This window comes from Neobacillus vireti (genome assembly GCF_036962465.1).
Classification (GTDB): Bacteria; Bacillota; Bacilli; order Bacillales; family Cytobacillaceae; genus Neobacillus; species Neobacillus vireti_B.
The window spans coordinates 163,884-221,554 of sequence record NZ_JBALNF010000031.1 but is presented as its reverse complement, the minus strand read 5'-3'; the positions used below and the strand labels follow the sequence as shown (position 1 = coordinate 221,554).

Below are 57,671 nucleotides of genomic sequence, written 5' to 3'. Positions count from 1 at the left end.
AAATGAGACCCGCTTATCACTTCGACGAATTCTACTTCCGTGTGTAGTAGTAATGGTGACAGGCACCACAAAAAGACATTGTCCACGTTGGGCGGACACTGAATGCATGTTTGTTCCACACGGCAGAAAGTTGTAACCTTCTGTCAATACGATGAATAATCATGTCCCCGGCTAAATACCTGTTATCTGCAAACGACTCCTCACCTCAAACACTCTCTTTGTAAAGGTTTGTAACCATTTTATTAGCTTGGATACGGGTTTATGCACAAAATAGACAAACGGGACAAGGCTGGTTAGGAAATTTTTTGAAAATAGGACGGATTCCATTTTTTCGACATTTGCAAGAAAGCCACGTCCCCCAAGGGTTCTCCTTCAGATTTCCATCTAAAGCACCGATTGGCTTGCAAAGAATTTGTCGAATGAATTTTTTTGAAAATGTTATTTTCCTGCAATTTGTTTTTCGTTTTTTAGGAAGGCGCGAACAGGGAAATGATGAAATCACTAGCCTTCATACGGAAAATGGACTCACTCGCCTGTTCAAAATATTATATAATGTTCCTATTATAAATTATGCCCACCTAATAATTACCGGAACAGAAAGGATTAACCCCTATGACCCCATTTACGGAAAATGTCATTCAAATTATTCGCAGCATCCCTGCAGGCAAAGTCATGACCTACGGCCAAATTGCTGCACTCGCTGGCAGCCCCCGTGCCGCTCGTCAGGTGGTTCGTGTCCTTCATTCGATGAGCAGGAAATATAAGCTGCCTTGGCACCGTGTCATCAATAGCAAGGGTAAGATTGCCCTCTCAGACGATGAATCTTATCATGAACAGCTGTTTTCCCTTGAAAGTGAAGGTGTTGAAATTGGTCTGAATGGCATCATTGATTTGAGGAGATATCAATACCAGCCTGAGGAATAGTTAAATAAAAAGGCACAAGCGATCTTAAAAATCACTTGTGCTCCACCTTAAGTTTATTTCCACTTCATAAATACATTTTTAACCTTATTTACCGGCACCAGCGATCCGCCCCGGCCTTGGACACCCTCCACCATCATGGCGACCATCAAGCTCGGATGATCCGGATTATAAGCAATAAACCAGCCATTTTCCGTTCCAGTTACCCCTTGCTTTTGCTTTATCTCAGCCGTCCCCGTTTTGCCTGCCAACGGATACCCTGAGATCTGAGCTGTACGGGCCGTTCCGCCTGGGTCACTCACAACCTTCCGTAAATCCGCCGAAATCAACTTGGCATTCTCAGCCGAGACCGCCGCTTCCTTCCAAACCTGCCCCTTCTGCTCATCCGTCAGCAAAATCGGTTTGATCACATTTCCGTTGCCATTTGCAAACGGAGTGTAGGAAGCCAATAAATGAACAATGCTCATTTGCACTTGACCCTGACCATACCCTGAGTCAGCGAGCGCAATATCATTGCCAAGCGTCCCGGTTACCGATTTCTCAAGCGGGAACGGATAGGCAAGCGCTTCTTCAAAGCCAAATTTCTTCAGTCCTTCAACAAACTTGTCTTTTCCTATCTTCAATGCTGCCTGCGCAAAATAAATATTATCAGAATAAACGAGCGCTTTTTCTAAGTTCACCGGCTCTGTCCCGGCATGAACCCTTGTCACGAAATACTTGCCCCATGATGAATCCTTTTGCCATTTCGCTCCTAAAATCGGCACCGCTTCACCCGGCACAATCGCACCAGACTCCAATCCGACCGCAGCCGTTAATGGTTTCATTACCGAGCCAGGCGCATAGGCTTGCTTAAAACGGGTTGTCAACGGCTGTTTAGGATTCTGCCGCAGTGCCTGCCATTCTTCCGCAGCCATACCAAGCATAACCTGATTCGGGTCAAATGATGGGCTGCTAACGAGCGCTAGCGTTTCTCCCGTCGTCGGGTTCATCGCTGCGGCTGTTCCGGCCTCCTCACCCATTTCCGTAAACACTGTCTTTTGTAACTCCGCATCAATCGTCAGTTTGACATCCTCGCCATCAACCACCGGCTTCTCGGCAAGGACCACATCAGCACTTCCGGCCGTCTTCTTCTTAATGACAATTTTCACGCCGCTAGTGCCCCGTAAGCGCTCATCCAGCACCTGTTCAAGTCCGCGCTTGCCAATCACATCACTGCTCGTGTAGCCATTTTTTTTCAATTTTTCTAGCTCATCGGCAGTTATCGCCCCGACATAGCCCACAAGCGGTGCCGCGGCCTTTCCATAAGGATAAACCCGAGCCTCCACTTTCCTCGTCTTTACTGGCTCAAGGGCAATCAACTGAGCAATTCGCTTTTGGTCATCGATTGACACCTTTGCGAGCGGCACAAACTGCCCTGGCTGCACCCAGCTGGCGCTAAGCAAGTTATTAATCTGCTCCCGTGTCATCTTAAGAAGAGGTCCCAATTGCGAAAGAACCGCATCATCCAGCTTCCCAGCGACAACGCCGACCTCATATACCTGGCCATTTACCGCCAGACCCGTGCCGTTGCGGTCGAGAATCTCTCCGCGCTTCGGTGCCGACGTACTCACGCTGATTTTGTCGCCTTTCTTTAATCCTTTAAAAATGAACTCAGTATTCCAGTCTACATACCAGTTCTTGTTATTGTCTCTTTCTTCCTCTTGTAATCTAGCTTGCTGGGTAAAATTTATCGGACCAGCGATACTATTCATGCTGGCGGTAAAAGAGTAGTGGACGGGTTCTTTATCTCCCTGATCCTTTTTCGGCTTTTTGAAGTCGATCTTGAGGTCCTTTATCTGCAGATCATCGTAAAGTTTTTCGTAGCGGGTTGTAAATTGTTCTTTGCTGATATTCTTTTTCGCATCACTAGAAAGGTAATTATACATTTTTGAAAATTTTTGCTGGTTCCATAAAGCTATGTAATCGGAGAATCGTTGTTCTGGAGTGGGTTCCTTGCTGCAGCCGGCAATCACGGTGATCACAAGCACGAGCAGAATCCCAATTATTTTTTTCAACCAAATCCCTCCTTTTATTTCCATTCTAACATATTAAGGCGTGGAAATGGTTAAGTCAGGATTGGCATCCTCCGTCACAAAAAGTGTCCCTTGTTAGAAATTATTAATCGTTTTTTAATAGTTTGTTCATAACTAGACGCTATACTATATTTATTCACACTTATTCAACCCCCTTTGATAATCCGGCCTTCATGGCGGATTTTTTTTTGCCCAAAAGGAGCACGGGGACGGTTCTCTTGCTTCCGAAGCAAGAGAACCGTCCCCGTGCTCCCATAAAAAAAAGAGGAAAAGTATTTATTCCCCTTCCCCTTTGTTCGTTTATTATGAGTTGCTTTTATCTTTAGAGTTGGTTGAGTCATCTGTAGCCGGATCTTCTATTTTTTGTTGGTCTTGTTTTACGTCCGGAGTTTTTGATGATTCTTTGCTATCATTCGTAAGGGTGTCTTCTTGCAGTGTGCTCAACGACTTTTCGAAGTAGTTTGTTGGGTTTACTGCTACACCGTCTTTACGAATTTCAAAATGTACATGGGTTCCAGCTTTTTCGTTGAACAAGCTTTGTCCAGCCTTGGCAATAACTTGATCTTGTTTAACTTGGTCGCCAACCTTCACTTGAATATCTTTCACGGATGAATATTGTGTGACAATACCTTTGTCGTGTTCGATTTCAATGACATTTCCAAGGGTTGCATCTTCTTCGACACGAGTAACGGTTCCGCTTAGTGATGCAGTTACATCAAAGCTTTCGCCTTTTTTCTCAGTAATGTCGATTCCTGTGTTTGGCACATACGTATTATTGTAGAATACTAAGGCCGATTCTTGGTCAGCAGCTTTACCTGTGAAATCATAGAATTTTGTTTTGACAACAGCATCATCAGCATTAGCTACTGGCATTTTGAAGTTTTCGATTGACTTGTTTACTTCAACTGCTGGAGCATTGTTCTTTTTACCGGAAAGGTCAGTGGCCTTATAATCAAACTTATTTGTGTTGCTGCTTGATGATTGATACCATAGGACTCCGGTTAAAATGATTGCTGCACTTGCGATATAAATGGCTGGAAATACCCAACGCTTTTTGAAAAAGCGTTTTACACTGGAACTTTGAGAAGATCGTTTGTTTTCTTCCTCTCTCATTTTCATCACCTCAGCAATCATTCTGAACAGATAAGTAGAATTATATACACGGCGATAAAAAAATTTTTAAAACTTATTTTTCGACAGTAGCGATAATTTTATGCATTCTTTTTTTAAAAAATTTCCAAGTTGGACTTGTTATTGGTTTTGATGCAGTTTTTACCCTTTCCTCTCGAATTGCTTTGGTGCCACCGAATTGGTCAAAATAAATACTAGAATAAGAAAAAAAGGTCATCATATTATAGATGGATTTTACTTTTCCTTACTTTAAATGAAGATGTTTCCTGCCAACAATGTGTTTTAGGGGAGAAGGGATGAACCTATGCCAAAGCTCCAAATCAGTTTATACCAATTGTTTATCCTGATTGTTTTATTTGAATTAGGTACTGCCGTTTTGTTTGGTCCCGGATCATCGGCCAAACAGGATGCCTGGATTGCAAATTTATTGGGACTAGCAGTGGGAGTATTACTTTTATTGATTTATTACCGCCTCTTTACCTACTATCCTGAACTTCTCTTGACGAGTTATGTCCAAAAAATCCTGGGGAAATGGTTAGGCGGTTTGATTGCCTTTTTCTATATTTCTTATTTCTTATATCAGAGCTCGAGAATTTTAAGAGACATCGGGGAACTTTTAGTGACTACCATTTATACGAACACCCCCTTAATCGTTCTGAATGCGTTTATGATTATTACGATTATGTACGGGATTTATAAGGGGTTTGAGGTTATCGCAAGAGTGGGAGAGCTTTGTTTTATTGGGGTTTATTTATTAGCGATTTTGGGTTTTTTTACGATTTTATTTACGGATATCTTACATATAGAAAACCTAAAACCAATCCTTGAAAATGGCTGGAGTCCCGTTTTAAAAACTGTTTTAAGGACAACGATCAATTTTCCTTTCGGAGAAATGGTCGTCCTTACGATGCTGCTGCCTTTTTTAAAACATCAGAAGAAAGTGTTAACGGTTTGTTTGAGTGGAATAATTTTAAGCGGTATTAACATCACGATTACATCCGTCATCAATGTTGCGGTATTAGGGGTGGAATTTTTTATTCGCTCCCCTTTCCCACTCTATAATACGATTAGAAAAATTGAACTCACGACTTTTATCCAACGTCTGGATATTTTTTTTATTCTTTATTTGATTGTCGCTGGATTTTTTAAATTATGTCTTTATTATTATGTTGCGGTCATTGGTGCAGCCGACCTTTTTAAAATTAAAGACCATTCCATACTTATTTTTCCTCTTGGGGCCGTCATTATAATGGGTTCGATTACGATCGCTTCCAATTATTCAGAACATATAGAAGAAGGCACCGTGATGATCCCCTATCTTTTTCATATGCCTTTTCAGCTGGTTATTCCAGTCATTCTGTTAATCATTGCTTTTATAAAAGGTTTAAAAAGTGGTAAATGCCCCAGACAAAATAAATAAGCCAGGCGGGGCGCCTGGCTTATTTATTTCTGCGCAGTTAAAGTAGATAACATACTCTCTGCGGAGGCAATCTCTACCCCTTTATAGTAATGCTTCACAATCTCCTTGTAATTCGACCCATCCTCAGCCATACCGTTTGCACCGTATTGACTCATACCGACGCCATGGCCAAAGCCTTTCGTCGTAATGACAATATTATTGCCCTTCCGCTGCCAAGAAAAGTCGGACGACTTCAGATCTAATTTTTCACGGATATCCCGGCCCGTTAACATTTTGCCATTAAAGTCTACTTTCGCAACCCGCTTTCCAGTGGTCCGGGCGACAATTTTCCCGATTGTCGAACTTGAGCCAATCTTCACACCGAGTTTCGCTTCAAACGCTCTCACCGTGAGCACCTTTTGATTGGAAAACTTCGGTGACTCTTTATCCCAGGGACTTGATACACTTCGTAAATAAGGGATACTGCCAGCCCAGTAGTCCTCTGAGTCTTCGGTATAGCCATTTCCGGTGGAAAAGAACAAGGCATCGATCGGTTTTCCGGCATAGGTCAAAATCTGGCCGCCCGTTGAGCGTACGGCTTCGATGACCTTTTTCTTTTTCCACGTATAATCCTGGCCCCATTCGCGCCTCATTTCTGCATCATTCATATAGACTTGGTGGATTTGCGTATCCGTCACCTGTGCACCCTTTGGTACACCCATCGTATCCTTATTTACCAATCTGTTTACGATATATGTTCGTGCCGCTAGTGCCTGAGCCTTGAGTGCTTCTTCCTTAAATTCTGCCGGCATTTCCGCCGCCACAACCCCAATCAGATAATCTTCAAATGGAACTTTTTCAATTACCTTTTTTGCTGAGCGAAAAACAGCTACTTTTACTGCCGTATCAGCGTCTACGCTTGAGGTTGTCGGTGTTCCCTTTGCGGAGGCCTTGGTTAACTCTTCCTCGAGCTTTCCGCTCGAGTTTCGATCCCCTGAGAAGGGTAACACGACGACAGAGGGAATAATGATGGTTAAGGCAATGAGGAGTGATGCTAGTACGATGAGTGGTTTGATTTTGTTCATGATAGTGCCTCCAGTTTGTAAAATTCTCGAGCCAGCACAAACCTACCGGATTGCGTCTCAATTACATACATATGGAAGCGGACAAGCATTTATTACAGATTTTTTAGCTGTTGTTGATGATGATGATGATGGAAATGGTGACAGGCACCCATTCTACCGTAAACAACATGATTAACCGCCCCACCTGAGGATCGGTGACAGGCACCATTTCTATCGTAAACACCATGATTACACACCCCACCTGAGAAATGGTGCCTGTCACCAAGACTGTCACTATAACACAAAAAGAATCCCTTAGTACCACAGCCGTCAGATATCAGACGACTGTCTACTAAGGGATTCTTTCACTTAAATTTCATTCTATTTTATTAAGCTTTACGCATTCATATCAGAAACATATTTCTTTTCTTCAACAAACGTTTCGTCTGCTTCAGTAATACGTTCGATATCTGCACCTAATCCTGCCAACTTGCCGTGGAAGTTCACATAACCGCGGTCTAAGTGTTTCAACTCAGTCACGCGTGTCATTCCTTCCGACACCAAACCAGTCAGAATCAACGCTGCTGCAGCACGAAGATCCGTTGCGGACACTTCAGCCCCCTGCAAATTAGAAGGACCATTTAAAATAACAGAACGGCCTTCAATCTTGATATCTGCATTCATGCGGCGGAATTCTTCTACGTGCATAAACCGGTTCTCAAATACTGTTTCCGTAATCATAGAAGTACCTTCAGCACGAAGCAATAACGCCATCATTTGTGATTGCATATCAGTTGGGAAACCTGGGTGCGGCATCGTTTTAATATCCACTGCCTTCAGACGATCAGGACCGATGACACGTACGCCATCTTCTTCCTCATGAATCTCAACGCCCATTTCTTCCATTTTCGCAATCAAAGAAGATAAGTGTTCAGGAACTGCACCTCTTACCAATACATCTCCACCCGTAATTGCAGCTGCTACCATAAACGTACCTGCTTCAATCCGGTCAGGAATAATCGCATGATCAGCGCCAAATAATACATCAACGCCCTCAATACGCAAAGTACCAGTACCGGCACCCTTAACGCGAGCGCCCATTTTGTTCAAGAAATTAGCTAAATCGACAATCTCAGGTTCTTTTGCCACATTTTCAATAATGGTTGTACCCTGTGCTAGAGTCGCTGCCATCATGATATTTTCTGTTGCCCCTACACTTGGGAAATCCAAATAAATCTTTGCACCTTTTAAGCGGCCGTCTACCTCCGCTTCAATAAAACCATTTCCTACCTTTACCTTCGCACCCATTGCTTCAAAGCCTTTTAAGTGCTGGTCAATAGGACGGGATCCAATCGCACAGCCGCCAGGTAACGCAACCCGGGCCCTGCCATTTCGAGCTAATAACGATCCCATAACGAGGACAGACGCACGCATTTTTCGTACGTATTCAAACGGCGCCTCTTCTTTTAACACTCTAGATGCATCAACAACAACTGTATTATTGTCAAAAGCCACTTCAGCGTTTAAGTTGCGAATCACTTCATTTATTGTGTATACATCGGAGAGTGTGGGTACATCACGTATCACACTTTTTCCATCACTTGCTAATAATGTTGCAGCGAGCACAGGCAGCACGGCATTTTTTGCACCTTCTACTTTAACCGTACCTGATAACCTTTGTCCGCCGCGGACGATGATCTTTTCCAAGAGTATTCCCCTCCGCGTCCATTTTCTCTATATTAATATTCAATCGTAATGATAGGGGTTCCAACTACTATGGTAGTCTTCGCGCCCAATCCTTCGGAGCGTAAGCCAATTTGTAAATTCATGTTATTCAATTTATGATCTATGGAGCCTGTAAACATTGGCGATGATGCCGAAACCGACATGAAATTCTCCTCTTTTAACGCTTCGATCTCTTTTGCATTAAAATCTGACATCACCCTGCCAGCTTTCTTTGCCAAAGCCGTATCAATCTTATCACTGAAAACGCCTTTCATACAAGAAAAAACTGTAGGTTTATCCCGAAATATGTCAGATAGCCTATTTCGGAATTCTTTGGTAGTGAAAAAGCCCTCAGTTTCCTTGTTCCACTCACTTCCTCGAACACTATATACTATATACGCATCTACAGGTTGTTTTGTGTGGGTTGCCATCAATTGAAGCATTTCTTGGTGGTGTTTTGATGTTGGAGATATTGCTGTCACTTGCCACTTTTGACTAGTGTTGGTTACAGACCATTTCCAATCCGGAAACTTCTGCTGAAGCTTTTTCGCATAATTCTGCACTTCTTCCACACTCTTCATGCTTGTCACATGCTCACGTGCATAAAAAGACCAATTATCGAGCAAAATATCTTCGGCTTGCAAAATAGAGCCTATTTTCGCTAATTCCTCGACTCCTTTTGGCAAATTCACCGAGTCGCGGCTGGCCTGCTTTTCTGCCGTTAAAAAGCTGCTCATGGCTTCAGTTGTTTTGTTTCCCATCATAACAAGGATCAAACTGACAATTAAAATCATATATATAAAATTCTTAACATGTCTCTTCATTTCTCCACTCCCCCTTACCACCATTGTTGCCAGGCAGTTTGAGAGCAATACGTGGGAAATGTCGTCACTTTATGACAAAAATGAGCTCATTCAATCATTTCATACATTCCAAATTTGGGACATCCTTAGCTTTCCACATAAACTCGATTGTACTCAAAATAATGTGTTTTGGGAACACGAAAGAAGACCTAAAATTTTACCATTTTCATTTGTCAAGATGAAGCATGGAAGCATGGGGACGGTTCTTGTGCTTCCTAAAGGAAGCAGGAGAACCGTCCCCATGCTTCCTTTTCCCCTTCGATTATGGCAGCAATAATGGCAGTTGCTTAGACCATTGTAGATAGTCAAGGAAAAAGTTACTAACAGATGAACCAATCATGATGGCTAATAATATGTATAGTAATCGTGCCTGCACCACATGGTTTTGTTTTAACAATTTATCTAACCGGATTGCCTGAAGTGCATACCAGGCGATCACAATAAAGATGAGATGTGACAGGATACTCACTAACGCTATTTGCCCAAAGTCCTCCATCCATTTTTCCTCCCTTTCCAGGTCCAAACAATATTCTATCATATTGACGTATGAAAATCAGAAAAGATTCACATTTTGGATATTTTTGGATTATTCAAAATAAGGAAAGGGTTTACATATAAATTGCCTGCCTAAACAAAATTCCTCCTGAGAGATACATGTTTAAGCAGGCAAATGGAAATTATATCTCATTCCACACCCGGTCGAGACTTAATGGAACAAACACTCTGTCCCCTTGAATCTCCTTATGGATAATGGGATTTTCAAAATATTCCTCTAAGCTGCGTTTTTTACTTCTTCTATGTCTTACAATTCGATGGACACCTAATAGGGTATCTAAACTTTGCTTCGAAAATTTCATCCTTTTCACCTCTTATTTTTTTAATCGATAGGAAACGGCTGCTTCCTATCGAAAATTTATATATGGTTATTAGGCTGATTTGGCCGCTACCACGATGACCTTGCCATGGTCCAATTCTTCTTCATATCGTTCTGCATCATTACTTGATATACCCAGTGACTCTAATTTAGAGCGAAGTTCGTCTCCGCGAGTACGAAATACATTGGCAATAGAATCGAGTACACCCTGTTCTTGAACACTGATATCGTTAATATCTAACGATTCGGTTAGGTCCTCGGAGCGGTTTCTGTCATGGGCTAACAAGTAGATTTCATCCTTTGAATAGCCCTGCATCATCAAATGCTCAATTTCCTGTTTTGCTTGTACACCATTTTCAACGATTCTAACTGTTTCCATTTCGCTTCCTCCTTTTTTCAACTTCTGTTACGTATATAACCGCTCCTAATCAATTAAAACCTATTTTTCTAAAAATCTATTACGTTTGGAAACAATTTCAATATGGGTATATAGGTAACACTTAAGAATCCTGGAGGTGTATATATGAAGAAATTAATTTGTAGAAATTGTGGAAATGCGGAGTTTGAGGTGTTAAATGTAGGTGAAACGCTGTGCAAATGTGGACGGAGATTAACGAAGCTAAGTGACTATCAATTGGAATCCTCATCAAAATGGAAAGAAAATCAACGACGCCGTGCTGAAATTATTTCTAAAATCAGCTTATTGAAGCGGGAAGTTGACAAATGCCTGGATGAGCGGGATGAAGAAGGATTTAAAAAGCGTTCGTTTGAATTAAAGCTTTGCTATCATTTTTTAGACAATGCCTTGAAGGACCCGCAGCTCCGCCTCAAGGAGCGGATCCAGCAAAATCAAAATAAGTTTAGTTTTTAAGTGTTTAAATGCTTCTATATCGGGTATTTAATAAGCATAGCTTAACTAATTGAAAAATAGAAAGGGGACATTCTCATGGGATTTATTTGGTCATTAATTATTGGAGGTATCATTGGTTGGTTAGCAGGACTCATTCTAGGACGTGACATCCCAGGTGGTATTATCGGAAATATTATTGCAGGATTTATCGGTGCATGGCTTGGTTCATTAATCTTAGGTGGTTGGGGACCAGAGATCGGTGGATTCTATATCGTCCCAGCACTAATTGGAGCGATTATCCTAGTGTTTGTTTTAAGTCTCATCCTAAAAGGTAGAAGAAAAACTGCATAAACAAAGATTTAGTCGAGACTGCCTTAGCGGCAGTCTTTTTATGTGGAGGAGAAATCCCCTGCTCACTTTGGCGAAGGCATAAATTTCACTCCATAAAAAAAGAGGTACCCGCCGCAGCCGATGCTGGAGCGAATACCATCACTATAAGACCCCTGAAAACAACCTGGCAAATGATTCTTTCCATTTTACCGCCAGGCCTCTTTTATAAAACTCGACCGGGCGGATACGCCGGCAATCCTTTATGTCCTCTTCATAATGAACAACGAGATCATCAATCGAGTCCGTTCCCGTTAAAAACAAATTCACCTCAAAATTCAAATGAAAGCTGCGCATATCCACATTGGCTGTCCCAATCGAAGCAAGATCCCCATCAACAATTATCACCTTTTTATGTAAAAAGCCCTTTTGATACGAATAAATCTCTATCCCGGCCCTTAGTAACTCCGGAAAATACGATTGCGTCGCATATTGAGTCAGGAAACCATCATTGGTGTCAGGCACCATTAAGCGCACCTGGATGTTGTTTTGGGCGGCGATTCTGAGTGCGGTTTGGATGGCCTGGTTGGGAATGAAGTACGGGGTGGCGATCCAAATTGATTTTGTGGCGCAAGTGATCATTGCATAATAGTGGTCACTCATATCTCGCGTTTCAGGACCTGTTGCAACGACATGGACCAATCCATCACCCTTTACCGGCACGGGCCTTAGGTAGCGGTCATTTTCAAAAAGGATTTCCCCACTGGCGTACTTCCAATCTAGCAAAAATACTGCATGCAGGGTTTGAACTGCTTCCCCTTCGAGAACGACATGGCTGTCACACCAGAAGCCAAAGTTATCGTCTTCGCCCAAGTATTCAACACCAACGTTTAATCCGCCGGCAAACCCAACCTTTCCATCAATGACAATGATTTTACGATGATTTCGAAAGTTAAACTTTTGATTGTACCAGCCTCCTTTTAAAGGTAAAAAAGGCCGGACATTGATACCAGCCTCCAACATTTTCTTCATGTCCCGCTTCGAGAGAGAGAAACTGCCGACCGCATCGAACAGCAGCCGCACCTCGACGCCTTCCTTCACCTTCGCTTTTAAAATATCAATTAGTTCTTGGCCTAGTCGGTCATAGCGAAAGATGTAATATTCAAGGTGAATAAAGTCCTGCGCTTCTCTTAACTGCCGTTTGATTTCGTGAAAGGTATCATCGCCGTTTCGTAAAATTTTGGTTTTGGTATTCTGGTTTTGATCGGTTAAGGTTACTTTTTCCAAATAGCTGGCAAACGAACGCTGGTGGTCATTCAAGTTGGATAAGTCGAGCTTTTTTTGTTTTTTATCAAGCGCCTCGAATAGCTCACGATCGCTGATCCGTTTGCTTTTAAATAACTCCCCTTTAACCAGTAATTGTCCAGAGTAAACGTAAAATATATAGCCGAGAATCGGCAGCAGGACTAATATGTAGGTCCATAGGAGTGTGGTTTGGGCAGGGCGGTTCTCGAGCCATAAGGCCAGGACCGTGTTGATAATGATGACAGCATAAAGGGCTATAAACAGCCCCTTCCACCATGCCGGTACTTCCATAAAAAAGACCAAATAACCACCAGCGATCATTAGTGCAGCAAAAAGCCATTCAAAGCGTTTTCTTTTCATGACGGTATTCACCCTTTTTTACTATGAAATACCCTTTCTGTTTGTAACTAAAACAAAAGAAGCCTTACCCCATAATCAGCGGGCAGGCTTTTTTTGTTTTTTAGTGGTTTGGCGGGTAGGAAATGGAGATATCGGGGTTTTTCCGCTTTATATCGGCGGTTTCTCTCCCGTTATCAGCGATTTCCACCCATATATCTAGCGAAAACATGAAAGATATCAGCGATCCTTAAATCTTTCGGTAAATCTTTTCCTGTGGACTAAACTCTTCATATTTCAAACTCTTCGGAACAAACAAAAGCGACTCCTTACTGCCAAAGCCAACAAAGCCCCCGTCAGCCAAACTACTATGAATCAAGTGATGAACCTGCTGCTGCAGCTCATTATCAAAATATATCATGACATTCCGGCATAAAATCACATGAAATTCATTAAACGACCCGTCCGTTACCAGGTTATGCTGGGCGAAAAATAAATTCTCCTCAAACATCGGATTGAAATAGGCAAATTGATGATCAGTCGTATAATACTCAGAAAAGGCCATCTTCCCACCTGCCTTCAGGTAGTTTTTTGTATATTGCTGCATTTTCTTTAAGGGGAAAGCCCCCTTTTGGGCAGCAATCAGCGCCTTTTCATTCATATCAGTCGCATAGATCTTTGTCTTTTTAGCGAGGCCTTCCTCCATCATCAGAATGGCCATCGAGTAAACTTCCTCACCTGTCGCACAGCCGGCATGCCAGATACGAATCTCAGGAAGATCTTTTAAGAGCGGTACGACTTGACTGCGAAAAGCTGCAAAAAAACTGGGATCGCGATACATTTCTGTCATCCGAATCGACAAGTCATTTAACAAGCGCTCCAAATACTCCTTCTCGTGCAGTACTTTTTCCAGAAGGGCGGTAATCGTTGGTAACCGCTCTGCCTTCATCCGGTTTAAAATTCTTCTTCGTAATGAAGCACGCACATACCCTCGAAAGTCGTATCCATACATCTGAAAGAGTCCTTCTAGCAGCAAGTTGATTTCTACTTCCTGCAATTCGTTCGTCTCTGCTTCTTCTGTATCTATCCATAAATCAGGCGTCATGTTGTGGTTCAATCTTGATTCACCTGCTCTGTCAGCCATACCCGCATTAACGAGAATAGTTGATCGATATTTAGTGGTTTCATAATATAATCAGAGGCACCCGCCTCCATACACTTGTCCCGCTCGCCTTTCATAGCCTTAGCGGTCAACGCGATAATCGGCAGATTGTGCATACCCAAGTCTTCCCGGATGATTTTCATTGCCTCATAACCGCCCATGACCGGCATCATAATGTCCATAAAAACAAGGTCAAAGTGGCCGCGTTCTTGCAGCATTTCTAACGCCTGCTTTCCGTGTTCTGCCACCTGCACGTTCACACCCTTCCGCTCTAAGGCGGTAACCAGTGCAAACACATTGCGGCCGTCATCTTCAACTAGCAGGACTCTTTTCCCTTTAAATAACTGCTCATCGGGACATTCTTCTTCGGCCTGGGCAGCTTGCGGCTCCTCATTTACCCATGTCGGTTCCTCTGTTAATTCGATTTCACTGGCTGTTGCGGCTTCTTCTATTGCCAACTGGACATCGTTTGGCACATATTCTTCTGCCTCCCATCGGCTCGGGATAAACAAAGTAAACGTGCTGCCTTTTTGCGGCTCGCTATGGACCTCCAATGTGCCGCCAAGCAATCGGGTAAATTCACGGCAAATCGATAAGCCAAGCCCCGTACCGCCATATTGTCGGTTAGTTGTCCCATCCACTTGTTGGAAGGCATCAAAAATGATTTGCTGCTTTTCCTGTGGAATGCCAATTCCCGTATCGGTTACAGAAATGGCGAGAACAGGTTCGCGCGTTTGTTTATTGAGTAATTTCGCTGCTCTTTCAGAAGGGGCCAGCCCAATTTGCAGGGTAACGCTGCCCTGTTCCGTAAATTTAAAGGCATTCGATAAAAGATTCTTCAATATCTGCTGTAATCGTTGCCCATCCGTCGAGATCACAGGTGGTATATCGGAATCCATGTGGATGTCGAACTGTAGATTCTTTTTCGCTGCCACCGGGTTGAACATATTGCGCATCAGCTGCGGGATCTCCGTGACATTGACTTCATCTGTTAAAATTTCAATTTTTCCTGCCTCGATTTTTGATAAATCAAGGATATCATCAATCAACCGCAGCAAATCATTGCCGGAGGTATTCACAACTTTCGCGTATTCGGCCACTTCCGTGTGGTCCAAATCCGAGTTATTTTCCATCAGCATTTGCGACAGGATGAGAATACTGTTTAATGGGGTGCGCAGCTCATGTGACATGTTCGCAAGGAAATCAGTTTTGTATTGTGAACTCATCTTTAATTTGATGGAATAATCTTCTAGCTCGTCCTTCGCTTTTTTAAGTTCGAGGGCGCGCTGTTCCGCATATTCCTTCTGCTCCTCCAAATAATCATTGGAGAGACGTAATTGTTCTTGCTGCATTTGTAATTCTTCCGATTGTGCCTGCAGTTCTTCTGACTGCGCTTGTAATTCTTCGGTCAGGACTTGGGATTCCGCTAGGAGCCTTTCTACTTCCATTCGGCCCGTTACCGTTGAAATCGACGATCCAAACTTATCTTGGATCAAATCAAGTAAGGTCAGGTGTTGAGCCTGAAACGGCTGCAGTGCAGCGAACTCGACGACTGCTTCTACGCGATCATCAAACAAGATCGGGGCAATTAATAGATTCCGCGGATTCGAAGTACCTAACCCTGTTGTTATTTTAAAATGATTATCTGGTATTTGATCGATTAGAAAAATTCGTTTATCAACGGCTGCCTGACCAATCACTCCTTCGCCTAAGCGAAAGTTCGTCTTGACGAGGTCACCATCGGCGACGGCATACCCGGCTACTCTCACAAAATCCACTTCGCCCGCTTGCTCGCGGCGCAGATAGACGACCCCGTAAGCGGCTCCCACCAATGGAGCGAGTTTGTTAATAAACATCTGAGTGAGTTCATTAATATCGGTTATTCCTTGATATAGAGTGGAAATTTCGGTTAGGCTTTTTTGCACCCAATTCCGCTTTTCAAGAGCCTCCAGTAAGTTGTTCATAGCCTCAGCAAGTTCCTGTGTTTCATCATGAGTGTTCACTTCGATTCGTGATGTTAAATCTATTTCTGAGTTTTCGTCCATGATTTCATCAATCGTTCTTACTACCCTTTTAATCGTTCTAACAATCGTGTTAGAAAGAATAACAGAGATGGCAATTGTAAATATAGATACTAAAATAATAATTCCGTATAAGATTAACTTTAAGTTATTCGTATGCTCATTAAGTTGATTGATACGCACGGTGGTCATTTTCTTTTCGGTGGCTAGAAAGGATTGAAACTGTGTACGCAGTTGGTCCGTAATCTTTTTTCCCTTGTTTTCCGCGAAGTGCTGAGTTAAAAAGCGCGTATTATTGCTCTTTTTGGCATTAATGACAGCCTCACCGGTATTTGTGATCCAGTTTACGATCAATGGTTTCATTTCTTCCAAATTCCGCTGCTGACTACGGCTATCTAGCAGGGAATGAAGATTATTATAATTATCCAGCCAGCTGCGACTCGCTTGATTATAGGGATCCAGATACTGTACATCCCCCGTTATGACATATCCTCTCATGCCCGTTTCCATGTCGAGGACATTTTTTTGAATTTGATTGGCCAGGTCGTGGATTTCGATATCGTGTTTGGCCACATAGTCTACTTCTTTTTGCAAATCTGTCATTCTATTAATCACCGTTAACAATGACAGTACCAAGCAAAGTAAAATCGATAAGTAACCCACGATAATTTTTGCATGGATGTTGAAGTTCAAGCCCTTTATGGTAACCGCCCCCTCAATGAATATACTCTTATTTTAACCTGTAAAAATCTAGGTTTCATCGGTTTAAATAATTTTGATACTATAGTAATACTCTTAATACTAGTTCATATATCCTAATTCTATTACCCGTTTTTCTCTTTTTTGAAACCTCTTTTTTTAAAAATATTTGTTGTTTCAACAGATAGTTTGCCGGGTAATCATTCATTAACATGATTATTTTGGAGGTTGATCAAATGGCGAAGACGAAAGAAAAGGTTCAATTAACGGAGGTTCTCAACCAGCAAGTAGCTAACTTCTCGGTTCTCTATATGAAGCTTCATCATTATCACTGGTATGTAAAGGGAGAAAACTTTTTTACCCTGCATGTTAAATTTCAAGAGTTGTACACGGAGGCTGCGCTGCATCTGGACACGATTGCAGAAAGGATGCTGTCACTAGGAGCGGCCCCAACCGCTACGCTTAAAGAGCAGTTGGAGCTGTCATCGATTAAGGAAGCAGCTGGGGATGAAACCGCCGGGGAGATGGTTCAAACGCTGGCTGATGATTTTAACAATGTCTGCAGCGAACTTACAGAAGGCATTACGGTTGCGGAAGACAAGGATGACCAGCCGACGGCGGATATGTTTATTGCGATCAGGACGTCACTGGAGAAGCATGGCTGGATGTTTAAGGCTTATCTAGCAGAGTAGATTTATTCGGGTGCCAGTTTTTATGCTGGCACCTTTTATTTTTCGGGTGGGGTTTGTTGTTCGAATCTAGGTGGTTTTTTTTGAACAGGGCGGTATATTACCCGTTCTACTGATTTTTTCATGCGCACGGGCACTATTAGCCTCTTTTTTTACCCATTCTACTTAATTATCCGCGCTTACGGGCACTATCAGTCTTTATTTTGCCCATTCCCTTTATTTTTCCATGAGCATGGGCACTATCAGTCTTTTATTTTGCCATTCTACTTATTTTTCCATGTGCACGGGCACTATCAACCTCTTTTTTTGCCCATTCTACGCTTTCCCCACTGCACACAGGCACTATCAACCGCCGAGAATGCCAACTCCAACTTTCCCCCCTCCACACGCGTACTACCGCTTCCTTACTCTGCCCGTACGAATCACTTTTTCCCGACCACGAGCACAATCGAATCCATTCGTTGAAACCATTACTAAACACATATCATCCTTTGCAGCCTGCAGCAGCTCGGAACTCAACTGCAGCCGTTCAAATAACTCCTTAGGATCCTCCATCTCCTGCTCACGCAAACTGCGAATCAATTTTGAAATGGCAACCTCATATTCATCCTCAAGTCCCTCCGAAAGACCATCCGTAAACAGCAAAATTCGGGCTTCCTTTTGATAAGGAATCACCCCTTTGGTCACCTCAATCTCCTCAAAAAAACCAAGTGGACAGCAGCCATTCGTCATCAGCTGCACTTCCTCATCGACAATGGCAATCCCCGCCGGATGGCCGGCATTGACGTATTCAATCGTCTGTTCTGCCGTATCAAGCACAAAATAAATCGCCGTAAAATAATAGTTTTCTAGACTTTCCGGCATCTGGAGCTGATTCATCCTCCGATTTAGTTCGATCATCACGGCTTCAGGGTCACCTATCCCTGTAATCGCATCTTTTAACGTCGAATATATGTACATACAAACAAGCGAAGATGAGATCCCGTGGCCCATCATATCAAGCAAAATAACCCCATAGCGGCCGGGGCTGATTTGGTACCAGGCATACAGGTCCCCCGCGAGTTCAAATGAAGGCTTGTAGACCGCCGAAATGGCGACATCGTCCTTTTGGATTGGTTCGCTCAGCATGCTAAGCTGGACCTGTTTGGCCAAATTTAACTCATGCTGAATCCGCTTATCCCGCTCCTTACGTAAATCCTTTTCATACTTTAACCTTAGAACAGAGCGAATCCGTGCCAACAGCTCCACTTTATTAATTGGTTTCATCACATAATCCAGCGCCCCGGCATCCATCGCCTCTGCCATCTTATAGGAATCTCCCATTGCCGTCACAATAATAATCAGCAAATCTTCATACCGCTCATCGGCAAGAATCGTCCGGCAGGCTTCCAGTCCATCAATCTCGGGCATCATCAGGTCCATTAGGATTAAATCAACAGGGACTTCCACAGAACCTGAATCCGAACTAGTTGGATCAAGCTGCAGATAATCGTATAATTCCCTGGCAGAAGACAACAACACCAATTGATCATAGCCCGCCTTCTGCAGAATTTTCTCAATAATCATCAGATTTGTTATATTATCATCCACAATGACAATATTCATAAACATACCCCTTTTGAAAAAGGTGCCTGTCACCCACCCTTGTTAAAACGCTAACCCGAGTGGGTGACAGGCACCTTTTTTTCTATTCACACGGTGTTTAATCCTTGATAGGAATCACGTGCTAGTTCCTTGCGCAGCTTTTCAATCGCCTTTTTTTGCAAACGGGAAACATGCATTTGCGAGATTCCCAAAAGTTCACCCGTTTCCTTTTGACTTTTATTTTCCACAAACGTGCAATGAATAATTTCCTTTTCTCTGTCCGATAAAACATGCAGCGCGCTTTCGAGCAAAAGTTTTCGGTCGACTTTTTCAAAACCATCATCAGGGGAACCGAGTATATCTAAGGCTGTGACCACATTTCCCTCCGAACCGGTTTCAATCGGCAGGTCAACAGAAGCGGTTTGATAGCTTTTCCCCATTTCCATTGCTTCCAAAACTTCCTCTTCAGATAGCTCCATGTACTCGGCAATTTCCTCAATTTTAGGAGAACGCTGGTTTTTATTCGTCAGCTCGTCGACGACGTTTTTAATTTTCGGCCAAACTTCCTTCACTCGTCTCGGAACATGGACACTCCATGTTTTATCACGTAAAAACCGTTTAATTTCTCCGATTACCGTCGGAATTAAAAAGGATTCAAATGATTTCCCGGCGCCTTGGTCATACCTTCGGATTGCGGCTAATAATCCAATCATTCCGACTTGCATGATGTCTTCATGGAAATCCCGTCCTTTTGAATATTTTCGAGCAAGGCTCCCAACTAGGGCGGTATAATGTTCGACTAAAATGGTTTGGGCTAAGGGGTTCTCCTTTTGTTGAAATTCCAAAATCAGGGCGTCGATCTCTTCCTTAGTTCGCTTCACGGGTTGTGGCTGTTGTCCCATTATTTTCACGCTCCCCACTTAGATACTTCGCCATGAAGACCGTTACACCGGAATGATTCAAAACACGGACCTCGTCCATCAGTGTTTCGATCAAAAACAGACCTAACCCTCCCTCTGAAAGTTGTTCAACGGTACTTGATTCTGTATAAGGGCCTAACTCGTTTCTGGTCTGAATAAAATTAAAGCTTTTACCACTGTCAGCTACCATAATTTCTAACTTGTCCTCATAAATGCCAAACCCTAAGGTGACTTCGCCGCCCTCCTCCGTGGAGTATGCATGCTGGACAGCATTTGTTGTGGCTTCACTCACAGCAATTTTTATATCTTCAATTTCTTCATATGTATAACCCATCCGGCTGCAAATCCCCGATAACGTTAATCTAATTACACCGACATAGTCTGATTTTGCTGGAATCTTCATTTCAATATAGTCCATCACTTGTTTCATCGTCCCCCACCCTTTAATTTGCAGAAATATTCATTATGTTCCCCAAGCCTGTAATCTCAAAAAGTCGCTTCAGTCGATCTGATAACTCAATCAGTCTCAACTCTCCGCCGTTTTCCTTGAGCTTCTTAAATAAACCGACAAACACACCAAGACCCGTACTGTCTAGATAGGAAACGTCCCGGAGATTAATACTCATGATTCTATTTTCCCCTTCCGCGAGTGGTAATAATTCCTCTCTTAGGTTTGGCGCGGTAAAGGCATCAATTTCCCCTGCTAGCATCACCGATACTTCCTCATTTTGCTGATGTACATCTATACTTAGATTCATTTCCATCATCACCTCTAGATATTTATTTTGTATATAACCACATTTAAAACAATCTAAACCTACTTTTTTAAAAAAATTTTGGGGACGCATGGGGACGGTTCTCATGCTTCGGAAGCAAGAGAACCGTCCCTTTGCTTCTTCCCTACAATTATACAGAAATTTACTAATTGAACGAATAGTTCTTGTGTCCTAGATCTGCTGGTATGGTTTAGGATTCTAGTAAAAGGGTATACAAAAGCTACCACAGCTGGAAGGGAGAGGAAATGATGGATGAACTGAATAAATTAAAGACAAAGTTGAAAGTCGAAACGGAAAAGAATGGTTCGATGGCGCAGAACTTTGATGAAGTAAAAAGACTTGGCAAGCAAATGACGAAAGCCAAAACGGGTACTGAGCTGAAAGAGGAACGTGGTTTAACTCCAGATCCGCTTCAATAGATAGATGGAACGGCCATTTCTTAGGGCCGTTACTTTTTTGCTGGATAGAAATGAAAAGGCCTGCACCACTAGTTAGGTGCAAGCCTTTTTATATAGTAAGCTTCGATACCCATAAATCGGTTTTTAGAGCTGTTTATCAAGTGGATCCTCTTGACCATATCGCTGATAAAATTCATCTACCTGCTTTTCAGGATGGGGATCTCCATTGTTCCTTTCGACGTCCTCTTGTGTTTGAAAGTCCCGCCCATCGCTCTTGGCGATGTTGTAACCAGACATGTGCTGACCTTGTTCTTGAAGGTCCCGCTGGCCATTTTGCGAATCCGGATGATCCCTAGATTGTCCAATTTGCCTAAACTGTTCTTGATGCGCTTGATTCTCCCGCTGCGAATTCTGTCCATTCATTAACGGGAGGTCATCATCGTCTCTATGACCGTACTTTTGCTGCAAGTTGTTCTCGCTCTTCATGGATTTTTGCTCATTTTCCGTCTGCTTATAAAGAGTGTCGTCCTCTTTAATGCCTGCTTCATCCAATGTGTTCGTGCCATTATAATTGGTAGTCATCATTATTTCCTCCTTTTTCCAAGACTGCTGTTGTTCATCCCTTGTCATTCAACAGGATTTACCAAACAGGCAACCACATATTTCTACCACCCGCTTCCTTTTGCTAGATTTTCATCTAGGCTAACTTTTTGTTAGCCATGTTAGTGTAATACCACCCCGCCTTCGTCTTGAAACCACTTATTTGAAAAAGGATCCTTTCTTTTTTCCCTTTAACAAGTCGCCTGTCCAGCCTTTATTTTTAATAAAATAATATAAAAGGGCTGTTGAGATGATGATCATGACAATCGAAAAAATATAGCCGTACCGCCAGTTGAGTTCCGGCATATTCTTAAAATTCATGCCCCATAATGCCCCATAAGCCATAATCGGGGTAAAAATAGTCGTCAACACCGTCAAGGTTTTCATAATTTCATTTCCGCGATGGGAGGAAATGACCTCTTCTAAATTAATCAACGAGTCAAGCTCATGTTCATACTCATTGAGCAGAACTTTGGCCCGCTCAATCCGTTTGCCCGTACACGAGAAAAATTCTCCGTCCGTTACATCAGGGAAATTAATTTCATCAATGGCCATTTTTACTTCATTGATCGGTATTAAGAGGTTTTTGCAGACTAACAGTTCATGCCGGCGTTTATAGACAAGCTCAAGAATGCCTATTTCATTTCTTTTTCTCACATTCCAGATGAGAGTTTTAAGGGTCTCCTCAAACTGATCAATCTCCACCAGCATTCCATTCATCAGTTCTCCGAGAAAAAGTAAAAAGCCTTCAACGGCATTATTCGTCCGCGCTAATTGGCGGTTAAGGTTGTCGCGATCCAGCGAAGTGATTTCAAGGTCAACAGTGATTAACTGATTGGTGGTTAAAAAGAAATGAAAGATTTTATAATCGTTTTCATCAGTATAACTTTGTTGAAAAATAAGGGATCCGTTAATGACCTTTTCGCCATCCGCTAAACTGGTTACACGCAAACTATTGGCTTTATCTTTTCCAACCTGCTTCAGCCAAACCGTTCTAACAGGATCCTCATTCGTTGATGGGGGGAGCTGGTTCAGCTTCTCACTGTTCCACTCTAACCACTTCCACTTGTTTGCACCAATATATTTTTCCAAAAGAATCCCTCCTCTTAAGACCTTATCCCCGCTTATCCGTTCCTTTAAACGTTTAATCTTTCACCCATAAGGGTAATTATTAATTAGAATAGGTTGTTCAAATCTTAAGGAGGTAATTTAGATGAAACGTGTCTTAAGTATGAGCTCACTATTAGCTGTTGGGGTTGGCGCTTCGGCTGCATTGTGGCTAAGCAATAAGCCCAATCGGATTAAGGCAGAGACCTTATTAAAAGATTGGAAGCGAAAGATTCTGCCAACGGTTTATCAAAAAAGCGAACAGCTTCCGATCCATAAAGGCGGTAACCCGCTTCCACATGATTATGAAGATAATAAAATGGTTGATGAAGGCGCGATGTACTCGGTTAAGTTTTATAATGAAAAATTACAGTAACAGCAACGAGTTGGGGCTTCGAGCAGCCCCAACTATTTTTGTGAGGTGATCACACTGAATTTACTATTTTTGTTCATCTACTTGGCGATTATTCTTGCTGTCATTGAGATCTTTGTGATTTTATTCCGTCTAACGGGGTTGAAGGTGGAAGTTTCGAGGTTTCAGGTGATTTCGCTGATGACGGGAACCGGCTTTACCACCGGGGAATCGGAGCTGATCTTGGGGCACCCAATCCGTCGGAAACTGGCCATCTTTCTTATTTTGTTTGGTGCGTTCTCCCTCGCCGTGATTGTTTCATCGATTAGCCAATTTCTATCAGAGGGTTTGCAGGCCAAGGAAATCTTTGGCAGTGCAGGTGCAGTTATCCTGGTTTTTGGAGTATTAAAATTGAAAAGCGTTCGGCGGGTCCTGGCAGCGTTTTTCAATCGGGAAATGAAGCAGAATATTGAACTGGCTGATCTGCCAGTCCGCGATGTTTTTTTGAAAGATAAAGAGGACTTGCTGCTCCATCTGTCTATTTATGAAACCTCTTCGCTTGCACACCAAACATTTCAGGAAGCTCTCCCCAACCACGAAGGACTGGAAATGGTTGTTTTGTTTATTCAGCGCGGTGATATTATCATTCGCACGCATCTCTATCAAACCAAGCTTCACGAAGGAGACCAGCTGTTGATTTACGGGGCCAAGGAAGTCATCCTGAAAGTGCTTCACGATGATATTCTGATTATGAAAGAAAAGCAGAAGGAACATGAACTGCCCGTGAATCCTATTCCTTGATTAAAAAGCCTCTAAACAGAGGCTTTTTTCACTTCTATATATTTAATATGATATCCCTCCGATTCCATCACCTTAAATTCATAGCCCTCTGCCTCTATTGAAGCATCAACAGTAACCCGTGCCGACCTTTTGGTTAAAAACCAGCCGCCCAGCGTATCAATGCCTTCCGCACTTAAGTCAATATCCAATAACTCATTCACGTTGTGAATGGCTACCTTAGCATCAATAATATAGTGGCTTCCCGGCGTAATGGTCCGAATCTCCGGAACCTCGTCCCCATCAAATTCGTCTCTCACCTCACCAACAATTTCTTCTATGATGTCCTCGACCGTTACCAAACCGGAAGTACCGCCATATTCATCAAGCAAAATCGCCATATGGGTCCGTTCCTTTTGCATCAGCACCAATAAATTACGAATCGGGATTGTTTCAATCGCCGTGATTACAGGCCGAAGATGGGACTCAAGTTTCCATTCATCAAGCAAGCTATTATTCATAAACCGCTGCGTTAACAGCATTTTTACATTCAGCATACCAAGTACATGATCCTTATCCCCATCAACCACAGGATAACGGGTGAATTTCTCCCTGCGCAGTGTTTCGGCAATCTCTTCGATCGAATCATCAACGGATATGCAGCACATTTCTGTCCGGGGCACCATGATTTCTTTTGCGACCCGCTCATCAAACTCAAAGATATTATTTACATACCGCCATTCGTTCCGATTAATCTCCCCGCTTTTATAGCTTTCCGATAAAAGAATGCGCAGTTCTTCCTCTGAGTGGGCCATCTCATGCTCAGAAGCCGGTTTTAAACCAAAAATACCGACAAGTAGACGGGCCGAATGGTTTAACAGCCAAATAAACGGAAACATCAGTTTATAAAACCAGATTATTGGTTTGGCGAACACTAGTGTAATTTGCTCCGCCTTTTGGATGGCAAAGGTTTTTGGCGCCAATTCCCCTGCCACGACATGTATAAAGGTAACCACCACAAACGCCAGGGTAAACGATAGGAAATGGGTAACCGCCTCGTTTAAATGAAAAGCAGCTAGGATAGGATGAAACAGCTTCTCCACCGTGGGTTCCCCCAGCCATCCAAGACCTAATGCCGTTACGGTGATTCCGAGCTGGCAAGCCGATAGATATTCATCAAGATGGGTAACCACTCTGTTTGCAGCCGCGGCCCGCTTCTCGCCTTCTGCCATCAATTGGTCAATCCTTGAGGTTCTCACTTTGACAATGGCGAACTCAATCGCTACAAAAAAACCAGTTAAGACAATTAAAAGGATAATCGTGAATATGTTCAACCAAAGCATTAACGAAACACCCCCCAAAAAAATAACAATCCGGAATCCCGCTGGATTCCGGATTGCCATGGTCTATTACTGTTTATTCTTGTCGAGCTTATCGTCAAGTTTTTCTAAATATTTAGCGGCAAATGTTTTTCCGCCTAGACCAAAGGCCAGACCGAATGCCAGCGCCAATCCGCCTAAGACGAGAATGAAGGCCGCATTTACAATCGAGTGCGCCACACCAAGCTGGTCTAATGCCATAAAGACCGTAATCGCGTAAATCGTATATTTGGCGATCGCTGCTAAGGTGCGTGAAGAATTATTTTTAATGACATTTTGTAAAATACGTTCGATTAAATGACCGACATATAGCCCAACGCCTAAAATTAAAATCGCAGCCAATAGCATTGGCAGATACGCAATTACTCCCGTTGCCAGCGTCACTAAGAAGTCTAAGTGAACAATTTGCAGAGCTTCAACCGCAAATAGTAAGACGACAACTATCTTAACAATCAATCCAACTATTTGTGATAGGGAGAACTTCGATTTTTCCGGCGTTAAGGTACCAATTCCAATCTGATTGAAGATGCTATCAAATCGTAAGCGCCAAAGCATTTGAACGACCATTTTTTCAATCCACTTTCCAAGCCAGATCCCTACTAACATAAGAATGATCGCCACGATAACATTAGGAATTAACGTTAAGATGTGGTTTAACATTGCGATTGCAGGTTCAGAGATCCCTTTCAAATCTAGCTTTTCCAAAGCCGTAATGATGGTTGGGATTAAGATGAAGATAAACACGATATTCCCAATGATCGTTGATAGATTCGTATCTTCCTGATTTTTCATGATGCCAAAACGCTGACCGATAGAATCAGCTCCCAGGCTTTTTAAGAAGTTCGTTAAAATATCACGGACTAGTTTCGCAATCAGCCAGCCGATTAGGACAATCAATGCGGCTGCAAATAATTTAGGAATAAATGCAACCATGGACGTTAGTGCATGGGTAAATGGACCAGAGATTCCATCGATATGCAATGCGCCCAATACCGCGGGTAAAAATAACAATAGAACAAAATAGAAGACTCCCTGAGCAATCCGCTCGACACTCGATTGGGCTTCTACTTCATTTTTGGCCATCTTCCATTTAACCAATCGTGAGTCTAACTGCAGCATGGCTGCGCCTTTTTTGAAAAGCATACGCAGCAGGTGGGCAACCACCCAAGCAAATAAAAGAATAAGAGCCGCTTTTAATAGATGTGGAATTGCCCCTGTGATCGTTGACACCATGCCAACGAGCGGCTGGGCAATCAAGCTTAAGTTCAACATGTTAAAAAAGATAATCCAAACGACTACTAATAATGCATAGTAGACAATTTTTCCAATGATCGTTTCAGATGAATATTTTCTGCCATTTCCAAAACTTGAGAACAACCTGTCATCGATCCTTGTTTTCTTTAATAGTGACGTCACAGCTTTTCCTATCGCTTTTGCGATTAGCCAGCCAACTAATAGGACCACCAGTGCAAATAGCAGGTGGGGAATTTGATCAGTATATATGTACCAGCCAGCTACCATATCCTTTACGTTCATCAACATCGCTCCTTTTCATTTTCTCATGCTTGGTGCATGCTCGTTTGCTAGGTGATATACCCGGTCTATTTTCTTTCAAACATCTTGAAAAACAGGTTTCGCAGGCAGTTTTGCGGGGAATATACGTTAGCAATTGATTATAAAAGGAGGAGAAACGATGAGTAAAAAAGCATGGTTAGCTGGTGGAATGGCAGCATTACTGACCTTTGGCGGTTTAGCCGGTTGCGGTGATGGAGTTGACCAGGATAATGGTATTAGTGATGGCCAGCAAAAAGATGCGGTCGATCACAATACAAAGAACACATCTAACGACTCCCTTCAGCAGGCAAAAAAGAATATCGAGGATATCCAAAAGGATGTTGAAACAAAATTAAAAGAAAAAGGTGTCGGTGATGGCGTAGACCAAGATAACGGCATCAACGATGGTCAAAAGAAAGATCAACTAGATAGTCTCTAAAACGTTTGAAGGAAATTCACATAGGGTACTAATTTTATAGAACAATCATGATAAAGGAGGAAATTCAGATGAATAAAGATAAAGTTGCGGGCGGATTTGATCAGGTAAAAGGAGAAGCAAAAGAACAGTGGGGAAAGGTAACCGAGGACCATTCCACTGAAACAGATGGTAAATTTGATAAAGTGAAGGGGAAAGTAAAGGAAGGCATCGGAGAAATAAAAGAAAAACTGTCGGAGGATAAATGAGGACGGTTTAGCTATAGAACGCAAAAAGAAGAGGCCCCCATGCCTCTTCTTTTTATATGTTTACCCCTTTTATTTGACCACGCTCTCCACTCGGCCGCCTTCCCCAAAGCGGCCAACTGGATTGATTTCTTATTTCCCCGGGAAATAATCCCCACGGACAAGCCATGGTTTAAAGCCCTAGCTTGTATTTATTTCAAAAATTACTGCAAGTTGTTTAAAAAGTCGAGTGCAATGTTTGGCGCGACTCCAAATAAGACCGATCCAACGATAGCGACTAACAATACAACGACAATGCCAAATGGAATGTTCAATTTACGCTCGTCCCTAGCCGGGCGGAAGAACATTTGCGTCATGATGCCGAAGTAGTAGAAATACGAGATGACAGTCGTTGCAATCATGATCGAAGCTAGCACATAGTGCGGTGTGCCGTAGAACGTACCAATAAAGATATTTAATTTGCCGATGAATCCGGCAGTGCCTGGAAAACCGGCCAAGGAAATAAGCAGAATTCCCATAATAACAGCAAGAGCTGGTGACCGGCGATAAAGACCGGCGAAGTCGGCAATTTTGGTTGAACCAGACTGCTCAGTAATTACCTGAATCACAGCAAACGCACCAAGGTTCATTAACATATAGGCAAGCAGGTAGAACCAGATCGAAAACAGCATATTAGAGCTCAAAGAGGTTAACGCAACCAGGATATACCCGGCATGGGCAATACTGGAGTAAGCGAACAACCGCTTAATATCGGACTGCCTTAACGCCACCACGTTTCCAACAATCATAGTAACGGCTGCGATTACAGCTAGATAATCCTGCATCTTAAACAGGATACCTTCACCATGTGCCCCTGTTGGAGCCGCATTGTAGAAGACAGCAATCAATAGACGAATCACGATTACAAAGCCAGCTGATTTAGAAACTACACTCAAGAATGCCGTTACTGGTGTTGGTGCACCTTGATAAACATCTGGTGCCCACATATGGAACGGTGCTGCCGCTAATTTAAATGATAAACCTACTAAAATGATTAAGAATGACAGACCGAGCAGGTACGCATGCTGCGCATCTGTCACGGCGGACAGTGTCTGGGCAATATCGTACAGGTTCGTTGATCCTGTTAATCCATACACATAACTCATTCCAAACAAGGTGATCGCGGTTGAAATTCCGCCATTGATGACGTATTTCATTGCCGACTCATTTGATTGTAAATTGTGCTTGCGGATACCCGCCAAGATATAGGAAGAAACAGTTAACAATTCCAGCCCAATGAATAAGGTAATTAAATCACCGCTTGAGGTCATTATCATCGCACCAAGCAAGGCGGTTAAGAACAAGTAATAAAACTCACCGCGGTAGGTTTCCATCCCTTCCTTAGCCTCATAGCTGACGGCAAGGAACATGACGAGCCCCGAACCGACAAGCAGGATTAACTTAAAGGCTTTGCCGAAGGAATCTAACGTGAAGCTGTCATCCAAAATTGACGTTGCTTCGGTATTAAGCAAGGCTGCTACCGAAATGATGGCAGCCGCAATACCAAGGATTCCAATCCAGCCGAGGAAGCGGCGGTCTTGCTTTTTCGGTAGAAATAAATCGATTAATGTCAATGCAGCTGCTACACCAAGGATGATGAACTCTGGTGTCATGACACTCCAGTTAAATGATTTCAATGTCGTTAAATCCATTCTTCATCACCCTCCTAACCCTAACATGATGGTTTCTAGTGTTGTTTGCAGCGGAGAACTTAGAACACTTGGATAAACCCCAATTAACACGATTAAAGCCATTAGTACGACAACTGGTACGAATTCAACACCTTTTAAGTCGGTCACACCGGTGAACTCACGATGCGCCTTGCCGTAGGTAATTCCTAAGACAGCACGCAATACGTACGCTGCGGTCATGATAATGCCAATCGTTCCAACAGCGGCAAGCCAAGGTATTTCTTTGAAAAGCCCTAGAAAGGCCATAAATTCACTAACAAATCCGGACATACCTGGAAGTCCCAGTGAGGCCATCCCGCCTGCTAGTAAGAAGCCAGCCGCAAGCGGCATTCCCTTCGCCATTCCTCCCAAGTTCTCGAGGAGTGATGTATCAGTACGCTCGTACAGGATGCCAACGATGAAGAATAATAATGCTGAAATCAAACCGTGCGAGACCACTTGGAAAATCGCTCCCTGTACTCCAGCCGTGTTCATCGCCGCAAGGCCGATCAACACGATGCCCATGTGGGAAATCGACGAATAAGCAAGAACCATTTTAAAGTCTGTTTGAATGAAGGCTAGGAACGCCCCGTAAAGAAGGTTGATCACGCCAAGGACGGCAATTAGTGTCGCAAGGGTATCAAACTGCTTCGGGAAAATTCCCAGTCCAAAACGAATTAATCCGTATGCACCAATTTTTAATAGAATCCCAGAGTGAATCATAACCACCGCTGGCGGTGCCTGAACGTGCACCTTTAACATCCAGCTGTGCAATGGGAAGATTGGTAACTTTACACCAAAGGCAATTAATAAACCGATGAAGAGGCCCATTTTTAAGTCACCGGACAGTGGTGCGCTTGGGTCTGACATCATTTGTGTCAGCATTTCAATGTTGGTGGTACCTGTTTTAGCAAACAAAATCATAATCACAATCAGGAGTACGGCAGAGCCTAACCCGTTGTAAATTAAGAAACTATATGCCGCTTTTTCTTTTTCAAAATAACCCCATTTTCCAATTAAGAAGAATGTTGGGATGAGGGTAATTTCGAAAAAGATGAAAAATAAGATTAGGTTCTCCGCAGTAAATACCCCGAGCATGCCTATTTCTAATAGAAGAAAGAGCATAAAGTAGCCCTTCCATTCTTTTTTAACAAACCGTCCCGCGGCAATGGCTGATAATGTTGCCACTACAGCAGTTAGCACGACGAGCAAAAGCTGGAAGCCGCTCAAGCCCAATTCATAGTTGACCGCAAAGTAAGGCTCTCCTGTATTCATTCCGCGGAAATGAATCCACTCTTTTGCGACATTGAAGTCTGCCAAGTTCTTGCCCCACTGAAAATGAAGATAGCAGGCCAATGACAGGAATAGGGCTGGCAAGGTGGCTAGAAAGCCAACGATTTTAATTGGTTTTTCAACTGATTTTGGCATCATAGCCAAGACGATGATACCGAGTATTGGGGAGAATACTAGGATTGAAAGAACAGCTGATAAATTCATCGTAAGTACCCCCCTGTGAATGCAAAGATGACGACGAGTAGTGCCAGACCAATAAAGGCAACGGCCCCATAGGTCTGTACCTGTCCGGATTGCAGTTTGGAGCCAGCTCTGCCAAGTCCTTGAACAATCCCGACCACGCCTTTGACAAGTCCTTCCACAAGGAAGACATCAATGAACCGTAAGAAGTAGCTGAGTGCTTTAGACGCTGCGACTACAGTATATTGATAGAACTCGTCAACATAATACTTATTAAATAAGATACTGTGCAAGGTATCCCCTGTGCCGCTTAACCAATTGCGGGCAAGTGAACGCTTATAGTACATCAAATAAGCAAGGAAGATTCCTGCTAACGATACAAGCGTTGCTGCGATCATAATCCAGGCAGGACCTTCCGTATGTCCATGCTGGGCAAGGGCTGCATTGCCATCAACGAGCCAGTCGCCTAGGAACGTTCCGAACCAAGGTGTGTTCACGTAACCAGCTATGACTGCGAGTACGCCAAGGATGATCATTGGCAAGGTCATATTGGATGGCGATTCGTGAACATTTTTTTGATTTCCGCGTGCTTCTCCGGTAAAGACTAGGAAGAACAAGCGGAACATATAAAATGCCGTCATGAAGGCCGCAATGAGCGCAAGCAAGAACAGGATTGGATGTCCGCCTTCCCATGCTGCCGCTAAAATTTCGTCTTTTGAGAAGAAACCGGATAGTAACGGTACCCCGCTGATCGCGAGTGTTCCAATTAAAAATAATGGCCCGGTCAGCTTCAACTTTTTCCAAAGTCCGCCCATTTCCTCTATGTTTTGTGTGTGGACCGCATGAATGACTGAACCTGCTGCTAAGAAGAGCAAGGCCTTAAAGAAGGCATGTGTCATTAAGTGGAATACACCTGCCACATAGCCGGCAGAGCCAAGGGCTAACATCATGTAGCCAAGCTGTGAAACCGTTGAATAAGCAAGAACCCGTTTAATATCGGTTTGAACTAACCCAATGCTTGCTGCAAAAATGGCAGTAAACGCACCGATGACTGCGATGGTAAGCAGTGCCGTTGGGCTTGCTAAGAACAACGGGAATAGCGCTGCGACTAAATAAACACCAGCTGCAACCATGGTAGCAGCGTGGATTAAGGCCGAAACTGGTGTCGGACCTTCCATTGCATCTGGAAGCCAGGTGTGAAGCGGGAACTGACCGGATTTTCCGACGGCCCCGATAAAAATTAAAATTGCAATTAAGGTAATCATGGATGTTGGAATGGCGCCGGTTTCAACGGAATGAAAAATGACGCTGTATTCAAAGCTTTTCGTTTCCCAAAAAAGCAGAATCATCCCGATAAACAAGCCGACATCACCAATCCGTGTCATGATGAATGCCTTTTTGGCAGCCGCCTTGGCTTCTTCTTTGTAAAAATAAAAACCGATTAATAAGAAGGAACCAACACCAACTAGCTCCCAGAAAATATAGGTTTGCAGCAGGTTTGGCGAAATTACCAGCCCCAGCATCGCAAAGGTAAATAATCCTAAATAAGCATAAAATACATGGAACCGCTCGTCGCCATGCATATACCCTTTCGAGTACGTATGTACTAAGAAACTAACGAGCGAAACGATTACCAGCATTAATGCATTTAATTGATTGACTTCGAAGCCCGCTGTAAGATGCAGATCTCCTATCGTGAGCCATGCAAAATTTGTCCCGTAGGTTGGCTCCGAAAAGCGCTGGAATAAGACCAAAATGGAATATATCAGCGATGCGAGCGTGAAGAGAATCCCCACATATGCGCTCGCGTCCTTCAGCCGCTTACCGAATAGAAGAAGGATCAAAAACGATAATAGCGGGAAAAGCGGGATAAGCCATGCATTTTCCAATATTATCAACCCCTTGGATGGTGATCGAGTGACCATCCTAATTTTGTCGATTCCCCCTCGGGCATACCATGCTTGTCACTGCCCGAAGTATGGTCGATTTCCCTCAGGACCCGAGTGGTTTGTATCCCCGAGGATTGTCTAAATCATTTTAGTGCTTCATTGTGTCCATTTCGTCGATGCTGACAGTCTTCTTGTTGCGATAAAGGGCAATTAGAATGGCCAGCCCTACCGCTGCCTCTGCTGCTGCCACACTGATGGCAAACAAGGCGAAGATTTGTCCTGTAATCGACGGTGCCATGCCATATTTACTGAAGGTTACCAGATTAATATTAACAGCATTCAGCATGAGCTCAATTGAAATCAGAATGATCACCGTATTTTTCTTCGTCAACGCACCGTATAACCCGATGCAAAATAAAATGAGTGCCAATGCCAGGAAGGCTGAAGCGGGAACTGAACTCATTCCTCATCCGCCTCCTTCTTCTTATCATTTTTTGCTAAAACAATCGAGCCGACTAGCGCCACTAAAAGCAATACAGAGGTTAACTCAAACGGAATAATATATTTTGAGTAGAGCGCCTGCCCAATCTGTAAAGTGTTATTTTCATGGAGCTTGGTCGGAACCTGTTCAATATTGAAATTGTAAATACCAATGTAAACCGCAAAGGCAAAGCCGACCACCCCAAGGAACAAGAGGAACTTGCGTAATCTGCCTGTTTTTGGTTCACTGTCATCATTATGCTTCGTTAACATGATGCCGAAAAGCATAATAATTGTAATCGCCCCTGAATAGATTAAGATTTGCACTGCTGCGATAAATTCTGCGGATAGCAGTACATAAATCCCCGCAATCGCCACGAATGTGAAAATAAGCGCGACAACCATATGGATTACTTTATTCAAGTTTAACAGCAGCACGCCGCCGATAATGGCAACGAGTGCGAGTCCCATAAATGCGAGGAATTCACCTGAGAATGTCATGGTTTATTCACCTGCCGTACGTTTTCGTCGTTTTCATCCAGCCATTCCAGATTTTTAAATAACATGTCACGGCTGTATGCGGCCAGCTCGAAGTTATTCGTCATTACGATCGCTTCCGTCGGGCAAACCTCGGTGCACAGGTCACATAGAATACAGATTTCAAAATTAATATCATATGTGTCGATGATCTTTCCCTTTTTCGTTGGATCCGGATGCTTCTTACCTGTTAAATTAATACATTCAGTCGGGCAGATATTCATGCATTGATTGCAGACAATACACTTTTCCGGATAAAACTTTTGGATGCCGCGAAAGCGGTCCGGCAGCGGAAGCGGCTCATTCGGATAATCGTACGTAATCTTCTCGCGCGATAATTGTTTAAGGGTATATTTCAAGCCTTTAAATACTCCAAGCACGTTTTTCACCCCTTTTGACAGTTTAAATATTGTTATTGGTGTCAGGCACCATTTTCACCGCTATCACAGTGTTGATGCTGATATTGGTGTCAGGACCAAATTTAATTAGAAGAATAGTGATTTGATGATGGCGGTTAGGAAAATGTTTGCTAATGCGATTGGCAATAGAACTTTCCAGCCGAATTCCATCAATCTGTCGACACGAAAACGCGGCAGCGTACTCCGTATCCAGAAATACATAAAGACTACTAAACAGAATTTAAGTGCAAACCATACTGCTCCAGGAATGAAGTTAAGGAATGCAAATGGCGCCAGCCAGCCTCCTAGGAAGATGACCGTAATCAGTGTCGACATCCCAAATACATAGACATACTCTGAAAGCATGAAAAACGCCCAGCGGAATCCTGCGTATTCAACGAAGTATCCTGCAACCAGTTCGTTTTCCGACTCTGGTAAGTCAAACGGTGTCCGGTTTAATTCCGCAATCGAAGCGATAAAGAAGACAATAAAGCCAATTGGCTGCAAGAGAATAAACCAGCCATGTTTTTGCTGCAAAACGATATCATTTAAATTTAGGCTTCCTGCTAACAGGATTACCCCCAACACCGACATAACGAGCGGGATTTCATATGAAATCATTTGTGCCGCTGCACGCATCCCACCCAAGAGGGCGTACTTGTTATTCGAGGCCCAGCCGCCGAGCAGCATCCCAAAAACCGTTAAGCCCGAAATGGCAATGTAATAAAGCAAGCCGACACCGATATCGGCAAATTGAAACTTGTCAGTAAACGGTAACGTTGCCAGCACCATGAATGATGGGGCAAAGGCAATAATCGGCGCCAAAATAAATAATGGCCGATCCGCTGCTTTCGGAATTACATCTTCTTTTAATAAAAGCTTTAATACGTCTGCAACGGTTTGCAACAGTCCCCAGCGCCCTCCAAGTTGGTTAGGGCCGTGACGCAATTGCATATATCCCATTACTTTTCGCTCGGCTAAGATTCCGTAGGTAACGAAACCTAAAACGACTAAAAGCAAGATGACACCGAGTAAAAAGAAAATTCCAAAGTTTGCCCAGCCAGGGCTTGATTGGAGCAAATCTTGAATCATTAGCCGTCAACCTCCCCAAGGACAATATCCACTGCTCCTAAAATGGCTATCAAGTTTGCAATATTTTCGCCTACAAGTAATTTCGGAAGAATTTGTAGATTATAGAATGATGGTCTCCTAAACTTTAAGCGGTACGGTTCCTTTTTTCCGTCACTGTAGATATAGCAGCCAATCTCCCCGCGGGGTGATTCAATTCGCACAAACCCTTCCCCTTTTGGTACTTTAATGATTTTCGGAACTTTGGCAAGAATGTCCCCTTCAGCAGGGAATTGTTCGACAGCCTGCTCAATGATTTTCAATGATTCCGTAATCTCTTCAAGCCGTAAGTGGTAGCGCGCCAAGCAGTCACCGTCCTCTGATGTTGGAACATCAAAGTCAAAGCGGTCATAAATCGAATATGGCTCATCTTTACGAAGATCCCATTTTACCCCTGTACTGCGAAGATTCGGTCCGCTGAGGGAGTATTGAAGGGCTTCTTCTTTCGTGTACTTGCCAACACCTTTAACCCGGTCCAAAAAGATCTCATTTCCTGAAACAAGGTCGTGGTAACCTTTCAGCTGCTCACGCATATAGGGAACAAAATCTCTTACCGTTTCAATCCAGCCCTCAGGAGCATCCCATTTCACGCCGCCGACACGCATATAGTTGAAGGTCAAACGGGCACCTGATAACTCGTTCAGCATATTGATAATCATTTCACGATCACGGAAGGCATAAATAAATGGACTTGTCGCCCCAAGGTCAAGGATATACGTCCCCCAGGCCACAAGGTGACTGGCAATCCGCCCTAACTCCATGGCAAGAACACGCAGGTATTCCGCACGTTCAGGAATCTGGATTCCCATCATCGTTTCAACCGCATGACAGATGACGTAATTATTGGTCATCGCCGACAGGTAGTCCATCCGGTCGGTATAAGGGATAATTTGTGTATATTGCAGGTTCTCGGCTAATTTTTCCGTTCCACGGTGTAAATAACCGATGACAGGCTTTGCCTCTGTTATGATTTCCCCATCAATTTTAACCACAAGGCGGAATACTCCGTGTGTACTTGGGTGCTGAGGACCGACATTTAGCAGCATTTCTTCTGTTCTGATCATTGGTTACACCTCCACATCATACTGTTCATAGTCTTTACGCAGTGGATGGCCAACCCAATCTTCTCCAAGCAGGATCCGATGTAAATCGGGGTGTCCTTTAAAGTTAATTCCAAGTAAATCATATGCTTCACATTCAGGCCAATTTGCCCCGGCCCAAAGTGGCTGCAAGGATTCGATTGTTGGTTCATCTCGGTCAATCTTCACTTTCAATGCCACCGATTGCCGGTTTTTGTATGAGTATAAGTGAACATAGACTTCCATATGTGTTTCAAAATCTGTTCCATGCAGCTCTGACAGATAATCAAACCCAAGCAGCTCATTATATTTTAAAAATTGAGCTACTTTGAAATATGTATCATGCTTCGCCACAAGTGTCGGAACATCTTTGGATAGTTTATTAATATAAGAATCTTCTAAAACATCTGGTCCTAAGTGTTCCGCAATCACTTTTACATACTTATCTAAGTATGTCTGATTGACAGATGGCTTCACCTCAGCTACTGGTTCCGCTGCTGCACCAGTTTTCCCGCCTGCAGCCGCTTTTGCTTTGGCTGCGGCTGCTGCCTTGGCCTTCGCTTTGGCTGCCGCGATTGCTTTGGCTTTTTCATCATCGCCGCCTGCATCTGCTGCTTCGGTTCCAGCTGTCTTCGCTTTTGCGGCTGCCGCTGCCTTGGCCTTCGCTGCCGCGGCGGCTTTTGCTTTCGCCGCTGCTGCTGCCTTCGCCTTGGCATCATCTCCAGCTGGTGCATCATCCGTTGCCGAAGCGTCACCGCCCGCTAATTCCATTGCCTTGCGCTTCGCTGCTGCCGCTGCTTTTGCTTTTGCCACTGCGGCCGCCTTTTTCTTTGCGAGGTCGTCAGAATCGTCTGCTGAAGTAGTGTCCGCTGCCTGAACTGGTGCTTCCTCAGCTGGGTTCTCTTCGTCAGCGGTTCCTTCGCGCTGCTTTTTCGCTAAAGCTGCTGCTTTTGCTTTCGCCGCTGCCGCTGCTTTTTTCTTAGCAAGATCATCTGTATCATTACTAGAAACAGGCTCTGCCGTTTGAGCTGGAGGCTCAACCGCCGCAGGGGCTTCTTCCTCTATAATTCCTTCACGTTTCTTCTTCGCTAACGCGGCCGCTTTTGCTTTCGCAGCTGCCGCTGCCTTTTTCTTTGCAAGGTCACTTGAGTCTTCAGCACCTGCAGCTGACGCTGGTGCCTCCTCCGGTGTCGGTGCCGGTGGTGGTGGTGCAGATTCGCCAGCCTCTTTCGCCTTACGCCTTGCTAATGCTTCGGCCTTTGCCTTTGCGGCCGCCTCTTTCTTTAATTGTTCGAGATCCTTCTCCCCGCTCATCGGTTAGATCACCTTCTTCCCAGTCTTCGCTTCGTAACGAATTTTATCCTTTAACTTATTGATTCCGTATATTAAAGCGGCAGGGTTTGGCGGGCATCCTGGGATATAGACATCCACCGGAACAATCTGATCGACTCCTTTAACCACGGAATACGATTTTACATACGGCCCGCCTGCAGTCGCACATGACCCCATCGCAATCACCCATTTTGGCTCTGGCATTTGGTCATATAAACGGCGTAAGATCGGTGCCATTTTTTTCGTCACCGTACCAGAAACAATCATACAATCCGATTGCCTTGGTGATGTACGGAAAATCGTCCCAAATCGGTCAAGGTCATAGTTCGCTCCCCCTGTACCCATCATCTCAATCGCACAACAAGCCAGACCAAATGTCATCGGCCACAAAGAATTACTCCGTGCCCATGCCTTAATTTGCTCCAGCGTGGCAAAAAATACATTTCGTTCTAATTCTCTTATTTCATCCGGTGTGAAGTCTTCTAGTCTTAAATCCATTGTAACACCTTCTTCTTCCAAGCATACACAAGGCCAAGTAAAAGCATCGCCACAAAAATCAACATCTCAACGAGTGCAAAAATCCCCAGCTTATCATAAGCCACCGCCCATGGATATAAAAACACAGTTTCTACATCAAAAATAACAAACATCAGGGCAAAAATATAATAGCGGACATTGAACTGCACACGAGAATCGTGAAATGGCTCAATACCGCTTTCATATGTGGTATTCTTCTCATCGCTCGGATTATTCGGACGTAGAAGTTTCCCAAAATATAACGCCACCACAGGCAGCAGCACACCAAGACATAGGAACACAAAAACTATCAGATAATTATTCTGATATACATTAAGTTCCATGTCTATCCCCTCCAATGTTGTAAATTTTCATATTAATTAAATATGTAACCGAATTCATTATAGCATTGTTACAAACCCGTGTCGACAAGCCAACTTTATAAAAAATTGGATTTCTATCGCCGCGACAATTTCCCATTTTTAGCCTNNAGGCTAAAAATGGGAAATTTCGCAAGCTGGAGCGACAGCGGAAGCGCAATGTGCGACAGCACATGGCGATAGAAATTCAATTTTCACCCTAAACTTGTCTTAAAGACACGGATCCCCTCCCCCTGAGCGTTTGCGTGATCTCGCAGAGAATCCTCCCTGAAAAACATCAGAGATGACGCAAGAGCGAACCAGCTAAAACTAATTCAAAGAGCCTCCTTAGGTGCACGTGATCTGGAGCGTAAGCGGAAGATGACGTGCATAAATTAGGGTTCGCAAGAACCCAAGCGTATGCAAACCCTCTTCCTTTATCCACTATTTAACAATAAATTTGTCGATATTGTCTGTGAGAATTGTCATCAAATATTCACTTTTCTTGCCAATTTCTATAAATCAAACAATAATCACTCTTTTTCAACAAAAAACCACACCAACTTGTTATATTACTAGAATATTAACCAATTACGGACAGCCCGACTGCATATCCATTTCCCCTATCATCATATGCAAAATTCGGCCCTTCATTCCATTTGACAAAAAACTGATACTTTATCACTACCTCATAAGTTTACCAGCAGTTCATCTATCATTCTTTAACTCCCCATTAGACCTTTATTCTTTCACATAAAAGCCAGTCGCAAGACTGGCCAAGCAAACATCTTCCTTTTTACCCTCTAATAGCAGTTCTCATGAAGACAAAGAAGAGAGATCCCGCCTAGTTTCCGACCTCGTGGCGGCTTCATAAAGACAAAACCGAAACTTTATCATCACCCAATCAAATTTACCAGCAGTTCATCTATCATTCATTAACTCCCTATTAGACCTTTATATTCTTTCACATAAAAGCCAGTCGCAAGACTGGCCCAACAAACTTCTTCCTTTATAAGCATTCCATGGGGACAATGAAGAGGGAACCCAACCATTTTCCGTCCTCATGTCGGCTTCATGAAGACAAAACCGAAACTTTATCATCACCCAATCAAATTTACCAGCAGATCATCTATCATTTGTTAACTCCCCATTAGACCTTAATATTCTTTCACATAAAAGCCAGTCGCAAGACTGGCCCAACAAACTTCTTCCTTTATAAGCATTCCATGGGGACAATGAAGAGGGAACCCAACCATTTTCCGTCCTCATGTCGGCTTCATGAAGACAAAACCGAAACTTTATCATCACCCAATCAAATTTACCAGCAGTTCATCTATCATTCATTAACTCCCTATTAGATCTTTATATCCTTTTAAATAAAAGCCAGTCGCAAGACTGGCCAAGCAAACATCTTCCTTTTTACCCTCTAATAGCAGTTCTCATGAAGACAAAATCAAGAGCTCCCACCAGCTTTCTGTCCACGTGACAACTCCATGAGAAAAAAATAGGTATTGAAATCATAGACTCTATCCTCTTCAAAACTCTGTTTCATGTCCTCTGCCCTTTTTCAAAAAATAAAGAGCGTCATCATAAAACGCTCCCACCAGACAACCTATATACCTTTCACCATCTTAGTCTTACCGACCTTATACCCCTTACCAATCATCTCCTGAACAAGATGAACAGTCACATAAGCATGCTCATCCACTGCATAAATCAAATTCTTCAACTGAACAATCTCCTGCCTATTAATCACGATATACAGTACATCCTTATTATCACCGGTATAACCGCCGCGTCCCTCTAAAACAGTAATTCCTCGTGATAACTTATTTGTAATCGCATCCAATATTAATTCAGATGAATTCGAAATAATCAGGACAGCCACCTTTTCTTCTAAGCCTTCCACAATAAAATCAATCGCCTTAGCGCCCAAATAAACAGCAATCACCGTATACATCGCTTTCCCGAGCCCAATGATAAACACCGAACCGGCCACTACAATCAGATCAATCGCTAAAATACCCTTACCCATACTCCAGCCAAGAAACTGATTAGCCAGCCTTGCTAAAATCGTCGTCCCGCCTGAGGTTCCCCCGGCACGAAAAATAATCCCTATGCCGCCTCCCACCAGCAGACCGGCAAAGATAGCTGCTAATAACGTATCATCTGTCAACCGTTTTCCCGTTGCCTCTGTAAGATACAGAAACAAAGAGCTTGAAAAGATGGAAAATAACGTATAAATAATAGCTCTTTTCTCCAAAAACTTCATTCCGACCAAAACAAGCACCGTATTGAGGACAAAATTCACAATCCCAGGCGACCAGTGAAACACATAGTGAAAAATAATCGTTAAGCCGATAATCCCGCCTTCTGACAACAGATTTGGAATCGTAAAATAGTTAATACCAATTGAAAAAATAAGCGAACCCAGCAAAATGTATAAACCATCTTGGATCGTTTTCCTCATCACACTCTACTTCCCCATATCAGATTCCGAATAGCATTTTTAACCTATTGCTGGAAGATGAATTTATAGCTATCCCCTAAAATATACTGTTTTCCGCGATGTACCGGTTCATCGTTCTCATCATAAACGGTTGTTTCCATATAAAATAGAGGCTCACCGCTTGAAGTATTGAGTAATTGCACTTCATCCTCGGATGCCCGGACAATCTCCAACGTCGTCTCCCAAGAACCACGAGGCTTAATATTGAGTTTTTCTTCGATTACTTTATAGACAGAACCCTCTAAATCCTCATTCAGTAAGATATGGAACTTTTTATAAGAGTAATAATTGTTTTCAATCATAATCGGAGAATCGCCCGCATAGCGGACCCGTTGAATAAATAACAGGGCGTCCCCCTCTTCAAGCTGCAGAAGCTCTTTATCCTTTGCCGAAGGCTGAACAATTTCCTTTTTAATCACTTTACTGCTCGCTGTCAGGCCATTCGCTTTACAAGCATCACTAAAGCTTAAAAAATGGACAATCTTGCGCTCAATCTTCCGTTTGTTAACGAACGTCCCTTTGCCCTGCCGCTTCACCAGGAATCCATCTTCAACAAGCTCAAGAATCGCCTTTCTTACGGTAATCCTGCTGATTTTATATTCTTCACTTAATTCAGCCTCCGTTGGGATTTTATCACCGTACTTTAAATCTCCATTCAAGATGGAGCTGAGGAGTGATTCCTTTAATTGAATATATAAAGGAATCTGGTCATCCTGCCTTAACATATCAATCACCTGCCTAATTTTCTGATTCGTAAACTATACAGGGAGGAAAGTCCCTCCTCCCTATGATCATTTAGTTCCATCTGCGATTTTTCTCTTGTTACTTACAAGTATATCTAAATCATTTCCAGCTATCAATTTGTTTCAATCGGCTAATACTCCTGAAAGTACGTTCAATGTCCGTTCCATCGCCTCATCCGGGTTTTGCACATATTGATAGGATGTATACTCTAAAGTAAGTGCTCCCTGATAACCATGTTGACTCAGCTGGTCCAGATATTTCTGCAGCGGTAACACGCCGTCTCCCCACACCAAGTGACCTTCCGGTTTTCCGTCAATAAAATGAATATGGACAATCTCGTCTTTCAGAAGACTGAAATAATCATTAAAATCTTCATTCGCTAATGCCATTGGAATCGTATCAATCATCCCTTTGAGGAAGGGACTATTTACTTCCTCTAGCATCAATTTTAGCGAATTCGCATCGTAAATGATATTGGATTCTACCCTTGTTAAAGGTTCAAGCGCGAGGGTTAACCCAAGTTCACCGGCAACTGTCGATAACCTTTCCAGCGAATCCCTCGTTCTTTTCCATGCTTCGTGACGATCTTCATTTTCATAGCCCCATCCTGGCGTAACCAATAGTAATGGTGCGTCTAATTCTTTTGCGGCCTCCGCTGATTTGATGAAATATTGGATACTTCTTTCCCGAATACGATCCTCTCTGGCCGCAAGATTGATTGGATACACACACTGTTCCGGTGTAAAACAAACCACTGATAAGTTTCTTCTATTAATCTCTCTTTTTATATTTTTTACATCCTGAAGTGTTAGTTCATCTACATAAAAGTGAGGGGATGCTCCCCATAATTCAATATTCTCGAATTCATATCGAACCATTGCATCTAAAAAGTATTCCAAAGGATAGTGCTTATAATGGAAGTTCATTCCCGTAATTTGATCCCTTGTGATCTTTGACATTTCCCCAACCCCTTCACTTCATTCAGTCTTTATTTTTCAAAAAACTATCAATTTATTAAGGTATACAAAGTTAATATAACATTATAATATGTTATAAGTCAATTAAGCATAGAATATATAATTTAATTTTCAAAAGAGATTGACAATTTATATCATATATAATACTATAACATCATATAATGTATTATTATATGTTAGACAAAACAGTCCTAAGGAGGAAAAATGAATGGTAAACTCACAAGTAGTTGTAGATCCACAGGTAAAAAATGTGTTAGATGCTTTGAAAGGGCGCACAATTAACCATGTATACTTTGTTGCATGCGGCGGTTCCTCTGCTATCATGTATCCAAACAAATATATCATGGACCGTGAAGCAAAAAACATTCCTTCTGATGTATACAGCTCCAATGAATTCATTCATCGCAACCCTAGAAAACTTGGCGAAAATTCACTTGTCATCTTATGCTCAATGTCAGGTACCACTCCAGAAACCGTAAAGGCTGCTGAATTTGCCCGTCAAAAAGGAGCATTAACAGTTGGTTTCACAAACGAACCAACCTCCCCGCTGGCACAAGAAAGTGAATTCGTTGTTAAATACGAATGGGGCGCTGAATCCGTTGCCTTCAATACCAACTTAGGCTTATTATATCAACTAACGATGGGTGTACTAAACGTCTTAGAAGGAAACGATAAGTTCGACAAAATGGTCAATAGCTTATCTAATACCCAGGCCGCTTTTGAGAAAGCTGGCAAACAATTTGAGGATCGTGCCCAACAATTTGGTCAAACCTATAAGGATGAAAAAGTAATCTATACGATGGCAAGCGGAGCCAACTATGGAATTGCCTATTCCTACACTACTTGCATCCTTTTAGAAATGCAGTGGATCCACTCTAACGCTATTCACGCAGGTGAATACTTCCATGGTCCATTTGAAATCATTGATGAAGAAGTGCCATTTATTATCCTACTTGGCTTAGATGAAACACGTCCACTCGATGAAAGAGCCTTAGATTTTTCAAAAAAATATGGTAAAAAACTCGTCGTGTTAGATGCAAAAGAGCTTGATTTAGAAGGCATTGACGAAGAGTTAAAAGGTTATATCGCGCCACTTGTCTTAAATTACGTTCTCCGCCGCTATGCAGAACAATTAGCCGATGCCCGCAATCACCCATTATCAAAAAGAAGATATATGTGGAAAGTAGAATACTAAGAAAAGTGGAAGCTCCCTAAGTTACAGCCTTAGGGAGTTTCTTTATAAGGTTCTGTTCATTTTTATTATTAAAATGAGCTATGATATTTGTCTTTCGGTCAACGAACCTCCACTCCCATTAACCGAGCAAGCTAGGATATTCCCTTTTGGGACAATGAAACCACCTTTCATTTACCGAACTAGCTCCCATTTTCCCTTTTGAGGCAATGAAACCACCTTTCATTTACCGAACTAGCTTCCATTTTCCCTTTTGGGCCAATGAACTTATTTACATAGTATTTTTTATAAGATAATCCAACTATGATAAGAAGAACCTGTTCGATATGAACAGGTTTCTTCATTTCCTATACAGTAATCCGTTTCGCACGCTTTTTCCCGTGGCCGAAGGCACCAAAGCGCTGGCATGTTTCAGCCGCTGCCGCCGCACCCTTTTCCATCGCCTCCGCGGCGTTCCCAGACAAGACATATTCTTTTAAAAAGATCGCTATAAACGTGTCACCTGCACCAAGTGTATCGACTACATCTGTCTCTATAATCCCTTGCTTATATAACTGCTTTGAATCGGAGAATAACGACCCTTCCGACCCTCTGGTTACAATAATATTCGGTGTCCCCAGCTGGTGAACACGCGTGATGAGTGCTTCACACTCCTCATTCGTTAAATCGCCGCCGGAAAAAATGGCATATTTTATATAGGGACAGACAAGCTCTAAATAGTCGTCATCATATCTAGTTGAAAAATCAAATGAGATGTCAATATTCTCCTGCAATACTGGCAGTTCTTTTTCCAAATGGCTGAATACGCTTGTATGCAACAGCGAGAACGTGCTGATAAACGCCAATTCCGATTCAGTAAAGTTCAATTTCAGCTCTTTTTGAACGCCGCCTTTATTCGAGCCGACAAACTTACGATCGCCTTGCTCATCTAACGTAACAACCGCTTCTCCTGACGGTCCGCATACTTTCCTTACCCGGGAAACATCAATTTGTTCCTGTACTAACGAGTTGACAATATGCTCGCCCTCTTCGTCATTTCCAACAATGCCAATATAGGAAACTTCCTCTACACCGTACCGCTTCCAAAAAACAGCCACATTGACGGCATTTCCGCCAGGGAACATTTCTTCCCGATCCTCATAATAATCAACTACATTATCTCCAACCGCTAATAATCTCATCAATTGTCCCTCCCATTAGTGAAGAAGGGAAAGATATCCTCTTTCCCTTACGCTTTTTAATATGCTACTGTCCGGTAATATCTGCGAATCTCTAACGAGTGATTCCGTTTATCCTCGAGGTGGACGCTAAGTCTCTGCAGTAGAGTCGACGTTACAATTGGTGATAAATACTTTCTGAATTCCGGACTAATATCCTCTAGTCCATAGTCTTTTGTATCAAGCACCGTCAATTTCTTCGTATACTGCTCAGCAAACTGCTCCACACGATTCATTAGTGGACGAGTTTCATCTTCCCCTTTTAATAGAATCATGCTTGTATCCTCTTCCACCAACTCCAAGGTGCCATGGAAGAACTCCGCCGCATGGATCGATTTCGTTTTAATCCATTGCATTTCTTCCAATACACACATCGCATAAGAGTAGGCGCGGCCCCATGTGGTTCCTGATCCAACTACCATATGGTAGGGCTCATCCTTATAAACAATCGCAAACGCTTCTGCTTTCGGTTCAAATTTTTCTTTTGCCTCAATTAACTTTTCCGGAAGTATTTCAAGCTGTGAGGCAAATCTTTCATAATCAGGGAAATCTCCATTTTTATGCATCAGTCTAAAAATAAGGTGAAAAAGCACCAATTGATTGGAATCGCTGGCAAAATCATTCTCTGCAAAGTTGACTAATGGGAAGTCTACTGTGTCAGCAAGCGGCTTATTGTACTCACCTGTTAGGCCAATCGTCGTCGCTCCTCTATCTTTACAGTATTTTGCCGCAGCAACCGTCTCTTCTGTTGTTCCTGATAGAGAAGATAGAATAACTAGTGACTCTTCACTTAACTGTTTATGATTTTGTAAAACCAATTCTGCGGCGATTTCCGCATAGGCTGGAATCGTCGATGTTGAGTTCACCATATATTCGAATGGATAAAAGGTTGCCACTGCCCCGCCGGATCCGATTAAGAATAGGTTTTTAAAGCCTTTTTCGTAGACTTTATCTACTACTCTTTCAATTTCTGCTCTCAGCCCGATGGCTCCGCCTGTCACCTTTAAATACTTTTCTCTGCTAAAATTCAACATTGCGTCCACTCCCTATTATAATTTTTTTAGCCGTTAAATTTGGCTGTTGATTTCCTCTCCAGGCGCCCGCAGGAGTCGCCGCCTTCCGATCCAATCAACAGAGTATAAATAACAATATCGGTTAACAGAACCTATTATAAAAAAATTATCCTTTCACACTTCCCTCGGCTAAGCCGCGGACAAAATATTTTTGCATCATGAGGAAGATGACAATCAGCGGAATCGCGGAAATGACCAAACCTGCCATCAATACACCCCAGTTTGTGCTCAAGGCCCCTTTAAACACTAAGAGTCCAGAGGTAATCGGTTTAACGTCTTCTGTTTGAATAAAGAGAATCGAAAATAAAAACTCATTCCACGCATAATAAGCAGTCAAAATGACACCCGTGAACAGAATCGGTCTGCTCATTGGCAGGAATATTTTTGTAAACACCTTAAAGCTGTTAGCCCCATCGAGGTAAGCAGATTCCTCTAACTCTTTCGGAATTGATAGAAAAAAAGAACGGATTAACAGCACGGTTAAAGGAATACGGTAGGCCGTAAACGTTAGAATCAATGCCCAGTACGTATCAAAGATTCCCAGTTTTTGAACCAGTTCATAGAGCGGAATTAAACTGCTTTGCGGAGAAAACATCAGACCAGCTGAAACAAACAAGAGCAGGAACTTGCCGCCTTTAATTTGAAAGCGGGTTAGACCATACGCACACAAGGAACTAACTAACACCGTCAACAAACAGGTTCCGCCCGTGATGATCAAACTGTTCATAAAGTAGCTGGAAACCCCTTGTTCCCAAGCCGTCGTATAATTCGAAAACAGCCATTCTTTTGGAAGTCCCCAGCTGTCGTTAAAAATGGCAGCCGTTGTTTTAAAGGAGTTGATAACCATCCAGAACAAGGGATAGGCAATTGCCGCAAAGTAAAGGAGTAAGAAGATAAAAATCAATCCAACCACGATTGAAAAGCCCGATTTGCGTTTAGTAGATTTCAAGTTAAGCGCAGCCAGCTTTTCCATTTTTGGCTCATGACTCATTGAATCTCCCTGTGATTCGACCAGTTTCATTTCTACTCCTCCCCTGTTTTTAAGAATTTATTCTGTACGAAATAAAAGATCAGTGTGATCCCAAGAATCACGTTTGCAATCGCTGAAGCAAATCCCGGTTCATTATCAATAAAGGCTTTTTGATAGAGATATGTACTAAAAACCTGTGATGAATTCCCCGGACCACCACTCGTTAATACATATACCTCACTAAAAACTAAGAACGAGCCAGTCACTGTATAGATTAATAGAACAAAGGTCATTTCTTTTACTTGTGGAACCGTAATACTGAAGAATGTACGAATCTTACCAGCCCCATCGATGGTAGCCGCTTCATATAATTCTCCTGGAACCTTTTGTACCGCTAGTACATACAACATGACTGCATATCCAATACTCTGCCATTGAGAGACAAAAATGACTGCAAAAATTGCTGTTTTGGGGTTGCCCAGCCAGCCCTCTGCAAAATTCCCCAGGCCGATTAGTCGTAAGAAGCTGTTTAGCAGCCCTACTTCCGGATTGTAAATAAAGCTAAACAAGATTCCGATGACCGTCATCGAGATGAGAACCGGTATAAAAAAGGTTGTCCGGAAGAAGGTAGAAAATCTCCTGAAAATCTTATCTTCCAGTACCGCTGCAATCACTAACCCAAGCCCAACCTGCAGAATCACAGAGATCACCGCGTATAACATATTGTTTTTTATCACTGTGTAAAAAACAGGATCTTTAAAGAGTCGTAGATAATTATCTAGGAAAACAAAGCTTCTATCTGATGTAAATGGGTTCCATTCATAAAAGCCATTTACGACATTTCGAACTAATGGGTAGTATACAAATAAAGCCAGCATCATTAAGGCAGGTGCCATGTAAAGAATTGGGACCATCCTTTTCTCGCGCATCTTAACCCCCCCCAAACAACAAAATCATTAAGTATTTTGCCGGTTAAAAGGGAGTTGTTGTCTCTCTTAACCGGCACCTTCAATCGATTTGTAGATTCTTTTACTTGTTATACACTTGTTTTGCAGCTTCTTGAACACTCTTCATAACATCTGCTGGCTTCATTCCGCCGCCAAGCATTGTCTGTACTCCATCACCGTATGGTTTGAAGATTCGGCTGTCTAACGCACTATCCGTCCAAATCAACATATTTTTCTGTTCCTTAATTAAATCCATTGCTTTGACTTCTTCTTTCGTTGCTGTATTTTCATTGACTGCGTCAGTGACCGTACTAGCTAGTCCGGTATCTTTAATTAACTTTTCGCCATTTGCTTTAGACGTCATAAACTTTAAGAACGCCATCGCTTCTTTTGGATGAGTAGATTTGCTGTGAATCATAAAGCCTTCAGGTGCGCCGATTAAACCGCCTTGATCTCCTTTTGCCCCATCTATCGTGGGTACCTTAAAGGTATCCCATTTAAAGGTTGCGTCTTTCATATACGTGATTTCCTGTGTTTCTAGGAACGTGATTGCTGCCTTCCCGCCTAGGAATAGGCTTCTAGCTTCATCGTGGGCGACTGCATTTGGATCGTCATTAAAATATGGTCTTAATTCATTTAATTTCTTTAATGCCTCTACATATCCAGGGTCGGTAAACTTGGCCCCCTGATAGCTAAGATCTTTGTCCAGCACTTCCTTTGGAACTAAACGCTGATTTAAGGCTGTTACATAGTGAGCGGCAGCCCAAGGTGATTTATTTCCCAGGATGATTGGCGTTGTTCCATTCTTTTTAATCGTTGCCAATACGTTCATGAACTCATCCCACGTAGTTGGGGCTTTCAATCCCAACTTATCAAATAAATCTTTGTTGTAGAAGAACAGCTTGCTGTCAGTAAAAAGCGGTACTCCATAGACTTTGTCATCCTTTTTAAAGAAGTCTACTTGTGAGCTGATTAACTGGCCAGACCAGTTAGTGTCATCTTGATAGTATTTTGTCAGATCTAACGCCACACCATCTCTAATAAACTTTTGTCCATATTCCCCAGCCCAGCTAAAGAATACATCAGGTGGATTCTGGCTTCCTAAAAGAACATTTGCTTTTTGCTTATAATCATCGTTTAATGCGGTTACTTCTTCGACTTTAATGTTAGGATTTTGTTTTTCAAACTCGGCAATAACACTTTTAAAATAGGACTTGTACGGCTCATTTGGCCAACGGTAAAAAAAGGTGATCGTAGTCTTTCCATCTTTTGATTTTGAAGTAGTGCTTTTTGAGGAACAACCAATCATTAATGACATAACCATTAAAATAATGACAGCTATACTAAACCAACGTTTCACATACATTCCCCCCAGTAAATTCACTCTCATGGCAAAAGTTTTTTTAAACCGCTTTCATAAAGAATTAAACCCCTATGTTTATTCTTTTTGTTCATCCTCCTTCGACCTATCCTGTCTGTGATTATTACCTGTTGTATTATAATATATTATTACATGTTATAACGTTTATCGTCAATATCGAAATAGCTAAAACTTTCAAACAATTTATTTCGGAATAATAAACTCTTTTTTTACTATTATTCGAGTATCGAATTTGGTATTGTACAATATTTCTTTATTAGTTTAAAATACCATAGGTTCAAGGTTTCGGACAGCAGAAAAGTTATTTATTTAATAACTTTTCCCCTTGACCATTTAGATGATAAAAAATAAAAACCCCACCTGGTACAAACACCAGAGGGGTTTTCCGATATATCTATAATCTTTTTTCCGATACGGCGAGGCGATTGATGGCACGCTGCAAGGCAAGCTCAGCACGTCTGAAATCAGTATGCTCAGCACGCTGCTCATGCAAACGCTGCTCAGCACGCTCCTTCGCTTTTAAAGCACGTTCAACGTCAATATCAGAGGCTAATTCAGCAGTCTGCGCCAAAATAGTTACCTGATCAGGACGAACCTCTAAGAATCCGCCGCTAACAGCGACAAATTCCGTCTTTCCACCCTTTTTCAAACGAACCGCACTAATTGCAAGCGGAGCAACCAACGGAATGTGACCAGGCAAAATCCCCAGCTCACCACTCTTAGCCTTGGCACTTACCATCTCTACTTCAGAATCATACACCGGGCCATCGGGAGTAACAACACTGACTTTTACCGTCTTCATTTTTTACCCTCCTGGCAAACTTTAAGCTTCTACACCCAAGCGTTTTCCGGCCTCAACCACTTCTTCAATACGTCCAACTAAACGGAACGCATCTTCAGGAAGATGATCATACTTACCTTCAAGGATTTCCTTGAAACCTTTAACCGTTTCTTTAACAGGAACATAGGAACCTGGCTGGCCAGTGAACTGCTCTGCCACGTGGAAGTTTTGTGATAAGAAGAATTGTACACGACGTGCACGGAGTACCACTAACTTATCATCATCAGAAAGTTCATCCATACCAAGGATTGCAATGATATCCTGTAATTCACGGTAACGTTGTAATGTTGATTGAACCTGGCGCGCTACATTATAGTGCTCTTCGCCAACAATTTCAGGTGACAATGCACGAGAAGTGGACGCAAGCGGATCCACCGCTGGGTAGATTCCCATCTCAGAAAGCTTACGCTCTAGGTTTGTTGTCGCATCCAAGTGTGCGAAAGTCGTTGCCGGCGCCGGGTCGGTATAGTCATCGGCTGGTACGTAAATCGCCTGGATTGATGTAACAGAACCTTTGTTAGTAGAAGTGATACGCTCTTGTAATTTACCCATTTCAGTTGCAAGAGTTGGCTGGTAACCTACGGCAGATGGCATACGGCCAAGTAGCGCGGAAACCTCAGAACCTGCTTGTGTGAAACGGAAGATGTTATCCATGAAGAAAAGAACGTCCTGTCCTTGCTCATCACGGAAATATTCAGCCATTGTTAAACCAGTCAAGGCTACACGCATACGTGCGCCTGGCGGCTCGTTCATTTGTCCGAATACCATTGCCGTTTGCTTGATAACGCCTGAATCCGTCATTTCATGATAAAGGTCATTACCTTCACGAGTACGCTCACCAACACCAGCAAATACGGAAATACCGCTGTGTTCTTGGGCGATGTTATTGATTAATTCCTGGATTAAAACGGTTTTACCTACACCGGCACCACCGAATAGACCAATTTTACCACCTTTGATATATGGTGCAAGAAGGTCTACTACCTTAATCCCAGTTTCGAGGATTTCAACCTCAGTCGAAAGATTTTCAAACGTTGGCGCTTCGCGGTGAATCGAATCACGGCGGGCACTTGCTGGAATATCTTCTTTAAGGTCAATGGCATCTCCCAATACGTTGAATACACGGCCAAGAGTTACATCGCCAACTGGTACTGAAATTGGTCTGCCAGTATCTTCAACTTCCGCATTACGAGTTAAACCGTCAGTAGAAGACATCGCAATTGTACGAACTGTATCATCACCTAAATGAAGGGCTACTTCAAGGGTTAAGTTGATCTCAACTTCTGATTCAGTACGCGCTGTGTTTACAATTTTCAATGCGTTATGGATTTCAGGGAGCTGACCGCTTTCGAACTTTACGTCAACAACCGGACCCATAATCTGAAGAACGCGTCCTTTGTTCATCATGTTCCCTCCTATCTTACTCTTTCAAAAAGAGTCCGGGAATGATTGACTCATTCCCACGACTTCTTATATCTGAGACCCCCAAAAGGGTTCTTTTTTCAAAAATTTAAGGCCGTACAGCCATAAATCTACTATTCAAGTGCTGCCGCACCGCCTACGATTTCAGTAATTTCTTGGGTAATCGATGCCTGGCGGGCACGGTTGTAGCTCAATGTATAGTTTTTAATTAATTCTTTCGCATTATCGGTAGCATTTCTCATTGCAGTCATCCGTGCGGCATGCTCACTTGCTTTACTGTCAAGCAGTGCGCCGTAGATTAAGCTTTCTGCGTATTGCGGCAGGAGAACTTCCAAAATTTCTTCGGCAGATGGCTCAAATTCATAGGAAGTGAGCTTTGAAGAAGTTGTTAAATCCGTTAATGGAAGCAATTTCTTCTCCGTAACCTCTTGAGAAATTGCACTTATATAATGGTTGTAAAACACATATAATTCATCAAAGGTTCCGTCTTCAAACATACCGACCGTTGAACTAGTCAGGTCTTTAATATCACTAAAGTTCGGCTGATCGGATACGCCGACGATTTCCTGCGCTACATTCATACCGCGCTTTACGAAAAAGTCACGGCCAACTCGGCCAATCGTAATAATCGCGAACTCATCATTGGATTGATGACGGCTTTGAATGGTTTGGGTCACTCGGCGAATGACGTTACTGTTGAATGCACCAGCAAGGCCACGGTCCGATGTGATGACAACGTAACCGGTCTTTTTAACAGGACGAGCTTTTAGCATCGGGTGATTCACACCTTTAGAGCCAATTGCAATCGACGCTGTTACTTCCTGGATCTTCTCCATGTAAGGTACAAATGCTTTCGCATTTACAACACCGCGGTTCCATTTAGCAGCCGAAGTCATCTCCATTGCTTTTGTGATTTGACTCGTCTTTTTTGTTGAAGTAATGCGCTGTTTTATATCACGTAATGAAGCCATAGGTTCTCACCACCCTTTTTCAAAGAATGTCTGGTTTAGGCCATGCGGCGGACCGCACGCCCTCACCCTTCAATATGTCAGACCCTATTATTCGGAAACTGCAAACGTCTTTTTGAAGTCGTTGATTGCAGAAGCCATATCCTCATCAGAAGGAAGATCCTTCGTTTTGGTAATATGGTCTAACAATTCTTTGCGGTTGTGGTCTAACCAGTTATGGAATTCAGATTCAAAGCGGCGTACATCCTGTAATGGAATATCATCAAGGAAACCGCGTGTTAATGCATAAAGGATTACAACTTGCTTTTCAACCGTAAGCGGCTTGTGAAGATCTTGCTTTAGAACTTCAACCGTACGAGCACCACGGTTCAGCTTCGCTTGTGTTGCTTTATCAAGGTCAGAACCGAACTGAGCAAATGCTTCTAATTCACGGTATGAAGCAAGGTCAAGACGCAGTGTACCTGCAACCTTCTTCATCGCTTTGATTTGCGCCGATCCACCTACACGTGATACAGAAAGACCTGCGTTGATCGCTGGGCGAACACCGGAGAAGAAAAGGTCAGATTGTAAGAAAATTTGTCCATCCGTGATGGAGATAACGTTTGTTGGAATATAAGCAGAAACGTCACCTGCTTGTGTTTCAATAAATGGCAATGCTGTGATCGAACCAGCACCAAGAGTATCGTTAATTTTACATGCACGTTCTAACAAACGGCTGTGTAAGTAGAATACATCCCCTGGATATGCTTCACGACCTGGAGGACGGCGTAGTAACAAGGAAAGCTCACGGTATGCAGCAGCTTGTTTTGAAAGGTCATCGTATACGATTAAAACGTGCTTGCCGTCATACATGAATTCTTCTGCCATTGCAACACCCGCGTATGGAGCTAGGTATAATAACGGTGCAGGTTGTGATGCAGAAGCCGTTACAACGATTGAGTATTCTAATGCACCATATTTACGAAGAGTTTCAACCGCGTTACGAACAGTTGATTCCTTTTGACCAATGGCAACATAGATACAGATCATGTTTTGACCTTTTTGGTTTAAGATGGTGTCGATTGCAACAGATGTTTTACCTGTTTGACGGTCACCAATGATTAATTCACGTTGACCGCGTCCGATTGGAACAAGCGCGTCAATCGCTTTAATACCTGTTTGAAGCGGCTCATGAACGGATTTACGGGCCATAACGCCAGGAGCTACTGCTTCAATTGGGCGAGTTTTTGTTGTATTGATTGGACCCATGCCATCAACTGGCTGTCCTAATGAGTTTACAACACGTCCGATTAGCGCTTCACCTACTGGAACCTCCATGATGCGGCCTGTGCGGCGAACCTCGTCTCCCTCACGAATATCCGTGAAAGGTCCAAGGATGATAATACCGACGTTATTTTCTTCAAGGTTTTGTGCCATACCCATAACGCCGTTTGCAAATTCAACAAGTTCTCCGGCCATAACATTGTCGAGGCCATGAACACGAGCGATACCGTCACCAATTGAGATAACTGTACCAACATCACTCACTTGAATTTCTGCCTGATAGTTTTCAATTTGTGATTTAATCAGGGCACTGATTTCTTCAGCTTTGATGCTCATGAGTTTCACCCCTATCTTCTGATACTTTGCGTATATTTTTTCCTGCATTAAACTTTTAAAATCGTCCAGCGCCCAGCGGCGAGTGTACTTCGCTTACCGGTTGCTTTACATTTCGTCTTAGCTTAACAATTTACGTTCTAAACGGTCTAGCTTTCCGCGCAAAGAGCCGTCATAAATTCGATTTCCAATCCGAAGGCGGATGCCGCCCAGCAGGTTAGAATCGACGATATTTTCAATTCTAAGTGATTTTTTGCCAATTTTCGCAGCAAATGTCGCAGATAATGCTTCGCGTTCAGCATCCGTCAACTCACGTGCGCTGTACACTTCCGCTTCTGCGATTCCCATTGCTTCATTTGCCAGTTCAAGGAACTGATCGGTTACTTCAACAATTTGGTCCTCGCGATGACGATCAATTAAGACCAATACCGTATTTAGGACAAACACATTCACTGATGCAAAAGCATTTTTCACAATCTCTTTTTTCTTATCGAGCGTAAGTTTTGAAGATTTAAGGACAGCTTTTAAATCAGGATTGTATTCCAAGACTTCCTTAACTACACGAAGGTCCTCTTCTATTTGACCTAGAACCTGCTGTTCATTAGCGATTTGAAAAAGAGCGGACGCGTAGCGTTTTGCTACCATTGTGTTGCTCATCGTCCTTCTCCTGCCTCTTTAATGTATTCGTTAATTAGTGCATCTTGGTCTGCATTTGTTAATTCTTTCTCAATTACTTTAGAAGCAATTAACACAGACAAGGAAGCAACCTGTTCGCGAATGGCAGCAACAGCTTTTTCCTTTTGCTGTTCAATTTCAAGCTTGGCAGCTTCTTTCAGGCGTTCTGCTTCAGCCCGGGCCGTCGTAATGATTTCTTCACGCTGCAAGTCGCCTTGCTTCTTCGCGCTCTCAATTAAGTTTTGTGCATCATTACGTGCTTCTTTAAGAAGGTTACGCTGCTCTTCGATAAGTTTTTTCGCTTCTAAACGGCTGTTTTCTGCCGCAGTAATTTCATTAGCAATATGCTCTTCACGTTGTTTCATAATGCCCATTAATGGACCCCACGCGAATTTTTTAAGCAATGCTAACAAAATGATAAATACGATTAGCTGGAAGAAGATATCTCCAGTATTAATGTGGCCGCCGCCTTCAGCCGCAGTGGCCAATACAAAACTGCTAGTTAACACCCTGGGTTCACTCCTTTCAAGAGTTGCTAAAACGTTTGGAAACAATCAATTCAATCAAACAAACATAAATGAATGGCGAAGGATTCGGTTATCTTCGCCACCAGGAAATTTTCGAGTTTTATTTGTTCAATACCATGAACGCAATAACTACCCCGATAATCGGCAAGGCTTCAACTAACGCAACCCCGATGAACATTGTAGTTTGAAGCATACCACGTAATTCAGGCTGACGAGCCACACCTTCTACTGTACGTCCTACGATAAGACCGTTACCAATACCTGCACCAATTGCTGATAAACCGATTGCGATCGCTGCTGCTAAAATACCAATTGAACCTGTCATTTCTTTTTTTCCTCCTTAAATGTATGAAAACATAATATTTTTTTATTTTTGTTCATGAGCATGAACGGTTATTTTAATGGTCATGACTCACTTTATGAGACATGTAAACCATTGTTAACATAGTAAAGATGTAAGCCTGGATCGAGCCGACAAACACAGAGAAACCTTGCCATACTAATGTCAACGGCACTGCGGCGATGGTACCGGCAATTCCTTGGTGGGCCAGTCCTGCTGCTAAAAGTGATAACAGCAATTCACCTGCGAAGATGTTACCGTAAAGACGCAGACCAAGTGTTAATGTGTTGGCAAATTCTTCAATAATCTTTAATGGAAATAAGAATCCCATCGGGCTGAAGAAACCTTGAGCATATCCTTTGAACCCTTTTAACTTTACGCCATAATAATGGGTCAGACCCAAAATCATAACAGCAAGAGTTAACGTGATGATTGGGTCAGCTGTTGGTGATTTCCACCAAAGTGTTCCATCAATCACAATCGAAAATGGCAAACCTAACATATTGGATACAAAGATATACATAATGAGTGTGATTCCAAGGATGTGAAATCTCCCTCCATCCTTCCAATCCATCGTGCTGTTGATGATGCCTTTCACGAAGTCCATCACCCATTCAAAGAAGTTCTGCATCCCTGTTGGTTTCATTGCCAGCTTGCGTGTCGAAAGCACGGCGATTAAAAAAACAATGACACTTGCTACAGTGATCATTAAGACGTTAGCGCCATTAAACCATAAACCTAAGAATTCAAACTCAGGAGTTTTATGTTCCATATGTACTCACCTCACTTCCCCTTTTTGTGTACATGTATTGCATTGTAAAAATAATCTATCATAATGACAATATAGGATGTCATTAGTCCTATCACAAAGCTAAAAATATTAAAATATTCCGGGTACTTCAAGGCGATTGCAGCTCCAATACCCGCTGTCGCCATCCTTGATAAGGATCCTAGAGACCGGGGTTTTTTCCCCTCTGATACTTGTTTATCAAACTTTTCAGTCTTCCTTACCAAGAGTAAAAGGTTAAGAAAACCGAAGCATGTCCCTAAAACCAATCCTAAAAAGATCGTATGGTGCGTAGTGAAGCCCCAGCCAAGAACATAAATGGCCAGCAAGTAGAATATCCATTTCTTTTGCCTGTTGTACATAACTCTGAAATCTGGCATTATGATTTATCTCCTGAATAGAAATGGCGGATTGAAAGAAGCATAGAATAGGTCCCCGCTGCCAGTCCCAAAAGCAGTCCGATTATTAAGAAAATTGGTTCTGTACCCCAATGCCGGTCAAGCCATCTGCCTGCAAAAATACCGATGAGAATGGAGCCGACTAACTGGGAGACAATCGCAGACATTAACGCCATTGCTTGGAATGGGTTGCGGTTATTTTGACGCATATAGTCACATCCTCACTCTTTGAGAATGTCAATCGGGCAGGTGACAAATTCATTCCATAAAAACTATCTTTATATAGATAATTCGACATGAAAACCCTATCATTGATACCCTTTGTTAGCATACAATAGCCACTTGTCAATGTCAATGAATTTACGTGAATTATACCACAATCTACTATTAATAATTTCTGAATGTTTGACACCTTTGTTAACACTTTTATTGTATTGTAAATTTTGAATTTTTTGGGGCGAATTTGTGTCTATTTTGTGAACTTTTAATCAAATTTTAATCTAATTCTAATAAAATATTATTTTTTTGTCTAGAGTTTGCTGAAAAACATCCTCTTTTTTGGTCAAAACAGACATGTTAGAAAGAAGTGTACTCAAAAGTTCTCTTAAAAGTAAGTTGTGTATAAATTGGCTGTTGATTTC

The 57,671-nt window shown here is 42.7% G+C and carries 61 protein-coding genes; 12 read left to right on the top strand and 49 right to left on the bottom strand.

The window, feature by feature from the left end; translation table 11 throughout:
• Positions 1-612 precede the first annotated feature (612 nt).
• Positions 613-924 (top strand): MGMT family protein, encoded by a 312-nt coding sequence (locus V7077_RS14840; RefSeq protein WP_335503045.1) that lies wholly within the window; start codon positions 613-615, stop codon positions 922-924.
• Between the two features lie 53 nt (positions 925-977).
• On the opposite strand, the gene V7077_RS14835 is transcribed toward V7077_RS14840, so the two are convergent.
• From V7077_RS14835 to V7077_RS14825, 3 genes are all read right to left on the bottom strand, one after another.
• The gene (locus V7077_RS14835) at positions 978-2,846 is read right to left on the bottom strand and encodes a penicillin-binding transpeptidase domain-containing protein (protein WP_335503080.1); all 1,869 of its coding nucleotides are present in this window, start codon (positions 2,844-2,846) and stop codon (positions 978-980) included.
• Entirely contained in the window at positions 2,839-2,979 is a 141-nt protein-coding gene (locus V7077_RS14830) for a hypothetical protein (protein WP_335503085.1), read from the bottom strand. The genes V7077_RS14835 and V7077_RS14830 overlap by 8 nt, the downstream gene beginning before the upstream one ends.
• A 317-nt stretch (positions 2,980-3,296) precedes the next feature.
• Complete coding sequence (locus V7077_RS14825) at positions 3,297-4,106, bottom strand: M23 family metallopeptidase (protein ID WP_335503042.1); 810 nt, start codon at positions 4,104-4,106, stop codon at positions 3,297-3,299.
• Between the two features lie 322 nt (positions 4,107-4,428).
• Between V7077_RS14825 and V7077_RS14820 the strand changes: the two genes are divergently transcribed.
• On the top strand, positions 4,429-5,544 hold the full coding sequence (locus V7077_RS14820; RefSeq protein ID WP_335503039.1) for a GerAB/ArcD/ProY family transporter: 1,116 nt from the start codon (positions 4,429-4,431) through the stop codon (positions 5,542-5,544).
• A 23-nt stretch (positions 5,545-5,567) separates the two neighbouring features.
• Here the strand turns inward: V7077_RS14820 and spoIID are convergent, their stop codons facing one another.
• The gene (gene spoIID / locus V7077_RS14815) at positions 5,568-6,608 is read right to left on the bottom strand and encodes a stage II sporulation protein D (RefSeq protein ID WP_335503036.1); all 1,041 of its coding nucleotides are present in this window, start codon (positions 6,606-6,608) and stop codon (positions 5,568-5,570) included.
• On the opposite strand from spoIID, the gene V7077_RS14810 reads away from it, so the two are divergent.
• A complete protein-coding gene (locus V7077_RS14810; protein ID WP_335503033.1) occupies positions 6,586-6,783 on the top strand; it encodes a hypothetical protein in 198 nt (65 codons plus the stop codon). The two genes, spoIID and V7077_RS14810, sit on opposite strands and share 23 nt — an antisense overlap.
• 200 nt (positions 6,784-6,983) lie before the next feature.
• On the opposite strand, the gene murA is transcribed toward V7077_RS14810, so the two are convergent.
• The 5 genes from murA to V7077_RS14785 form a co-directional block, all read right to left on the bottom strand.
• Positions 6,984-8,294, bottom strand: a complete 1,311-nt coding sequence (gene murA / locus V7077_RS14805; RefSeq protein WP_335503030.1) for a UDP-N-acetylglucosamine 1-carboxyvinyltransferase — start codon at positions 8,292-8,294, stop codon at positions 6,984-6,986.
• A gap of 32 nt (positions 8,295-8,326) precedes the next feature.
• Entirely contained in the window at positions 8,327-9,136 is an 810-nt protein-coding gene (locus tag V7077_RS14800) for a YwmB family TATA-box binding protein (RefSeq protein WP_335503026.1), read from the bottom strand.
• A gap of 301 nt (positions 9,137-9,437) precedes the next feature.
• Entirely contained in the window at positions 9,438-9,671 is a 234-nt protein-coding gene (locus tag V7077_RS14795; protein WP_335503023.1) for a DUF1146 family protein, read from the bottom strand.
• Between the two features lie 181 nt (positions 9,672-9,852).
• Positions 9,853-10,032 carry a hypothetical protein gene (locus V7077_RS14790; protein WP_235741555.1) on the bottom strand — a complete coding sequence of 60 codons (180 nt, stop codon included), beginning with the start codon at positions 10,030-10,032 and terminating at the stop codon, positions 9,853-9,855.
• A 69-nt stretch (positions 10,033-10,101) separates the two neighbouring features.
• The gene (locus V7077_RS14785) at positions 10,102-10,428 is read right to left on the bottom strand and encodes a general stress protein (RefSeq protein ID WP_335503018.1); all 327 of its coding nucleotides are present in this window, start codon (positions 10,426-10,428) and stop codon (positions 10,102-10,104) included.
• Between the two features lie 144 nt (positions 10,429-10,572).
• Here V7077_RS14785 and V7077_RS14780 point away from each other — a divergent pair, with 144 nt between their 5' ends.
• Both V7077_RS14780 and V7077_RS14775 read left to right on the top strand, forming a co-directional pair.
• A complete protein-coding gene (locus V7077_RS14780) occupies positions 10,573-10,920 on the top strand; it encodes a hypothetical protein (protein ID WP_335503015.1) in 348 nt (115 codons plus the stop codon).
• 75 nt (positions 10,921-10,995) lie between these two features.
• Complete coding sequence (locus tag V7077_RS14775) at positions 10,996-11,250, top strand: GlsB/YeaQ/YmgE family stress response membrane protein (protein ID WP_335503011.1); 255 nt, start codon at positions 10,996-10,998, stop codon at positions 11,248-11,250.
• Positions 11,251-11,391: 141 nt separating this feature from the next.
• On the opposite strand, the gene cls is transcribed toward V7077_RS14775, so the two are convergent.
• The 3 genes from cls to V7077_RS14760 all read right to left on the bottom strand — a co-directional run bounded on the left by cls (position 11,392) and on the right by V7077_RS14760 (position 16,653).
• Positions 11,392-12,891 carry a cardiolipin synthase gene (gene cls, locus V7077_RS14770; protein ID WP_335503008.1) on the bottom strand — a complete coding sequence of 500 codons (1,500 nt, stop codon included), beginning with the start codon at positions 12,889-12,891 and terminating at the stop codon, positions 11,392-11,394.
• Positions 12,892-13,117: 226 nt separating this feature from the next.
• Positions 13,118-13,972, bottom strand: a complete 855-nt coding sequence (locus V7077_RS14765) for a CheR family methyltransferase (RefSeq protein WP_335503077.1) — start codon at positions 13,970-13,972, stop codon at positions 13,118-13,120.
• Between the two features lie 8 nt (positions 13,973-13,980).
• Positions 13,981-16,653, bottom strand: coding sequence for an ATP-binding protein (locus tag V7077_RS14760; RefSeq protein WP_335503003.1), 2,673 nt, complete (start codon positions 16,651-16,653; stop codon positions 13,981-13,983).
• A 332-nt stretch (positions 16,654-16,985) separates the two neighbouring features.
• Between V7077_RS14760 and V7077_RS14755 the strand changes: the two genes are divergently transcribed.
• On the top strand, positions 16,986-17,441 hold the full coding sequence (locus tag V7077_RS14755) for a Dps family protein (protein ID WP_335502999.1): 456 nt from the start codon (positions 16,986-16,988) through the stop codon (positions 17,439-17,441).
• Positions 17,442-17,831: 390 nt separating this feature from the next.
• Here V7077_RS14755 and V7077_RS14750 read toward each other — a convergent pair whose 3' ends face one another.
• From V7077_RS14750 to V7077_RS14735, 4 genes are all read right to left on the bottom strand, one after another.
• The gene (locus V7077_RS14750; protein WP_335502996.1) at positions 17,832-19,043 is read right to left on the bottom strand and encodes a PP2C family protein-serine/threonine phosphatase; all 1,212 of its coding nucleotides are present in this window, start codon (positions 19,041-19,043) and stop codon (positions 17,832-17,834) included.
• A gap of 86 nt (positions 19,044-19,129) precedes the next feature.
• Positions 19,130-19,924: an RNA polymerase sigma factor SigB gene (gene sigB / locus V7077_RS14745; RefSeq protein WP_335502993.1), complete on the bottom strand. Its 795-nt coding sequence runs from the start codon at positions 19,922-19,924 to the stop codon at positions 19,130-19,132.
• Positions 19,890-20,372, bottom strand: a complete 483-nt coding sequence (gene rsbW / locus V7077_RS14740) for an anti-sigma B factor RsbW (protein ID WP_335502990.1) — start codon at positions 20,370-20,372, stop codon at positions 19,890-19,892. The genes sigB and rsbW overlap by 35 nt, the downstream gene beginning before the upstream one ends.
• A gap of 13 nt (positions 20,373-20,385) precedes the next feature.
• Positions 20,386-20,700: an anti-sigma factor antagonist gene (locus tag V7077_RS14735; protein ID WP_215045568.1), complete on the bottom strand. Its 315-nt coding sequence runs from the start codon at positions 20,698-20,700 to the stop codon at positions 20,386-20,388.
• 263 nt (positions 20,701-20,963) lie between these two features.
• On the opposite strand from V7077_RS14735, the gene V7077_RS14730 reads away from it, so the two are divergent.
• Positions 20,964-21,137, top strand: a complete 174-nt coding sequence (locus V7077_RS14730; RefSeq protein WP_335502985.1) for a hypothetical protein — start codon at positions 20,964-20,966, stop codon at positions 21,135-21,137.
• 123 nt (positions 21,138-21,260) lie between these two features.
• On the opposite strand, the gene V7077_RS14725 is transcribed toward V7077_RS14730, so the two are convergent.
• Together V7077_RS14725 and V7077_RS14720 are read right to left on the bottom strand one after the other, a co-directional pair.
• The gene (locus tag V7077_RS14725; protein WP_335502983.1) at positions 21,261-21,701 is read right to left on the bottom strand and encodes a hypothetical protein; all 441 of its coding nucleotides are present in this window, start codon (positions 21,699-21,701) and stop codon (positions 21,261-21,263) included.
• A 174-nt stretch (positions 21,702-21,875) separates the two neighbouring features.
• Positions 21,876-22,808 carry a magnesium transporter CorA family protein gene (locus tag V7077_RS14720; protein WP_335502980.1) on the bottom strand — a complete coding sequence of 311 codons (933 nt, stop codon included), beginning with the start codon at positions 22,806-22,808 and terminating at the stop codon, positions 21,876-21,878.
• A 121-nt stretch (positions 22,809-22,929) separates the two neighbouring features.
• Here V7077_RS14720 and V7077_RS14715 point away from each other — a divergent pair, with 121 nt between their 5' ends.
• Together V7077_RS14715 and V7077_RS14710 are read left to right on the top strand one after the other, a co-directional pair.
• A complete protein-coding gene (locus V7077_RS14715) occupies positions 22,930-23,199 on the top strand; it encodes a hypothetical protein (RefSeq protein WP_335502978.1) in 270 nt (89 codons plus the stop codon).
• A gap of 69 nt (positions 23,200-23,268) precedes the next feature.
• Positions 23,269-23,976 carry a hypothetical protein gene (locus tag V7077_RS14710; protein ID WP_335502975.1) on the top strand — a complete coding sequence of 236 codons (708 nt, stop codon included), beginning with the start codon at positions 23,269-23,271 and terminating at the stop codon, positions 23,974-23,976.
• A gap of 11 nt (positions 23,977-23,987) precedes the next feature.
• On the opposite strand, the gene V7077_RS14705 is transcribed toward V7077_RS14710, so the two are convergent.
• Together V7077_RS14705 and V7077_RS14700 are read right to left on the bottom strand one after the other, a co-directional pair.
• Positions 23,988-25,295, bottom strand: a complete 1,308-nt coding sequence (locus V7077_RS14705; RefSeq protein ID WP_335502972.1) for a hemolysin family protein — start codon at positions 25,293-25,295, stop codon at positions 23,988-23,990.
• Positions 25,296-25,361: 66 nt separating this feature from the next.
• Positions 25,362-26,867, bottom strand: coding sequence for a mechanosensitive ion channel (locus V7077_RS14700; RefSeq protein ID WP_335502969.1), 1,506 nt, complete (start codon positions 26,865-26,867; stop codon positions 25,362-25,364).
• A 157-nt stretch (positions 26,868-27,024) separates the two neighbouring features.
• Here V7077_RS14700 and V7077_RS14695 point away from each other — a divergent pair, with 157 nt between their 5' ends.
• Both V7077_RS14695 and V7077_RS14690 read left to right on the top strand, forming a co-directional pair.
• Complete coding sequence (locus V7077_RS14695; protein WP_335502965.1) at positions 27,025-27,324, top strand: hypothetical protein; 300 nt, start codon at positions 27,025-27,027, stop codon at positions 27,322-27,324.
• Positions 27,325-27,392: 68 nt separating this feature from the next.
• Positions 27,393-27,569, top strand: a complete 177-nt coding sequence (locus V7077_RS14690; RefSeq protein WP_335502962.1) for a CsbD family protein — start codon at positions 27,393-27,395, stop codon at positions 27,567-27,569.
• Between the two features lie 200 nt (positions 27,570-27,769).
• Here the strand turns inward: V7077_RS14690 and nuoN are convergent, their stop codons facing one another.
• The 14 genes from nuoN to V7077_RS14620 all read right to left on the bottom strand — a co-directional run bounded on the left by nuoN (position 27,770) and on the right by V7077_RS14620 (position 42,678).
• Positions 27,770-29,257 carry an NADH-quinone oxidoreductase subunit NuoN gene (nuoN, locus tag V7077_RS14685; RefSeq protein WP_335502958.1) on the bottom strand — a complete coding sequence of 496 codons (1,488 nt, stop codon included), beginning with the start codon at positions 29,255-29,257 and terminating at the stop codon, positions 27,770-27,772.
• 6 nt (positions 29,258-29,263) lie between these two features.
• Positions 29,264-30,772: an NADH-quinone oxidoreductase subunit M gene (locus tag V7077_RS14680; protein ID WP_335502955.1), complete on the bottom strand. Its 1,509-nt coding sequence runs from the start codon at positions 30,770-30,772 to the stop codon at positions 29,264-29,266.
• Positions 30,769-32,640, bottom strand: coding sequence for an NADH-quinone oxidoreductase subunit L (gene nuoL, locus V7077_RS14675; RefSeq protein ID WP_335503074.1), 1,872 nt, complete (start codon positions 32,638-32,640; stop codon positions 30,769-30,771). The genes V7077_RS14680 and nuoL overlap by 4 nt, the downstream gene beginning before the upstream one ends.
• Before the next feature lie 145 nt (positions 32,641-32,785).
• Complete coding sequence (gene nuoK, locus V7077_RS14670; RefSeq protein ID WP_335502953.1) at positions 32,786-33,100, bottom strand: NADH-quinone oxidoreductase subunit NuoK; 315 nt, start codon at positions 33,098-33,100, stop codon at positions 32,786-32,788.
• Entirely contained in the window at positions 33,097-33,618 is a 522-nt protein-coding gene (locus V7077_RS14665) for an NADH-quinone oxidoreductase subunit J (protein WP_215045495.1), read from the bottom strand. Before V7077_RS14665 ends, nuoK begins: the two co-directional genes overlap by 4 nt.
• Entirely contained in the window at positions 33,615-34,034 is a 420-nt protein-coding gene (gene nuoI, locus V7077_RS14660) for an NADH-quinone oxidoreductase subunit NuoI (RefSeq protein ID WP_335502948.1), read from the bottom strand. Before nuoI ends, V7077_RS14665 begins: the two co-directional genes overlap by 4 nt.
• Before the next feature lie 105 nt (positions 34,035-34,139).
• Positions 34,140-35,144, bottom strand: a complete 1,005-nt coding sequence (gene nuoH, locus V7077_RS14655; protein ID WP_335502945.1) for an NADH-quinone oxidoreductase subunit NuoH — start codon at positions 35,142-35,144, stop codon at positions 34,140-34,142.
• Complete coding sequence (locus V7077_RS14650) at positions 35,144-36,244, bottom strand: NADH-quinone oxidoreductase subunit D (RefSeq protein ID WP_335502943.1); 1,101 nt, start codon at positions 36,242-36,244, stop codon at positions 35,144-35,146. Before V7077_RS14650 ends, nuoH begins: the two co-directional genes overlap by 1 nt.
• 3 nt (positions 36,245-36,247) lie before the next feature.
• Entirely contained in the window at positions 36,248-37,573 is a 1,326-nt protein-coding gene (locus V7077_RS14645) for an NADH-quinone oxidoreductase subunit C (RefSeq protein WP_335502940.1), read from the bottom strand.
• A 3-nt stretch (positions 37,574-37,576) separates the two neighbouring features.
• Positions 37,577-38,089 (bottom strand): NuoB/complex I 20 kDa subunit family protein, encoded by a 513-nt coding sequence (locus V7077_RS14640; protein ID WP_141561107.1) that lies wholly within the window; start codon positions 38,087-38,089, stop codon positions 37,577-37,579.
• Positions 38,080-38,451 (bottom strand): NADH-quinone oxidoreductase subunit A, encoded by a 372-nt coding sequence (locus V7077_RS14635; protein ID WP_215045491.1) that lies wholly within the window; start codon positions 38,449-38,451, stop codon positions 38,080-38,082. The genes V7077_RS14640 and V7077_RS14635 overlap by 10 nt, the downstream gene beginning before the upstream one ends.
• Positions 38,452-40,078: 1,627 nt before the next feature.
• A complete protein-coding gene (locus tag V7077_RS14630; RefSeq protein WP_335502935.1) occupies positions 40,079-40,939 on the bottom strand; it encodes a YitT family protein in 861 nt (286 codons plus the stop codon).
• Positions 40,940-40,980: 41 nt separating this feature from the next.
• Positions 40,981-41,700, bottom strand: coding sequence for a GntR family transcriptional regulator (locus tag V7077_RS14625; RefSeq protein ID WP_335502932.1), 720 nt, complete (start codon positions 41,698-41,700; stop codon positions 40,981-40,983).
• A gap of 141 nt (positions 41,701-41,841) precedes the next feature.
• Positions 41,842-42,678, bottom strand: a complete 837-nt coding sequence (locus V7077_RS14620; RefSeq protein WP_335502929.1) for a sugar phosphate isomerase/epimerase family protein — start codon at positions 42,676-42,678, stop codon at positions 41,842-41,844.
• Positions 42,679-42,904: 226 nt separating this feature from the next.
• Here V7077_RS14620 and V7077_RS14615 point away from each other — a divergent pair, with 226 nt between their 5' ends.
• Positions 42,905-43,891 carry an SIS domain-containing protein gene (locus tag V7077_RS14615; protein ID WP_335502926.1) on the top strand — a complete coding sequence of 329 codons (987 nt, stop codon included), beginning with the start codon at positions 42,905-42,907 and terminating at the stop codon, positions 43,889-43,891.
• A gap of 344 nt (positions 43,892-44,235) precedes the next feature.
• Here V7077_RS14615 and V7077_RS14610 read toward each other — a convergent pair whose 3' ends face one another.
• From V7077_RS14610 to V7077_RS14540, 15 genes are all read right to left on the bottom strand, one after another.
• Positions 44,236-45,069 (bottom strand): PfkB family carbohydrate kinase, encoded by an 834-nt coding sequence (locus V7077_RS14610; protein WP_335502923.1) that lies wholly within the window; start codon positions 45,067-45,069, stop codon positions 44,236-44,238.
• 56 nt (positions 45,070-45,125) lie between these two features.
• Positions 45,126-46,139, bottom strand: coding sequence for an SIS domain-containing protein (locus V7077_RS14605; RefSeq protein WP_335502920.1), 1,014 nt, complete (start codon positions 46,137-46,139; stop codon positions 45,126-45,128).
• Between the two features lie 145 nt (positions 46,140-46,284).
• On the bottom strand, positions 46,285-47,199 hold the full coding sequence (locus V7077_RS14600; protein WP_335502917.1) for a carbohydrate ABC transporter permease: 915 nt from the start codon (positions 47,197-47,199) through the stop codon (positions 46,285-46,287).
• A 2-nt stretch (positions 47,200-47,201) separates the two neighbouring features.
• Entirely contained in the window at positions 47,202-48,077 is an 876-nt protein-coding gene (locus V7077_RS14595) for a carbohydrate ABC transporter permease (protein ID WP_335502913.1), read from the bottom strand.
• A 100-nt stretch (positions 48,078-48,177) separates the two neighbouring features.
• On the bottom strand, positions 48,178-49,461 hold the full coding sequence (locus tag V7077_RS14590; protein ID WP_335502911.1) for an ABC transporter substrate-binding protein: 1,284 nt from the start codon (positions 49,459-49,461) through the stop codon (positions 48,178-48,180).
• A gap of 409 nt (positions 49,462-49,870) precedes the next feature.
• Entirely contained in the window at positions 49,871-50,278 is a 408-nt protein-coding gene (locus V7077_RS14585) for a F0F1 ATP synthase subunit epsilon (RefSeq protein WP_335502908.1), read from the bottom strand.
• Positions 50,279-50,299: 21 nt separating this feature from the next.
• The gene (gene atpD / locus V7077_RS14580; protein ID WP_335502905.1) at positions 50,300-51,721 is read right to left on the bottom strand and encodes a F0F1 ATP synthase subunit beta; all 1,422 of its coding nucleotides are present in this window, start codon (positions 51,719-51,721) and stop codon (positions 50,300-50,302) included.
• Positions 51,722-51,852: 131 nt separating this feature from the next.
• A complete protein-coding gene (gene atpG / locus V7077_RS14575) occupies positions 51,853-52,710 on the bottom strand; it encodes an ATP synthase F1 subunit gamma (RefSeq protein ID WP_335502902.1) in 858 nt (285 codons plus the stop codon).
• Between the two features lie 87 nt (positions 52,711-52,797).
• Positions 52,798-54,306: a F0F1 ATP synthase subunit alpha gene (atpA, locus tag V7077_RS14570; protein WP_160724184.1), complete on the bottom strand. Its 1,509-nt coding sequence runs from the start codon at positions 54,304-54,306 to the stop codon at positions 52,798-52,800.
• Between the two features lie 117 nt (positions 54,307-54,423).
• Positions 54,424-54,960, bottom strand: coding sequence for a F0F1 ATP synthase subunit delta (locus tag V7077_RS14565; protein WP_215045477.1), 537 nt, complete (start codon positions 54,958-54,960; stop codon positions 54,424-54,426).
• Positions 54,957-55,487, bottom strand: a complete 531-nt coding sequence (locus V7077_RS14560) for a F0F1 ATP synthase subunit B (RefSeq protein ID WP_215045476.1) — start codon at positions 55,485-55,487, stop codon at positions 54,957-54,959. The genes V7077_RS14565 and V7077_RS14560 overlap by 4 nt, the downstream gene beginning before the upstream one ends.
• Positions 55,488-55,605: 118 nt before the next feature.
• Positions 55,606-55,830 (bottom strand): F0F1 ATP synthase subunit C, encoded by a 225-nt coding sequence (gene atpE, locus V7077_RS14555; RefSeq protein ID WP_215045475.1) that lies wholly within the window; start codon positions 55,828-55,830, stop codon positions 55,606-55,608.
• A 73-nt stretch (positions 55,831-55,903) separates the two neighbouring features.
• Positions 55,904-56,617, bottom strand: a complete 714-nt coding sequence (gene atpB / locus V7077_RS14550) for a F0F1 ATP synthase subunit A (protein WP_215045474.1) — start codon at positions 56,615-56,617, stop codon at positions 55,904-55,906.
• An 11-nt stretch (positions 56,618-56,628) separates the two neighbouring features.
• Entirely contained in the window at positions 56,629-57,012 is a 384-nt protein-coding gene (locus V7077_RS14545; RefSeq protein WP_215045473.1) for an ATP synthase subunit I, read from the bottom strand.
• Positions 57,012-57,239, bottom strand: coding sequence for an AtpZ/AtpI family protein (locus tag V7077_RS14540; RefSeq protein WP_335502891.1), 228 nt, complete (start codon positions 57,237-57,239; stop codon positions 57,012-57,014). The genes V7077_RS14545 and V7077_RS14540 overlap by 1 nt, the downstream gene beginning before the upstream one ends.
• Between the last annotated feature and the right edge of the window lie 432 nt (positions 57,240-57,671).

Bases quoted from the DNA above. Each gene is read 5' to 3' on its own strand.
- V7077_RS14840 (WP_335503045.1), top strand. From the start codon at position 613: ATGACCCCATTTACGGAAAATGTCATTCAAATTATTCGCAGCATCCCT.
- V7077_RS14835 (WP_335503080.1), bottom strand. From the start codon at position 2,846: ATGTATAATTACCTTTCTAGTGATGCGAAAAAGAATATCAGCAAAGAA.
- V7077_RS14825 (WP_335503042.1), bottom strand. From the start codon at position 4,106: ATGAGAGAGGAAGAAAACAAACGATCTTCTCAAAGTTCCAGTGTAAAA.
- V7077_RS14820 (WP_335503039.1), top strand. From the start codon at position 4,429: ATGCCAAAGCTCCAAATCAGTTTATACCAATTGTTTATCCTGATTGTT.
- V7077_RS14810 (WP_335503033.1), top strand. From the start codon at position 6,586: ATGAGTGGTTTGATTTTGTTCATGATAGTGCCTCCAGTTTGTAAAATT.
- spoIID (WP_335503036.1), bottom strand. From the start codon at position 6,608: ATGAACAAAATCAAACCACTCATCGTACTAGCATCACTCCTCATTGCC.
- V7077_RS14800 (WP_335503026.1), bottom strand. From the start codon at position 9,136: ATGAAGAGACATGTTAAGAATTTTATATATATGATTTTAATTGTCAGT.
- V7077_RS14795 (WP_335503023.1), bottom strand. From the start codon at position 9,671: ATGGAGGACTTTGGGCAAATAGCGTTAGTGAGTATCCTGTCACATCTC.
- V7077_RS14790 (WP_235741555.1), bottom strand. From the start codon at position 10,032: ATGAAATTTTCGAAGCAAAGTTTAGATACCCTATTAGGTGTCCATCGA.
- V7077_RS14785 (WP_335503018.1), bottom strand. From the start codon at position 10,428: ATGGAAACAGTTAGAATCGTTGAAAATGGTGTACAAGCAAAACAGGAA.
- V7077_RS14780 (WP_335503015.1), top strand. From the start codon at position 10,573: ATGAAGAAATTAATTTGTAGAAATTGTGGAAATGCGGAGTTTGAGGTG.
- V7077_RS14775 (WP_335503011.1), top strand. From the start codon at position 10,996: ATGGGATTTATTTGGTCATTAATTATTGGAGGTATCATTGGTTGGTTA.
- cls (WP_335503008.1), bottom strand. From the start codon at position 12,891: ATGAAAAGAAAACGCTTTGAATGGCTTTTTGCTGCACTAATGATCGCT.
- V7077_RS14765 (WP_335503077.1), bottom strand. From the start codon at position 13,972: ATGACGCCTGATTTATGGATAGATACAGAAGAAGCAGAGACGAACGAA.
- V7077_RS14760 (WP_335503003.1), bottom strand. From the start codon at position 16,653: ATGACAGATTTGCAAAAAGAAGTAGACTATGTGGCCAAACACGATATC.
- V7077_RS14755 (WP_335502999.1), top strand. From the start codon at position 16,986: ATGGCGAAGACGAAAGAAAAGGTTCAATTAACGGAGGTTCTCAACCAG.
- V7077_RS14750 (WP_335502996.1), bottom strand. From the start codon at position 19,043: ATGAATATTGTCATTGTGGATGATAATATAACAAATCTGATGATTATT.
- sigB (WP_335502993.1), bottom strand. From the start codon at position 19,924: ATGGGACAACAGCCACAACCCGTGAAGCGAACTAAGGAAGAGATCGAC.
- rsbW (WP_335502990.1), bottom strand. From the start codon at position 20,372: ATGAAACAAGTGATGGACTATATTGAAATGAAGATTCCAGCAAAATCA.
- V7077_RS14735 (WP_215045568.1), bottom strand. From the start codon at position 20,700: ATGAATCTAAGTATAGATGTACATCAGCAAAATGAGGAAGTATCGGTG.
- V7077_RS14730 (WP_335502985.1), top strand. From the start codon at position 20,964: ATGATGGATGAACTGAATAAATTAAAGACAAAGTTGAAAGTCGAAACG.
- V7077_RS14725 (WP_335502983.1), bottom strand. From the start codon at position 21,701: ATGATGACTACCAATTATAATGGCACGAACACATTGGATGAAGCAGGC.
- V7077_RS14715 (WP_335502978.1), top strand. From the start codon at position 22,930: ATGAAACGTGTCTTAAGTATGAGCTCACTATTAGCTGTTGGGGTTGGC.
- V7077_RS14705 (WP_335502972.1), bottom strand. From the start codon at position 25,295: ATGCTTTGGTTGAACATATTCACGATTATCCTTTTAATTGTCTTAACT.
- V7077_RS14700 (WP_335502969.1), bottom strand. From the start codon at position 26,867: ATGAACGTAAAGGATATGGTAGCTGGCTGGTACATATATACTGATCAA.
- V7077_RS14695 (WP_335502965.1), top strand. From the start codon at position 27,025: ATGAGTAAAAAAGCATGGTTAGCTGGTGGAATGGCAGCATTACTGACC.
- V7077_RS14690 (WP_335502962.1), top strand. From the start codon at position 27,393: ATGAATAAAGATAAAGTTGCGGGCGGATTTGATCAGGTAAAAGGAGAA.
- nuoN (WP_335502958.1), bottom strand. From the start codon at position 29,257: ATGGATTTAACGACATTGAAATCATTTAACTGGAGTGTCATGACACCA.
- V7077_RS14680 (WP_335502955.1), bottom strand. From the start codon at position 30,772: ATGAATTTATCAGCTGTTCTTTCAATCCTAGTATTCTCCCCAATACTC.
- nuoK (WP_335502953.1), bottom strand. From the start codon at position 33,100: ATGAGTTCAGTTCCCGCTTCAGCCTTCCTGGCATTGGCACTCATTTTA.
- V7077_RS14665 (WP_215045495.1), bottom strand. From the start codon at position 33,618: ATGACATTCTCAGGTGAATTCCTCGCATTTATGGGACTCGCACTCGTT.
- nuoH (WP_335502945.1), bottom strand. From the start codon at position 35,144: ATGATTCAAGATTTGCTCCAATCAAGCCCTGGCTGGGCAAACTTTGGA.
- V7077_RS14650 (WP_335502943.1), bottom strand. From the start codon at position 36,244: ATGATCAGAACAGAAGAAATGCTGCTAAATGTCGGTCCTCAGCACCCA.
- V7077_RS14645 (WP_335502940.1), bottom strand. From the start codon at position 37,573: ATGAGCGGGGAGAAGGATCTCGAACAATTAAAGAAAGAGGCGGCCGCA.
- V7077_RS14640 (WP_141561107.1), bottom strand. From the start codon at position 38,089: ATGGATTTAAGACTAGAAGACTTCACACCGGATGAAATAAGAGAATTA.
- V7077_RS14635 (WP_215045491.1), bottom strand. From the start codon at position 38,451: ATGGAACTTAATGTATATCAGAATAATTATCTGATAGTTTTTGTGTTC.
- V7077_RS14625 (WP_335502932.1), bottom strand. From the start codon at position 41,700: ATGTTAAGGCAGGATGACCAGATTCCTTTATATATTCAATTAAAGGAA.
- V7077_RS14620 (WP_335502929.1), bottom strand. From the start codon at position 42,678: ATGTCAAAGATCACAAGGGATCAAATTACGGGAATGAACTTCCATTAT.
- V7077_RS14615 (WP_335502926.1), top strand. From the start codon at position 42,905: ATGGTAAACTCACAAGTAGTTGTAGATCCACAGGTAAAAAATGTGTTA.
- V7077_RS14610 (WP_335502923.1), bottom strand. From the start codon at position 45,069: ATGAGATTATTAGCGGTTGGAGATAATGTAGTTGATTATTATGAGGAT.
- V7077_RS14605 (WP_335502920.1), bottom strand. From the start codon at position 46,139: ATGTTGAATTTTAGCAGAGAAAAGTATTTAAAGGTGACAGGCGGAGCC.
- V7077_RS14600 (WP_335502917.1), bottom strand. From the start codon at position 47,199: ATGAAACTGGTCGAATCACAGGGAGATTCAATGAGTCATGAGCCAAAA.
- V7077_RS14595 (WP_335502913.1), bottom strand. From the start codon at position 48,077: ATGCGCGAGAAAAGGATGGTCCCAATTCTTTACATGGCACCTGCCTTA.
- V7077_RS14590 (WP_335502911.1), bottom strand. From the start codon at position 49,461: ATGTATGTGAAACGTTGGTTTAGTATAGCTGTCATTATTTTAATGGTT.
- V7077_RS14585 (WP_335502908.1), bottom strand. From the start codon at position 50,278: ATGAAGACGGTAAAAGTCAGTGTTGTTACTCCCGATGGCCCGGTGTAT.
- atpD (WP_335502905.1), bottom strand. From the start codon at position 51,721: ATGAACAAAGGACGCGTTCTTCAGATTATGGGTCCGGTTGTTGACGTA.
- atpG (WP_335502902.1), bottom strand. From the start codon at position 52,710: ATGGCTTCATTACGTGATATAAAACAGCGCATTACTTCAACAAAAAAG.
- atpA (WP_160724184.1), bottom strand. From the start codon at position 54,306: ATGAGCATCAAAGCTGAAGAAATCAGTGCCCTGATTAAATCACAAATT.
- V7077_RS14565 (WP_215045477.1), bottom strand. From the start codon at position 54,960: ATGAGCAACACAATGGTAGCAAAACGCTACGCGTCCGCTCTTTTTCAA.
- atpE (WP_215045475.1), bottom strand. From the start codon at position 55,830: ATGACAGGTTCAATTGGTATTTTAGCAGCAGCGATCGCAATCGGTTTA.
- atpB (WP_215045474.1), bottom strand. From the start codon at position 56,617: ATGGAACATAAAACTCCTGAGTTTGAATTCTTAGGTTTATGGTTTAAT.
- V7077_RS14545 (WP_215045473.1), bottom strand. From the start codon at position 57,012: ATGCCAGATTTCAGAGTTATGTACAACAGGCAAAAGAAATGGATATTC.
- V7077_RS14540 (WP_335502891.1), bottom strand. From the start codon at position 57,239: ATGCGTCAAAATAACCGCAACCCATTCCAAGCAATGGCGTTAATGTCT.